Below are 57,671 nucleotides of genomic sequence, written 5' to 3'. Positions count from 1 at the left end.
ATTTTAAGACCTATCCACTACCCTCCTATTTTGGAAGAACCTAAAAATGCAGTTCGAGCAGCTGCACATGGAGACATCAATCTCATTACATTGTTAATGGGCGCTCAAGGACGTGGTTTGCAGGTGCAAAACCATAACGGCGAATGGCTGGATGCCATTGCAGAACCAGATGAATTAATGATAAATGTTGGCGACATGTTGTCCAGACATACCAATAACAAATTAAAATCTACCATCCATCGAGTTATCAATCCACCTAGAGAGCTTTGGGGAACTTCACGTTATTCCATACCATTTTTTATGCATCCTATTAGTGATATGAAATTGGATGTTTTGGAAAGCTGCATAGACGATAATAATCCAAAACAATTTGAAGATATTACTGCTGGCGAATTCCTAAATGAACGACTAATTGAATTAGGTCTTATTAAAAAATAAGTTTTTAAAAACAGTTTAACCAGAATTTAAATACTGGCTGAAACTGTTTACTGAGACTGTGAACTAAAAACCATGGATTTACAAGACCAATTAAAGAACCTCTTTCCAGACCACACTCCAGACCCTTCTACGGATAAAAATCCTGATGAAGCTACTGGTTTATGGATTCAAGACGAGCCGATACTTTGTAAATATGAAAAACGAAAAGGAAAACCCATTACCATTCTAGATGGGTATACGGGAGCTGTTGAAGACTTTAAAGCCCTGGCCAAAGAAATTAAAACAACTTTAAGTGTTGGGGGAAGTTTTAAAGATGATAAAATTATTATTCAAGGAGATTATAGGGATAAAATAATGGAAATCCTCAAGGAAAAAGGATTTCAAGTGAAACGTGTTGGTGGATAATGGATCGTAAAATTTTACATATTACAAACGGGGCGATTCTAACAAATTACTTACACGACCTCGATATAGCCGGAGATATACTAACCTGGCAGGAAATGTTATGTGAAGGACCTACAACCAGCGCCATTGATAACAAGGAGTTTTATAAAAAAAGAAAGGATTTTTTAAACAAATTTTATCAGATAGAAATCAACGAGTCCGAGGTTAAAGAAGAACTGCATATTTTAAACGATTTAGACGCCTATCAAGAAGTCGTTCTTTGGTTTGAATACGATTTGTTTTGCCACATCAATCTGCTGGCTGTTATTAATCTATTACATGAAAAACAAGTAAAGCTTCCACTCTATTTGGTTTGTAGCGGAAGAGTTAAAGGAGAAACCGATTTAAAGGGTCTGTATGAATTAGCAACAAACCAACTATTGGAACATTATAAAAATAAAGTAAAATTAACTAAGGACGATAAAGAGCTAGCAGTTTCCTTATGGCATATTTACTGCGGCCAAGATCACAATTTATTAAAGCCCTATATTGTTCAAAAATCATCGTTTAAATATTTAAGCAATTGCTTAAAAGCCCATTTAGAACGTTTTCCTAATTTAAAATCTGGATTAGGAGTTTTGGAAGAAAACATCTTGTCCCTAATTAAAGAAAAAAACATCAGATCCAAGAACCAGCTTATGGGTTACATCTTAAATTATCAGGGTTATTACGGGTACTCGGACATGCAAATCCAGAGACTTATCCGTTTACTAAAAATCTTCTATACAGAAGAGGCTAATAAAATTACATTAAATAGAAAAGGTTATGAAGCCTTGATAGGTAGCTACAATTTTTCGCGTGAAATCAATAACAACCTCATATATGGAGGTGTTAATCGTTTGGATTTTTCATATTGTAGCAAATCAAATAAATTAATTAAAACATCATTAAATGTCAATTAAAAATTCAGAATTAATATTAAATCCAGATGGTAGTATTTATCATTTAAATTTGAAACCAGAAAACATAGCACACGATATTATTCTTGTTGGAGATCAAGATCGGGTAGAGAAAATTAGCAAGCACTTTGATAGTATTGAGTTTACTACTCAAAAACGAGAATTTAAAACCCATACAGGAGTTTACAAAGGCAAACGATTAACCGTTATATCAACAGGAATAGGTCCCGACAACATAGATATTGTTTTAAACGAATTGGATGCTTTGGCAAATATCGATTTTAAAACTAGAAAGCCAAAGGACTCACATGCCATTCTAAATTTTATAAGGGTGGGCACTTCTGGCTCCTTGCAGAAAGAAGTACCAATAGATGCTTTTGTAATGAGCACCTATGGCTTGGATATTAATGGCATGCTTCATTTTTATAAGATTGATGAGATCGTACATCCAGATATAGAAAATGCATTTATTCAACATACCAATTGGAGCGCACATAAAGCCCGACCAATTGTTATTAAAAATAGTAAAAATCTTGAAGAAAAATTCGATAGTGACCTAATACACAAAGGCCTAACAGCAACAGCAGGTGGTTTTTACGGGCCTCAAGGCCGTGTTTTAAGATTGCCTCTGCAAGATCCTAGCCTCAATCAAAAAATGGATAGTTTTAATTATGAAGGTTTAAAAATTACCAACTTAGAAATGGAAACCTCGGTTATCTATGGCCTGTCTAAACTACTTGGTCATCAAGCACTTTCCCTGAATGCCATTATTGCAAATAGAGCTACAGGCGAATTTAGTAAAGACCCGAAGGCGGTAGTTGATAGATTAATAACTTACACCTTAAATAAATTAGTGTAAACCATTTTTAATTCCTGCATCAGGAATACAAATCAAAAACATTTAAATGAAAACGATTCATATTGGAGGAGTTCCAGAGCATTTTAATTTAGCTTGGTATTTAGCCTTAAAACAAGGACTTTTTAAAGAAGCCGGCATCAATTTAAGGTGGGACGATTATCCTAGCGGAACTGGAGCCATGGCTAAAGCGCTACGCAAAGGGAATATAGACTTGGCTGTTATTTTAACCGAAGGGATTATTAAAGATATTATTGATGGAAACCCAAGTAAAATCATTCAAACGTTTGTACAAACTCCTTTAATCTGGGGAATTCATGTAGCCGAAAATTCAAAATATAAAACCATTGAGGAATTAAAAGGCACCAAGGCTGCAATAAGTCGTTATGGTTCTGGATCGCACTTAATGGCTTATATACATGCAAAAAACAATAATTGGGACTTGGATAAAGATTTGAATTTTGAAGTTATTAAAGACCTCGATGGCGCTGTTGAAGGTTTAACCCAAGGCAAGGCAGATTATTTTATGTGGGAAAAATTTATGACCAAACCTTTGGTCGATCAGGGAGTTTTTAGGCGTATTGGGAACTGTCCAACCCCATGGCCATGTTTTGTAATTGCTGTTAGAAATGAGTCCCTGGAGCTATATCGAGATGAAATTAAGGTCATTCTAGACATCATTAACGAAATGACGCTCGGGTTTAAAGATATTCCTGACATTGATAAGACCATTGCCAAAAGATATGATCAAAAAATTGAAGATGTTCAGGAATGGTTATCCTTAACACAATGGTCTCAAAACTCCATAGATGAAGAAACGGTCTCTACGGTTCAAAAACAATTAATGAGCACCAATATTATTTCGGAATCAATGGATTATAAAGATTTAGTGACCGATATTTAATCCATGTTTTTAACATAAATGTATCTTAAAATTATGTAAAAAAGCCTAGAAATCACCCAATTAAAAAACTCCATCTAAATAATTTGTTAAGAAAAGTTTAATTATTAACAACTAAACACTTAAATTTGTCCAAGATTTAGAGTTTCAAAAAAAATTGCCTATGCTTTCTACTATTACTATAGTTTTATCTTCTTTGGTTGCAATAAACTTTGTATTGCTAATTTTTAGCTGCAATAAATCTTCAAAGCGCATTGTGAAAACAGAAGAAAAGCCTGCCATAGCTATTCATGCAGAAACTACCACACAATCGGTTTCAGCCCAGCTTGCTCCAACAGGGAGTTAGTTTTACTAAAATGTTTGTTTCCAAACCAATAACCTCGATTGGCGCTTAACGGAGATGGATGACCCGATTCCAACACCACATGCTTTTTCTTATCAATTAATTTCGCTTTCTTTCTAGCAAAACCACCCCAAAGTAAAAACACCACTTGCTCTTTTCTTTCACTAATTTGCTTAATTACAGCATCAGTAAACTGTTCCCACCCGTGATCTTGATGACTTCCTGCCTCGCTTTTTCTTACAGTTAATGTGGCATTCAATAAAAACACACCTTGCTCTGCCCATTTAGATAAATCGCCACTTTTAGGATACGGAACCCCTAAATCCTGTTCCAATTCTTTAAAAATATTTCTCAAGGAAGGTGGGTGTGCAACACCATCATGAACCGAAAAACACAAACCATTGGCCTGCCCTTCTCCATGATACGGATCTTGCCCTATAATAACAACTTTCAAATGCTTGAAATTGCAATAATTAAATGCATTGAATATTTCTTCTTGTGAAGGAAAACAGTTGTGATTGCTATATTCCTTAGCTAAAAAACCTTCTAATGTTTTAAAATAAGGTGCATGAAATTCATTTATTAAAAAAGCTTGCCAACTTTTATCGATATTTGCAGTCATTTTATATCTTCGCTTTTAAATAGGCACTAAAATAAGACTAACTTTATTCAATTTAAAATAATACGCATTTGAAAAATATTAAATTCCCAACAGCACAAACAATTTTATTACTAATTGCAGCAGCTGTGGCGCTTTTAACATGGATTATTCCAGCTGGTAAATACGATTCTCTATCCTATAACAAAGAAACAAACACCTTTACAAGAAGCAATCTGGAAAGCACTAAAACCCTCGAGGCTAGTCAGGAGACTTTAGAGAGCTTACAGATAAAAATTCCATTAGAAAAATTTACAAGTGGCGATATTTGGAAACCTATTTCCATTCCAAACACCTATCAAGAAGTAGAAGCTAGACCTCAAGGAATATTGGCCTTTTTTAAATCGCCAATTAAAGGAATTATTGCTGCGGCCGACATTATTTTTCTTGTATTGATTATTGGAGGTCTCATTGGAATCATGAATTTAACCGGAGCCTTTGATGCGGGGATTTCCTGGTTGGCAAAAGCTTTGAAAGGTCATGAATATGTGCTCATTATTTTAGTAACTACTTTGGTGGCCATTGGAGGAACAACTTTTGGTCTAGCCGAAGAAACCATAGCCTTCTACCCTATTTTAATCCCCATGTTTCTAGCTGCAAAATACGACGCTATCGTACCATTGGCCGCTATTTATATTGGGTCTTCTATTGGAACCATGTGCTCTACCGTAAACCCGTTTAGTGTGATTATTGCTTCAGATGCTGCCGGAATTAACTGGACCACTGGATTAACAGGAAGGCTGATTATGCTTGTTTTAGGAACACTTATTTGTATTATCTACATTCTAATTTATGCTAATAAAGTAAAAAAAGATCCTTCAAAATCCATTATTTATAGTCAAAAGGATCAAATTGAAGCTATTTTTGGTACTTCGGCAAATGCCACAGTGGTATTAACAACACGGCTACGTGTTATTTTATTTGTGTTTGCTCTATGTTTTATCGTCATGATTATTGGTGTATCTCAGTTAGAATGGTGGTTTCTTGAAATGACAACCGTGTTTTTTATTGGAGCCATACTTATCGGATTTATTGCAAAAATACAGGAAGCCAACTTCGTGGAAACTTTTGTAAAAGGTGCTGGAGATTTATTGGGAGTTGCCATTATTATTGGGATTGCCAGAGGTGTTTCGGTATTAATGGAAGACGGTTTTATAAGCGACACCTTATTGTTTCATTCCAGCAATATAACAGAAGGCATGAATAAAGGTCTTTTTGCCAACGTCATGCTGTTTATTTATGGCGGGCTGTCCTTCTTTATTCCAAGTTCTTCTGGAATGGCTGTATTAACCATGCCTATCATGTCTCCTTTAGCCGATACTGTAGGTTTTGGAAGAGAAATAATCGTTAATTGCTACCAATATGGCATGGGGTTATTCGCATTTATAAATCCAACAGGACTTATTCTGGCATCTTTAGCCATTGTAAAAGTGGGTTACGATAAATGGCTGAAATTTGTTATTCCCTTGGTTGTATTATTAACTATTTTAACGATGGTCGTATTAACCATTCAAGTGTATCTATAAATCAACATTTTAAGATAGTAGTTATTTTTTTGTGGAATCTAAAAATTCAAGGATTTTATTATTGACTACTTCTGCTTGATCTACAGACAAGAAATGCCCTGCATTGCTAATTGTTTCTGTCTGACTGTTTGCAATAAATTTTTTGGCATTTCTCAGGGTTTTGTCGTTATTAATCACATCATTATCACCAATTAGTACCAAAACAGGCATTTTTAAGGATTTAAAATCTCCTTTAGAAAAGGGCATCATATCTACAACAAATTTGTTGATACTGTCTTGATCCTTACCAAGGATGTATTGTTTAATATAATTTTTATTAATATTCCCCATATTACTGGACATAGATTCCAAGGTTTGCTGTACCTGCTTTTCATTAGAGGAAAAAGCGGAGATAATATTTTTAAGTAAATCAACACTCGGACGAATCCAAATAAAGGTTTGTGCCGGACTTAATAAAACCATACTCTTTATGTTTTCTTGGTTTTGTAAGGCCAAATTAACTGCCATCCACCCTCCTCTTGAGGCGCCAATTAAATGGTAAGACTTTAACTCGAGTTTAGAAATAATTTCTTGGTACCAAGCTGAAATTTGCTCGGTGCTCTCCATATCTTTTGTTTTATAGGATTTACCAGGCTCCAAAATAAAATCGATGGCAAACACCTGATAATTTTTACTAAGCGCTTTAATATTTGGATACCACATGGTGGAACTTGAATTCATTCCATGCAATAAAACCAATGGCTCTCCAGATTCTGGACCGCTAACTATTACATGTGCAGTTCCATAAGTAGTAGGAATATATAATTCCTTAAATGAAACATCCCAAACCGCTAAAGTAGTATCATAGGCATCAAAGTATGGTTTTTTGTCTGCTGGAGGATGTGTAATATAATCTGGTTTTTTAGTATATTTTTCATATTTATCTTTACAACTTACTAGAAATAGGGTTATAAAAAGAAGGCAACAGATTTTATTTAGGCTCATGATATTTATTTAGGTTTTTCAAATTTAATTAATAATTATTTCATCAATTGTATAAGGTAGTCTATTTGTTTAAAACATAATGTTTAAATTAGCAGGCTGTTAAAACTCCTAAAAAAATAGTGTTTTTTCGAAGTAAGATACCATGATACATATTCATAATAAAACCCTTCAAGACTTAGAATTTTCAACCGTACTACATCAAGTCAGTGAATTGTGTATTACAGCTTTAGGACATGAGCATGCCTTAAAAATAGAACCCCTTAAAACTAAAGAATCTGTTTTAATAGCCTTGACTCTAACGAATGAATTTTTAGCTTCATTTTATAACGACAATCGAATTCCGAATCATGGTTTCGAAACCATAGCCAAAGAATTAAAACTTATAAGAATAGAAAACACCTATTTAGAAGCGCATAGCTTGAAGAAAATTGTAGCTATTTCCCTGACTTCTAACGAGATTATTACGTTTTTGAAAAAGTTCGAGGAATATTATCCAAAACTACACGAATATGCTTCAGAAATTGAAGTTACCAAAGTGCTTATTAATGAAATAGACACCATTATAGATAGGTTTGGGGATGTTAAAGATTCAGCCTCTCCACTACTTTTTGAAATAAGACAGGAAATTAATAAGTTAAAAGGCAAAATCAACCAAAGTTTTGCAACAGCATTAAACAATTATCATCAGTTGGATTATTTAGATGATATTAGAGAATCTGTAGTCGATAACAAGCGTGTCTTGGCCGTAAAAGCCATGTATAGACGGAAGGTTAAAGGCTCCATTATGGGAGGTAGTAAAACCGGAAGTATTGTTTATATCGAGCCGGAAACCACTTTGCAACACACCAGAGAACTAAACAATCTGGAATACGAAGAACAGGAAGAAGTTATAAGAATTTTAAAAAGTTTAACCGATTTTATTCGTCCGTTTTCCGAACTATTAAAACAATATCAAGAGTTTTTAACGGAGATGGATGTGATTTCTGCCAAAGCAAAATATGCCAAATCCTTAAATGCCATTTTACCAGAAATTAGCGAGGAAAGGGAACTGTTTTTAAAAGATGCATATCATCCATTATTGTATTTAAGCAATCTCAAAAAGAAGACTAAAACCTATCCTCAAAGTATTGAGCTTAATCAAGAAAATCGAATCATTGTCATCTCAGGTCCTAATGCTGGAGGTAAAAGTATCACCTTAAAAACGGTTGGATTGCTTCAACTTATGCTACAAAGCGGCATGTTATTACCCGTTCATGAACGCAGTAAAGTGTTTCTATTCGATAGAATTATTACAGATATTGGAGACAACCAATCCATTGAAAACCAATTGAGCACTTATAGCTATCGATTAAAACAAATGAATTACTTCTTAAAGAAGTGCAATAAAAACACCTTATTTCTTATAGATGAATTTGGCACAGGAACCGATCCCGAATTAGGAGGCGCACTTGCTGAAACGTTTTTGGAAGAATTTTATCATCGGGAAGCATTTGGTATTATTACAACCCACTACTCCAATTTGAAGATTTTAGCCAACGAATTGCCATTCATGCAAAACGCCAACATGATGTTCGACGAAATAACCCTAGAACCCATTTATAAATTAGCTTTAGGGCAAGCAGGGAGTTCGTTTACGTTTGAAGTGGCACAAAAAAACGGCATTCCTTATGGCCTGATAAACAGAGCCAAAAAGAAAATAGAAAAAGGAAAAGTACGTTTTGATCAAACCATTGCAAAATTACAAAAGGAACGCTCTAAGCTAGAGAAAACAGAACAATCCTTAAAAGTCAATGAACGTAAAAAACAAACAGAAGCCGACAAATTAGAGGAGATTAACGTAAAAATCCAGAAAAAACTAGAAAGCTTTCAAGAATTATACGATAGTAATCAACGCCTTATTTATTTAGGACAAAAACTAAATGATCTTTCGGAAAAATACTTTGAGAATGGCAAGAAGCGCGAACTAATGGACGAACTCTTTAAGGTAGTCCAAGTAGAAAATTCCAAGCGTAAAAAAGTAAGTGCCAAACAGAAAAAAGTAGAAAAAACCAAGGAGAATCAAATCAAGCAAGAGGCCGAGAAGAAGGTTGAAGTTATAAGAGAAAAGAAAAAGGAAGCCAAGAAAAAAGAAGCTTTAAAACCCCCTACTCCAAGACCAACCCTAAAAGTTGGCGATCGTGTGCGCATGGAAGACGGTCGTGCTGTAGGGAGTATTGATAGCATTGAAAAAAATAAGGCCATAGTAAATTATGGTATCTTTACCACAAATGTAAGTTTAGAGCAGTTAGAACTTGTTGAAGCATCCAAATAATATGATTGACTTAGCAAAGAACAAACAATTAATTCTTTTTGATGGGGTTTGCAATCTCTGCAACACCAGCATACAATATGTTATAAAACACGATAAAAATAATGTGTTTATGTTCGCTCCTTTGCAGGGTGAGACTGCAAAAAAAATCTTAGAGCAACATCATATAGATACGTCCAAAACAGACTCCATAATTTTATTCACTAACAACCAGGCCTTGTATTTTAAATCGACAGCTGCATTAAAAATAGCTAGTAAACTAAAGTTTCCCATAAACTTATTAAGTGTTTTTTTAGTTGTTCCAGTATTTATAAGAAATGTGGTTTATAATTACATAGCTAAGAACCGATATAAATGGTATGGAAAACAAAACGAATGCATGATTCCTACTGAAAAATTAAAAGCAAAATTTTTAAATTAGTGAGAAATTTATTTGTAAATTTATAATACATTTGAATTCTCATGAAAAACAGGAATTTATTACTCGTATTAACCTTGGTATTAATATCATCCATGGTCTACAGTCAGAAAATTGAGTATGCCAATCAAGAAAATCCTGTAAAAAATGAAGTCTCTTTTGAAATTCTACAAGTTTTAAACGGAGTATATCAATTATCTTACGAACGACATCTTTGGGATAATTTTAGCGGAGCATTAGCTTTGGGATATAAAGGAAAAGAAGGGATCGTTAAGTTATCTGGAATTGATACGGACCAACTTAAAACCGACGAGGTTTTTTATACGGGTTACCAAATAGCGCCAGAAATTAGATATTATTTAAAAAGCACTTCTAAAAACAATTTAGATGGCTTTTATTTTGGGGCCTATTTAAAATATTCAAATTATAAATCCAATCTATCTGGATCGTATATTGATGATAATGGCATTAATTATGCCTTGGAGTTCGATATGAAACTAGATATCACCTCCGTGGGTTTAATGCTTGGATACAAACTAGCAGTAACAAAACACCTGAATATCGACTTTATGATTGCTGGACCTGGTTCTGGGAATTATAATTTTGAAATTGACAATAAGAAGGATCTACCTGACGAATTCTATAGAGATTTAAACAAAGCCTTAGAAAATTACAGTATTCTAGACTTTATAAATTCAGATTTTAGATTCTCGCAAGTCGATGACAAATCTAAATTTACCGCATTTTCATTTAGATACGGAATTGCTGTTGGCTATACTTTTTAACAATCATATTTAACTATCAACTATATTTTAACAAACACTTATTTTTAAAAATCACTATGAAAAAATCATTGAAATTAATTTTTGCACTTACCCTATTAGTTATTGTTTCCAGTTGTTCCAGCATAAAAGTTTTAGATTCTTGGGAATCTGATACAGCAAGTTCTATAAAAGATAATAACATATTAGTGGTTGCTAGAACTCAAGATAAACAAGCTAGAATTGCTTTTGAAACAGCTATAGCCAATGAGTTTAGATCTAATGGCATAAAAGCAACAGAAAGTTTTAGAAAATTCCCAAACATGTTACCAGATGAAAAACTTGATGATGACAAACAAAAAGCTTTTAAATCCTTTTTAGAAAATGAAGGCTATGATGGTATTGCTGTTACTGTTGTAAAAAACAAGAGAGAATCTACCGAGACCAGTCAGGATGGTGGTTATTATGCAGGAGCTAGTTATTTTCCTAATTACTACCCTGCTTATTATGGTGGTTTTTATGGGTATTATTCAAATCCAATGTCCTATTCTACTTTTGGAAGTTATGTACCAAGCACTTATACAACTACCACAATCACAACTTTTATAGTTGAAACGGTAGTTTACGATTTAGCGCAACCAGAAGACAAACAGTTAGTTGCAGTAGTAACATCTCAAATTGAAGACCCACAGGATGTTACCAAGAACGCTAATTTATATGCTGAAAAGGTTGCCAAAAGTCTTCAAAAGAAAAAATAGTAACGACTTCCATTTCATTCTATATAATATAAAAGATCTTGAATATATTCAAGATCTTTTTTTGTTTGGTTAATTAAGTTATTGCTTTGCTAAGTATATTCCAACACCTTAATTTTATTAAACGACTTAAATAATAACACAATTTAACAGCCTTAAAATTATTTAATAAGATACATTTGCAAATTATTTTAAAATCGTTTAAATGAATGCTACCAAATATTACATTGCAGTAATCACAGCCTTTACCATTTGGGGCTTTTTTAGCGTGGTCTTAAAGTCCTTAGACGATTTTACTGCATTTGACATCCTGAGTTATCGCTCGATTTTGTCGGCCTCAATCATGTTAGTTATTACGTTGTTCTTTAGTCCAAAAATGCTTAAGAGAAACAAAGAACTATTTTTATCTTTTTCTAAAAGTATTCGATATAGAATTTTAGGAATAAATATGTTAAGCGGTTTGTTTCTGGCTTTAAACTGGTATATTTTTATTTATGTTATGAACAACGTAAGTGTAAGCGCGACCTCTTTGGCTTATCTTATTTGTCCCATTTTAACCATGGTTTTGGCTTATATTATTTTAAAGGAAAAGCTCTTTAAATTACAATGGTTTTCAGTGGTATTAAGTTTAATTGGTTGTTTATTACTTTCTCTTGGAAATATTATGGATTTGATCTATAGTATGATAATTGCTTTTAGCTATGCTATTTATCTTGTCTTACAGAGAAAAAACCAAGAAATGGATCGGTTTATCGTATTAACAGCACAATTATTTTTTGCTGTTATCTTATTGTTTCCATTTTTCATGACTTACGAATTCAATACGGTAAAAACTCCTTTTTTCTATGGGATGATTGTTTTAATAGCAGTTGTATTTACCATCATTCCCATGTATTTAAATATTTATGCTCTTAAAGGCTTGCCCTCTTCGGTAGTTGGCGTGTTTATATATTTAAACCCAATTATTAATTTCTTTCTTGCGGTTTTTTATTTTAACGAAAAAGTTAGCTTGTTGGAAGCCCTAAGTTATATACTTATATTTATCTCCATTATTATTTTTAATATTCCGGCATTAAAACATCGCATTCACAGACGTCGAGCTGCACATATTCAATAAATATTGAAAATAAAAAAGGTCTTGAAATTTGTTCAAGACCTTTTTTTTAACTTAACAACTAACCAAAAATAAATAAAAAACTTAAAATAATCTTAACTATAATAAATAGCACATTTATTTTGTAAGTGTAAACATAATCAAGTTTTTAAAAAGATAATTAAAAACTCGATGAAACGATAGAATTAATTGTTTTAAATGAAAAATATGCAGAAATTATCTTCAAAACACATCACACTAATTGAAACCAATATGTCGATTGTAGCAATTATTTTAAACTATTGAAATCCAGTTTAAATATTTGATGTAGAAAGTGTTATATGAAATATTATTCAGAGGTTAGACTTCCCCATTCTGTCCAGGAACCATCATAAACAGACAGGTTTTTATATCCTGCAAGCTCTGCTCCTAATGCTAGAACGCATGCTGTAATTCCGGAGCCACAAGAAAAAGTGAGGGCTTGATCTTCATCTGCAAAAGGACTAAACAAGTGCTTTAATTCTATTTCAGATTTTAATAGGCCGTGGTCATTCATTAGTTTTTCAAAAGGAAGATTTACAGAATTCGGAATATGACCACATCGTAAGCCTTCTCTTGGCTCTGCCTCTAAAGATTTAAATCGGTTCTCAGAACGCGCATCCATAATCAAGTGGTTTTTATCTTGGGATTCCTTTTGTACATCCATGAAAAACTTCATTAATTGTGGTTGAAGTTTTGCTTCAAAATCGCCATTTTCACCTGTATAATCATGTTTTATTTCAGTTTGAAAACCTGCTTCTTCCCAAGCGGGAAAACCACCATCTAAAACTGCGACATGTTCAAAACCAAAAGCTTTAAACAACCACCAAGCTCTCGGGCTGGAATAAACACCTTTTTCATCGTAAACTACAAGGACACTATTTTGATTGATTCCTAAATTTTGTGCTTCTGCAGTAAATTGTTTTTCAGAAGGAAAAGTAGTTGGAAATGCTGCAGAAACCTCGCTAAACTTATTTTTTAAATCGAAAAACCTAGTTGAAGGAATCTGACTTTCATTTAAACCTGTATCAGTTCCTGTAACTTTAGGAATGGTTGCATTAAGCACCACCAGATTGGGATGACCTAAATGTTTTTGAAGCCAAGCAACAGAGACAATTGGCGAAAATATTTTTAATTGGGATGTCATTCTTCTTTTTTTTTGGCCAACAAGTTAAAATAATACGTTTAGGAGTCTAAATCGAATGTTTCGCTCGGATTTTCTGGAGCTTGATAGTCCAACATGTTTTCACCATCTGCAATAATAGCACAAACCGTAGCATCTCCTGTTACGTTTACAACCGTTCTAAACATATCTAAAATTCTGTCAACCGGAAAAATAATAGCAATCCAAGCGGGATTCAACCCTACAGAATCCAATACGATGATAAGCATGACCAAACCAGCACTCGGTACAGCTGCAGAGCCGATAGATGCTAGTGTTGCCGTTAAAACCACTGTTAATTGTTGACCAAGCGTTAAATCTATCATGTGCAATTGCGCTAGAAAAACCACAGCAATAGCCTGATACATACTGGTTCCATCCATATTTACCGTTGCTCCAATTGGTAAAACAAAACTACTTATTTTTTTATTTACCCCTAAATTTTGCTCGACACATTCCATAGTTACAGGAAGCGTTGCTGCACTACTAGAAGTGGAAAAAGCTAAAGTTTGTGCCGGCCCCAATGCTTTGAAAAACCCAGCATATGGAATTTTTTTCACGAAAACTTTTAAAATAATCGGATAAATCACAAAAATCATTAATAGTAAGCCTGTTAAAACGGTTAAGGAATACCAACTTAAGCCTTTAAAAATCTCTACTACTTTTCCAATATCATCTCCGGCCATTTTACTAACTACTCCAGCCAAAAGTGCAAAAACAAAAAATGGCGCAGCTTGCATAACGATGTCAACCATTTTTAGAAACACTTCATTTATACCTTCAACAAAAACCAATACAGGTTTTGCCTTCTCTGAAGGAACAAACAATAAACAAACTCCAAAAAACACAGCAAAAAAGATGATTTGAAGCATTAAACCGTTGTTTGATAAGGAATGGAAAAAGTTGCTAGGTACAATATCAACTAGAGGCTGTAAAGGCGTTGTTCCTTTTCGACTTTCTACCGTTTCCAGCTTATCTGAGACCGAAGCTTCCCTAAGTTCACTTTTTGATAAATCTGAAATCTGTTGTGCTCTTTCAAAAAATGCCGGATCTTGTAAGTAGTTTAATCCGTCCTTGATTTGATAACCTTCCGAACTCGCCCAAATTTCATAACTAATTCTATTGTCTATTCGACTTTGTTCATCAATTAATTTTCCAGGTTTAAAGGTATTTACCAATAACAATCCTAAGGAAATTGCCATGATGGTTGTGATAAGGTAAATTCCTAAGGTTTTCCCTCCCATTCTTCCTAAAGTCGAAGGATCGCCAATATTAGCAACACCACTTATTATGGAAAACAGAACTAACGGAACAGCAATTAACTTCAACAAATTAATGAATATGGTTCCAAACGGATCAATCCAATTAATAGTAAAAGCACTCCAACCCATTGAGCTTGATAATAAAGCCCAAATGATACCGAGTACCATTCCAATAATAATTTTCCAGTGTAATGCTAATTTTTTCATATTTTCTCCCATGAAAATGGGAATTATTTTTTAATTAATAGATATTATTCTCAGTCTCTTTCAAATAAGAACAAAAATTTCTCTTTTAGCATATTTTAAACTTTAATATCCTAAAAATAAACACTTAAACAAGAGACTCTTGCTTTTGCAGGACTTGAACTAATACATTTTATTTAAAAGCCAAAAATCTGCTAAAACCAATGCTGCCATAGCTTCTACTATAGGAATGGCTCTAGGAACTACACAGGGATCGTGACGTCCCTTACCTTGCATTTCAACAATATTCCCAGAACTATCCAAGGCATCTTGCTTTTGAATAATGGTTGCCACAGGCTTAAAGGCAACCCTAAAATAGATGTCCATACCGTTACTAATTCCACCTTGAATACCTCCCGAAAGGTTGGTTTTGGTGGTTCCATCTGCATTGAACATATCGTTGTGCTCGCTTCCTCTCATTTTTGCACCACAAAACCCACTGCCATATTCAAAACCTTTTACAGCATTTATAGAAAGCATGGCTTTGCCAAGTTCGGCATGGAGCTTATCGAACACAGGTTCTCCAAGTCCAATAGGAACACCTTGTAACACACAGGTAACCGTTCCGCCAATTGTATCTCCTTGTTTTTTAATTTCTTTGATTCTTGAAATCATTCTGTCGGCTGTCTCCGCATCTGGACAACGCACGGCATTAGATTCTGTTTTGGAAAAATCTAAATCCTGATAAGGTTTTTCAAGGAAAATATCACCTACAGACGAGGTGTAGGCATTAATTTTAATATCCTTTAAAAGTTGTTTTGCAATAGCACCCGCTACAACTCTACAAGCTGTTTCTCGCGCAGAACTTCGTCCTCCTCCTCTATAGTCACGAACTCCATACTTTTTTTCGTAGGTGTAATCGGCGTGACTCGGACGATAAACATCTTTTATATGTGAGTAATCCTTAGATTTTTGATCGGTATTTTTAATATTAAAACCAATAGGTGTTCCAGTGGTAATTCCTTCAAAAACACCAGATAAAAACTCGACCGCATCAGGCTCTTTACGCTGTGTAACGATTTCGGATTGTCCTGGTTTTCTTCTATTTAACTCACTTTGAATGGCTTCTAAGTTTAAGTGTAATCCTGGAGGACAACCATCTATAATTCCTCCAATGGCTACTCCATGAGATTCACCAAATGTGGTTAATTTAAATAATTTTCCGAAGGTATTTCCTGCCATTTAGTTGCGAATAGTTGTTAGTTTTTATATCAAGTATGCTAAAATATATTTTATATTACAGAAACAAAAATTATAAGAGAGCTTCTTTAAGGATTGTTACCGGATGTTTGGCTTCTTTTTGTGTGCCATCTTTAATTTGATGCCTACAACTGGTTCCATTCGACGAAATAATTATTTCTTGATCTGCTCTTCTAATGGCAGGAAATAAAGTCTGTTCCCCAATTTGCATGCTTACCTCGTAATGTTCTTTGTCATAGCCAAAACTTCCAGCCATACCGCAACAACCACTAGGAATAATAGTTACTTTATAATTTCCAGGTAAATTCAAGACATCAAAACTCGATTTTTGATTGCTTAATGCTTTTTGATGACAATGCCCATGAAACTTAATGGTTTTAGCTTCTTTTGTGAATTGTTCAGCCTTAATATTTCCTAAACTTATTTCCTGCTGAAGAAATTCTTCAATCAAAAAACAATGATTTGCTATTTGCTCTGCAGAAACTTTATCTTCCACCAATTTTAGATATTCATCTTTAAAAGTTAAAATAGCCGAAGGTTCAATTCCTATTAAAGGGGTTTCTGGAGTGATTTTATCTTTAAAAATCACCATGTTTTTATCAGCTACTTTTTTTGCTTGTTTTAGCAAACCTTTAGATAAAAAAGCACGACCAGATTCGGCATGATCTAAAATGATGACTTTGTAATTCAATGCCTTTAAAAGCGTCAAGGCATCTAATCCTATTTGTGTGTCCAAATGATTTGTGAATTCATCATTAAATAGATAAACTTCTTTAATATAATTTTCAGCATCATACTGATTTAGTGTGCTTTTATAAAGCTCACTTAAACTTTTATTTGAAACTAATGGCAAGCTTCTTTTTGAAGCGATTCCGAAGGATTTCTTCAATAAAGACGACGTAAAAGCATTCGAAAACATAAAGTTTGTCAACCACGAAACCTTACTCCCCAATGCATTCAATTGATTGTTATAAGCAAATAATTTCGTTCTTAAAGAAACGCCGTTAGCCTCTTGATATTGATACAAAAACTCTGCTTTTAAAGTGGCTACATCCACACTACTCGGGCATTCGCTAGCGCAGGCTTTACAACTTAGGCATAAATCGAAAACCTCTTTTAGCTCTTTGTGATTGAATTTGTTCGCTTTTTCGGAGTTTGTCAAAAACTCTCTTAGCGCATTAGCTCTAGCTCTAGTAGTATCTTTCTCGTTTCTGGTTGCTCGATAACTTGGACACATGGTTCCTCCAAATTCTGGAAGTTTTCTACAATCTCCCGAACCATTGCACTTCTCAGCTTCACGAAGAATTCCTAAAGAAGCTGAAAAATCCAAAAAGGTTTTAATTTCAGGTTCTTTTCTATCAGGCACATACCGCAAATTCTCATCCATTGGAAAAGCATCAACTATTTTTCCAGGATTAAAAATATTCTCAGGATCAAAGGCTGCTTTAATGCGTTTTAGAATTTGATAATTGGCCTCACCAATCATTAATGGGATAAATTCAGCCCTTACAATCCCATCTCCATGCTCGCCACTCATGGAGCCTTTATATTTCTTGACTAAATGCGCAACATCTGTGGTTATTTTTCGGAACAAAACTACGTCTTCTTTTTTCTTTAAATTTAAAATTGGACGTAAATGCAATTCACCAGCTCCGGCGTGGGCATAATAAACAGCTTCTTGGTTATAGCTCGTCATCAGCTTAGTAAATTCACCGATGTAATTAGCCAAATCTGGCAAAGCAACCGCCGTATCCTCTATACAGGCTGCCGTTTTTTTATCGCCGATGATATTTCCCAACAAGCCCAATCCCGCTTTGCGTAATTCGATGGCTCTATCAATATCTTCGGTTTTTAGAATGGGATTTGCATAGCTTAAATTTAAACTATCAATGTCTTTTATTAGCGCAACTATTTTTAAATCTACTTCTTCTGTAGTTTCACCTTTAATTTCACACATTAAAATAGCTTGAGGATCACCCTCAATAAACTGCCTGTTTTCTTGCTGTGTTTTATTATACTTGGTTAGATCCAGAATGGTTTTATCCATCATCTCGCACGTATGCAAATTGTGCCGCATCACAGCTTCTACGGTATTTAAACAATCTTGAATGGACTTAAAATGCGCAGCAACCATCATGCTTTCTTTTGGAGGAAGCACATCTAATTGCAAGGTAATTTCCGTTGTAAATGCAAGTGTACCCTCACTACCAGTAAGTAGTTTACAGAGATTGAATCCTTCTGAAACATCTGAAAACACCTCTGTTTTAATCAGCTCGTCAATGGCATAACCCGTATTTCTTCTATGGATTTCTGGTTTCGGGAATTGCTCCAAAATTTCATTTTGAACAGCTTCAGAAGCTAATTCTTCATATATCGTTTTGTAAATAAATCCTTCTAGTGAATTGAGCTTTGCTTTGTCCTGAAAGTCTTTATTGGATATTTCACCAAAAACGGCTTCAGAACCATCGCTTAAAATAGTTTTTAATTCCAAGACCTTATCTCTAGTCACTCCATATTGAATAGAAGTTGTTCCAGACGAATTATTCCCAACCATTCCTCCTATCATACAACGATTTGAAGTAGATGTATTTGGCCCGAAAAACAAGCCAAAAGGTTTTAAATAATTATTGAGTTCATCTCTAATTACTCCAGGTTGCACCTTAATTGTCTTTGCTTTTTCATCCAGATGTAATATCTTTGTAAAGTGCTTGGAAACATCAACCACGATGCCATTTCCAACACATTGACCAGCCAACGATGTTCCTGCAGTTCTTGGAATTAATGAAGTTTTATTGTTTACAGCAAATTCAACAAGCTGCTTAATATCCTCCAACGTTTTTGGATACGCAACAGCCTGTGGCAACTTTCTATACACCGAAGCATCAGTGGCATAGATAGCCTTTGTTAACTTATCGTAGTGTAAGTCGCCTTTTAGCCGATTTTTTAATTCTTTAAAAATCGAATCTGTTTGCAATAATTCCAAAGATTTATAGTTTATATGAATGCCATAAATTTAAGATTAGTTTATGACTTTTTGCAAAACAAAAATGATTATTTGAATTTAAAATAAAATGATATTATGAAAAAAGTATGGTTAATAGCAGTGGCCTTTTTAGGCTTTACAACTTTTCTAAACGCACAAGAAATCTCTAAAAATGCCATAGGCCTAAGACTTGGTGATAGCGACGGCTTTGGAGCTTCCATTTCATATCAACGTGCCATTATGGAAAACAACAGGTTAGAATTCAACTTTGGATGGACCGATGGAAAAAACTACGACGGCACAAAATTAATTGGCTTATACCAATGGATTTGGAACATTGATGGAGGTTTTAATTGGTACACAGGTCCTGGAGCCGGATTTGCAACCTACCGATATAATAATTATTATAACAATCATAGAGATGGTTTTCTTATTTTAACAGGAACGGTTGGTATTGAATACAGTTTCGACTTCCCTTTACTACTATCTCTTGATGTAAGACCAGAACTGGGCTTAGGAAGCAGCTCTTACGACAATAACGATTTAAATTTCGATTTAGGACTAGGCGTTAGATATCAATTCTAATCGCTTTTGGAAATATTATTTAAAACACCTTTTTTAGGTGTTTTTTTATATAGTTTTGTATCATGAAACAAAAATCAATAGCCATTATGGCGGCTGGTATGGGTTCCAGATTTGGAGGTTTAAAACAAACACATGCGGTTGTAAACAATTATGCTATTTTAGATTTTTCTATATATGATGCGATTCAAGCGGGCTTTAATCACATAGTTTTTATTATTAGAGAAGATATCTCAAATGTTTTTAAAGAGCGCTATGAAAATACATTGCCAGAAAACATAAAAGTAAATTTTGTATTTCAAGAGTCAAAAGGATTTCCAAAGCGAAAAAAACCTTGGGGAACTGGTCATGCCTTACTCTCTTTAAAAGACACTATAAAAAATGATTTTGCCCTAATTAATGCGGACGATTTCTATGGGCGCCATGCTTTTAAACTCATGCATGAGGCATTATATATAAACACAAAACATCAAAATTACTTTATTGGGTATCAGCTAAAAAACACGTTATCAGATTTTGGAACCGTTTCTAGAGGCGTATGTGTTTTAAATGAAAATCAAGAGCTTATAAGTATTGTTGAACGAACTAATATAAGCATAGACAATCCATTAATGCCTTTAGACACAATAGTTTCCATGAATTTCTGGGGATTTACCTCAAGTATTTTCAATATAACAGAACAACTGTTCCAAGCCTTTATAAAAGATCACAAAGATTCTGAAACAGCTGAGTTTTACATTCCTAAAGTGGTCGATTTCATGATTAAAGAACAACTAATCAATTTTAAAATGCTCGAGTCCCATAACCAATGGTTTGGGGTTACCTATAAAGAAGATGAGCCTATGGTGAAAAAACAACTTCTAGATCTTATTTATGAAGGTATTTATCCAACTAAATTATGGTAATCCATGGAAACTCTTAAAGATATTTGTCGTCAATTTCAAATAGAACAACCTGTTTTAAATGTTTATGTTTTGGCTTCTGGACACATAAATGACACCTATTTAGTAAGTTGTAGTAATGATGTAAATTACGTGTTGCAAAAAATTAACAATCAGGTATTTACAAATTTAAACAACATTATTATAAACAAGGTAATTGTTAGTGCTCACTTAAAAAACACTTACAAAAAAACAGATAGCAAATATCAGGTTGCCGGTTTTATTAAATCAAAAAATGATGCTTTTTTTATTGAAGCTTATAATGGCTGTTGGACCTTAATGGAATATATTCCAAACTCTAAAACCATTGACAGAGCAGAAAATGAAAAACAGGTTTTTGAAGCAGGAAAATTATTTGGGAATTTCATTGCTAGCACGTCTACTATTAAAACCAATCAAATTATTGAAACACTTCAAAAATTTCATTCTGTACCATTTCGTTTTTATCAATTTGAAGAAGCACTAAAACAAGCTCAAGCATCTAGAAAAACAGAAGCTCAAGCCCTGATAGATTTTGTTTTTGAATTGCAGCTAGATATGTTTAAACTTTCGGAATTAAAAGAAAAAAACACGTTTCCGTTACGAATTACTCATAACGACGCCAAATTATCCAACATTCTATTTGATAAGGATGATAACGGTCTTGCAGTGATTGATTTAGACACCGTAATGCCTGGGATTGTGCATTTTGATTTTGGAGATTCTATTCGTTCTATTTGTTCTAATACGGTTGAAGATTCTGAAGATTTGGAACAAACAACCATCAATTTAAAATTTTACCAAGCTTATTGCAAAGGTTTTGCTCTTGAGACTACAAATATTCTAACCTCAGAAGAGATAAATTACCTACCATTGGGAATTAAAACCTTAATGTACATTATGGGTTTGCGTTTTTTAACCGACTATTTAAACAACGATGTGTATTATAAAATAGCCCATGAAAAGCATAATCTGGTGCGCGCTAAAAACCAAATGGCACTTTTAAAAAGTGCCATTCAATATTATGATGAGATAAAGCGGATAACTTATTCTAGTTATAGATTAGAGAATATCTCTTAAAATTTCATTTTTCCTAGGTGTTTCCCATGTTCCACCTGTAAAATCAGGAACAACGGTTCTAGCACTGTTATTGGCCACCGATATTTCCGATAAAGGCGTCATGGCACTCCAAAGAACGCTATCATAAAGATTGATATCTAATGGCAAACCTTTGTTTAAACAGCGAATTAATCTATAAATCATAACAAAATCCATCCCTCCATGCCCAACAGCATTGGCATCTATTTGGGTTTTTAATTTATTCCATAATGGATGGTCGTAACGCTCTCTATATTCTTTGTATTCTTCGTCTTTCAACCAACTGTGCCCCCATTGCAATTCATCATGACCAACATATAGCCTAGAAGGATAGCCTTCATGAGCTGCTTTGGTTCCAAACACATTATTTAATCTAGAATAGGGTCGTCCTGTATGTGTATCGAATTGCAGCATGATGGTTCTCCCTAACTTCGTTTTAATTAAAGTGGTATTCATATCGCCACAAGCAAACTTTTTTACAGGGAAATTTTCCATTTCGGCACCTAACTTCAAACTATCGTCACGAGAACTCATGGAGGTTATAAAATCGTAGTTATCTCCACGCCCAATGTCCATATAAAAACTTGTTGGTCCTAAGCCATGACCTGTATAGAAGTTTCCATTTTGCTTTTCATGAAACTTGATGCGCCATTGATTTTCGTAATACGTGTCGTCCATCATGTGTTTACGTAAATCGTGAATATAAGCTCCTTCAGCATGATTGATGTCTCCAAAAACTCCTTGATCTATCATATTCAAAACCCAAAGCTCTTCGCCGTTAAAACAGCAGTTTTCCATGTACATACAATGTTTTTGGGTACGCTCGGCTACTTCAATCAATTTCCAGCAATCTTCCAAGGTCATAGCCATTGGTTGCTCGCAAGCTACATGTTTTCCCTGCTCCATGCCATAAACAGACATTTCGGTATGCGAGTCCCAAGGAGTTGCAATTAAAATCAAATCGATATCATCCCTTTCAACTAATTTTTTCCATTCAGTTTCATTTCCATAATATAAATCTGCGGATGAATTTTGAATGGTTTTAAGATATTCGTTGTTTTTCTCAACCTTCTCTTGTTTTAGATCGGAAAGAGCTACAATTTCTGCATGATTGTTTTTAATAAGATATTCGAACATCTGGATCAGGACACTTCCTCTGTTTCCCATACCAATTATTCCTACACGAACTTTTGAAATTGGATCTGCAGTAAGACCCACGGCGTTCCCAAGTGCTTTTTTTTGTTTTAGAAGTTCATTTACAAGCTCCTTTTCTACAATTTCATTACTTTTATTTGCAAGCATGCTTGGAGCTAAGCCTAAAAAAAGACCTGCTCTTGCTGTTAAATTTAAGAAGGATTTTCTGTTCATATTTGATAGAATTAATTGAAAACAAAAAGATATAAAATATATTCAGGAATCCTATATCAAAGCTTTACATTTTGCAAGTGTAGCCTCATAAATAGCTTCATATTGGGGTACGATTTGATAAATATCAAATTTGCAAGCCTCCTTTTTGGCTCCTTCTTTAAACTTGGCCAATATCTTTTCGTCTTTTAAAATACGAAGAGCATTATTGCTCATTTCGTCTATATTACCAACATCACTCAAGTACCCTGAAACACCTTCGACATTTACTTCAGGAATCCCACCAGAATTACTTGAAATTACTGGAACTCCAGACGCCATGGCTTCTAAAGCAGCTAATCCAAAGCTTTCAGTTTCAGAAGGAAGAACGAATAAATCAGAATAACATAAAATACGATCTATTTCATGACTGTTTCCGAAGAAAACCACCTTATTTGAAATACCTAATTCAGCGCATAATTTTTCGGCCGGCTCTTTTTCAGGGCCTTCACCTACCATCATCAATTTAGCCGGTATTTCCTTTTGAATGTTATAAAATATTTTAATGATATCTGGAATACGCTTTACTTTTCTGAAATTACTGATATGTGTGATAATTTTTTCATCTTCATTTGCCAATAAATCCCGTTGACAATCGGTGAAATGATGATTGTGTTTTGCAATGTCTATAAAGTTCGTCACCACATGAATATCATTTTTTATATCGAATAATCTTAAGGTATCTCGCTTCAAACTTTCGGAAACTGAAGTTACAGCATCCGATTTATTGATGCTAAAAGTGACTGCTGTTTTATAAAACGGATGAGATCCAACCAAGGTAATATCTGTACCATGAAGCGTGGTTACAATAGGCACATAAATACCTTCTTCCTGTAGCATTTTTTTAGCCATATAGGCTGCATAAGCATGAGGAATGGCGTAATGTACATGAAGAATTTCTATTTTGTGAAGTTTGACCATATCCACCAATTTGCTTGATAAAGCTAACTCGTATGGCTGATAATGGAATAAGGGATATTCTGGCACGGTTACTTCGTGAAAATGCACATTGCTTCCAATAAGATCTAGTCTTACCGGCTGTTTATAAGTAATAAAATGGATTTCATGACCTTTTTTTGAAAGCTCAATACCAAGTTCTGTTGCTACTACTCCACTTCCTCCAAAGGTTGGATAACATACAATTCCAATTCTCATTATTTCAATTTTAAGTGTCTAACGTTATAAGTGTCCAAAATTAAAAGCGCCTAAAGTAATTTCTACTTTAAGTACTTATAACTTGAAACTTCAAGTACTTTATTAATCTATAATCGCTTCATAAATCAAGCGCTGAATATCTGTTCTAATATTTGCTTTTAACAATAAGTTAGTACCGGCTTTTGGATAGGTTCTATTTGCCAAAAACACATATACAATTTCTTCTTCGGGATCTGCCCACGCATAGGTTCCTGTAAATCCAGAATGCCCAAAGCTAGTCATGGATACACATCCACAGGTTGGTCCTGCTTCTCCTAATTGAGGTTTATCGAAGCCAATACCACGTCTGTTATTTTCATCGCAAAAATAACAGGTGTTATACTCATCTACAGTGTCCGGTTTAAAATAGCGCTTTCCACCATAAAACCCTTTTTGTAAAAACAGTTGCATAATTTTAGCCACATCGTTGGCATTACTAAAAATTCCAGCATGGCCACCAACACCGTCTTGCATGGCTGCCCCCATATCATGCACATACCCATGAACTTCTTGATACCTAAAGTAATCATCAATTTCTGTCGGTACAATTTTTTTACCACTAAATTTAATATAAGGATTATAAGTGGTGTAATTTGCACCTAAGGACTCGTAGAAATGCTCTTGTACAAGCTCATCCAAACCTTTGTTGTAATACGTCTCAATATATTTCTTTAAAATATAATATGGTAGGTCGCTATATCTATAGCTCTCTTTACTCAAAAGGTCTGTATCCTTAATTATTTTTTGAATGGAGTCTTGGTAATCCGTTCTCATATAAAGGTTATTGGCTACTTTTACAGAAAACTTTTTACTGTATTCCGTTCTATAATACTTAGAATCGGGATGTTTTGATGAATCTAAAGTAGCATAATAAAATGGAATCCAAGGTTTTAATCTGGCATAATGGGACAACATCTTTTTTATGGTAATGCTTTTCTTATTAGAATTTGCATATTCAGGAAGTATGTCGGAGAGTTTAGTGTCTAAATTAATTTCTCCTTTTTCCTCAAGCTCCATTAATAACGGTAAGGTTGCTAAAATTTTTGTTAACGAAGCTACATCATAAATATCATCAAAAGCTACGGGTTCCGATTTTTTATCGTACGTATGTGTTCCAAAGTTCTTACTATATATAACTTTCCCTCTTCTAGCTACTAGCAATTGAATACCAGGAGTCATTTTTTTATCTACGGCATATTGAGCCACGGAATCAAGCTTTTTAAGTTTTTCTGAGCTCATACCAACGCGCTCTGGAAAACCATAGGTTAAACGCGATAAATTGGAGTAAGAAATCCCTTCTCCTGCATAAAACCCATTGCCCACTGAAACTGGCAACATCCCTTTAGCCGAAATAGCACCAAAAATAAGTTGCGCCGATTTTTGCTGAGCAATCTTGCTGTTTTGATAGCTAACTACAATACTTTCGAAGTTTTTAACTGTTGCAAGATCTAACAAGGCATAAGGTTTTACAAAAATATCGAGAATCACATTATTGTTTCGAGCAATTTCGTGCAACCAAACTAATTCTTTATCACTAAACTTATAGTCTTTCCACGGAGTGGCGTTAGATCGATGAAATCCAATAATAACTGTGTTGTATGCAGAAAGTTTTGTTATTAATTCATCTAAATTATCTGCAGAAACCTCATGTACTTTGGCATATTTCTGTAGTTCTTTAAAAAAGACAGAACCATCATCATCTCCCATTTTTACGTAAGCAATTTTCTTTTTTTCTAATTTTCTAATGGGAAGTAAATCTTCCTTGTTTTTAATGACTGTAATAGCATTTTCAAAAAGAACTTCAGAAAGTGTCTCGTCTTTAATTCTATTTAAATCTTCTAAAAGATGCTTTGTCTCAATAGGTTTATAGTTATTTAAACCAACCTTATATTTTGCTTGAAGGATTTTTTTAACCGAATGTGCCAATCTTTCCTCCGTAATCGTTCCAGATTGATACGCTTCCACAATTTTACCAATAGCTTTTGGTACATCTTCAGAAATTAACAACACATCGTTTCCAGCCATAAAAGCAGCTAAATCAATATCTCCAGGACTGCTGTAATTTGCGGCGCCTTTCATATTTAAGGCATCGGTATATATTAAACCTTTGAATTGAAGTTTTTCTTTTAGAATTCCTGATACAATAGGATAAGACAATGAAGACGGATAACCCTCTCTTGGTTCTAGAGCAGGTACATTTAAATGAGCCACCATAACACTGGACAGGCCCTCTTGGATTAATTTTCTATATGGATAAAATTCTACGGAGTCGATACGTTTCTTATCAAAATTAATGCTTGGCAAGGTTTTATGCGAATCGGTATCGGTATCTCCATGGCCAGGAAAATGCTTGGCATTTGCCAAAACTCCAACACTTTGCATTCCTTTCATAAATGCTAAGGCCTTTTCGGTAACATTATTCCTGTCTTCTCCAAAAGATCTGTTTCCTATAATTGGATTGATGGGATTGGTATTAATGTCAACCACTGGGGCAAAATTAAAGTGGACGCCTAAACGCTTGCAATGCTCCCCCATTTGTTTTCCTACTTGCTCGATTAAGTCATTGTCTTTTATGGCACCAAGTGTCATATTCCATGGAAACGCATACGTAGAATCCAACCTCATGCTTAAGCCCCACTCGGCATCCATGCCAATTAGTAAAGGAATTTTTGATGCTTTTTGAAAAATATTATTAATTCTAGCCTGGTTTACTGGATCGCCTTTAGAGAAAATAATCCCACCTATGTTATAATTAGTAATTACTTGGCTAATAATATTTTCATGAGCCAAACCTTGATTGGAAAATGCTTGAACCATAAAAAGCTGTCCTACTTTTTCTTCTAAAGTCATATTGTTATACAAATTATCTACCCATTTTTGTTGGGCAGCCAAATCGGTCGACAATAAAGGATTGGTGGTTTGGGAAAAAAGACTTGTATAAGCTAGAAATAAAGTTAACAGACAAATTAATTGACGCATAAATATAGGCTTTAAAAGCATTTTTTAATTAAGTATAAAAACGTTGCAAATTACCACTTTTAAAAAGAAGATTAAAAGACTTTAAGATAGATTTATAAAGTTTAATTAACACTACCGATACATAATTGTTGTTTTTATTTTGAAAGCTAAAAATTAACGACTCTATTAGTATTATGACCTCCTTTTCAGTATTTTTGAATAATTATTTAGTTTAATTTTCATTTCTTTTGAAACCGTTTATGAAATATTTTTTTGTTATTACATGTATGCTCTTATTTACAGGTTGTTACCAAGTTGAACGTAATTGCTTAGACTATCAAACTGGTGCTTTTTATAGCGAAATTACCATAGATGGCGAAGTATTTAAATCGGAGTTTGTTAGAACCAAAGACCTTCAAGTAGAAACTTATAATAATAAGATAGATTCTACGCACGTAAGATGGATTAATGATTGTGAGGTTGTTTTTAAAACTATCCATCCAAAAAACATGTCGGAAAAAAAGGATATTCACTTAAAAATATTGGTTACCACAGATTCCACCTACACGTTTGAGTACTCTTATGTTGGTGAAAAGACAAAACAAAAAGGGATTGCAACCAAACTAAAATAATATGTAAGACTTTTTATTATCTGGCAATGCCCTTATGGCATTGTTGACCTTAACCTTCTTGGAAATTATTTTGGGAATAGATAATATGGTCCTTATTTCTTGAGTTCTTGACCTTTAGAAATCTAAAGTTAAAAAAATAAACAAATCTTTATTTAAGTATAAAAAACATCTTCTATTCAACACTTTAGTGCATTCAGAAATTTGGATGAAACCTTTCTAAAGTCTTTAAAAGCTAAATCAAAAACCCTTACTATCCTTGGAATGATTAAATATTGCTAGAAAAAAAACACAAAAAAAGACCGTCCTTAGACAGTCTTAAAATTTATAGATTTGTTTTAATTTAAATTAAGGTAACCTTAACGGCGTTTAAACCTTTCATACCTTTCTCTAATTCAAAAGAAACTTTGTCGTTTTCTTGGATATCGTCGATTAAACCACTGACATGACAGAAATATTTTTCTTGATTTTCAGCATCAATAATAAATCCAAATCCTTTGGAGTTATCAAAAAACGATACTTTCCCTTTTCTAACTGGGTCAATTTCTTCTATATCGCTATCATCTCGTTTTGGAATACTTACTTCAATACTCTCGGCATCTACCTTGATTTTTAAAGATGGATCTGGAGGTGTGTCTGTTAAGTTTCCGTTGTAATCTACGTAGGCAAACTGAATACCTTCATTCCCACCAGTTTCTTTATCTAGTTTACGGGCTTCCATTTTTTTACGTTTATCTTCACGCTTCTTTAAACGTTTTTTTTCTTTTTCACTTTTATTAAATGTTTGCTGCGATTTTGCCATTCGTTAATTTAAATATTAATTTTATTTTAATTGTTTAGGAAGAAGTTGTAATACTAAACGATTGATCTCTTATTAAGAATCATGTAAACTCTTAAAACTACCTAAAGATATTATTTGCTTTTTATTTGCAAAGGTAGCCTTCTTTAACATGAGCAAAGATAGGCATTCATTTCGATTTATTTGAAGGTATAAGAGAAAACAACAAAATTTAATTGTTATTCGCGCAAAAAACACTAAAGACACATGTTAAACAAATTAAAACTTCTTAGTTTATTTTACTAGTAGCTTCTTAGTTTCCAATGCTTGCCCTGAAGACACGCGAGCTAGATATAAACCAGAGCTTAAGCTAGTTAAATCGATGTTGTTAGCGCCTAACTTTAAGGTTTTTAAATAAACCAATTGCCCATTAATGGTATACAATTCCAAATTAGCACTGTTCGTGTTGATTGTAAATGTAACCGTGTCGAATGCAGGATTAGGATACATTCCTATTCCCGATAAAGCATGGTCTTTCAAAGATAAAGCCTCACAATCATATTCGTTTTCTACAAAAGAACAGGTATCATCAATAATCCAGTTAGCTAAAAAAGAAGCTTCGGAATCATCAACAAAAATACAACTTAGACTAGAGTTTTGCTGCATTCTAAATTCTGAAATGTGACTGTTATTCCCATTTCTAAAATCTACCGAAGACAAATTGTTGTCATCACACTTAATCCATCTAAGTTGGGAACTATAAGAAATATCCAAAGTTGTAAGATTATTGTTTATAGCGTAAAACAGCTTCAAATTTGAAGCTGCAGATAAATCGATTTCATTTAAATTGTTGTTACTTATAAAAAGCCTTTCCAATTGTGAGTTATTGCTCATATCCAAATTACTGATGTTATTATCTCTACAATCCAAATAATTTAATTGAGAATTAGCAATTATAGAAAGCTCAGGCAGATTATTCTCTTGACATGTAAGCGTATGTAAATTAGGGTTTTGGGAAACATCTAAAGCATTTAAACCATTAACTCCAATATGAAGGGTGCTTAATTGGCAATTATTGCTAATATCTATAGTGCTTATGTTGTTGGAATAACAACTTAAATACTGTAAGCTTAAATTGTTGCCAACCACAAGTTCTGATAAGTTATTTAAGCTTACTCCCAACTCTTGGAGAAGTAAATTACTACCAACATCAAGCGTACTTAACAAATTGGAATTAAGAAAGACTGTTTTAAGTTTTGTGTTTAACGAGAGATTGATATTAGATAGTTGATTATCGTCTGCATTTAACGCATAAAGCTTTTTATTTTGAGAAACATCTAAGCTCGTTAAATTATTTAAGGAACAATCAAGTGTTTTTAAATTTCCAAATGCCTCAATTCCTGAAAGGTCATGAATGAAGTTTTGGGATACATTTAAATAATAAACAGCAGTAGCATCACTATTTAGAATGTTGCCATTTAAGCCGTTGGTATCAATGTTTAAATCGATTAAAGCTTGTTCAAAATTAGAATCTGGAATAGCTGTGGTTTGGGAATAGCCTATTGTTACATTCAAAAATATTGAAACAAGTAGATATGGAAAAAGAAATCGCGATATGCTTATAATAGTAGGTTGCATACGTTTATTTTAATTGATTAATAGCTTAGCTTACTGATATTTAATAACATAAAGGTATTACAATATTAAAATAGTGTAACATTTAATCGATGTGATTTAAATTTTTCCGACAACCTACTGTTTTTAGCCTAAATACGACACTTTTACGCAGTAAATTAGACGTTAAAAACATACTAAATATGCGGTTAATTGTAACTTGAATTGTATTTTTGCCAATTAAAACCAGATATATGTTTTCGTTATTAAATACATTTCGAATTATTGCATTATTAGAAGGAGTTTCTTACCTTTTGTTATTATTCCTTGCCGTACCAATTAAGTATTTTGGAAACGATCCGCAATATGTAAAACTACTTGGAATGCCTCATGGATTATTATTTGTTGCCTATGTAATTTTAGCGTTTATAATAGGTTCCAAACTTAAATGGAAAACCAAAACACTACTATTTGTATTGGCCGCTTCCGTTATTCCATTTGGAACTTTTTATGTGGATAAAGCTTATTTAAAACCTGTTGCATAATGGAAGATTGGCAATGCTTTTTTTATGATTATTTTATTTCAATTCAATTTACTGAAACCGTCTCCAAGTATTTAAATATGCTTAGTTTAATGGTGATTTTAGCTGTTGTTATTTATATAACAGATTTTATTGCTCGTAAGATTTTAGTAAATGCCTTTATTAGGTTTTCAAATAAATCGAAAACTAATTTCGACGATTTATTGGTTGATCATAAAGCCCCAAAATACATTGCACATATAATTCCATTAACTATAACCATTAAGCTTTTCCCTTTAGTTTTTAGCGATTTTCCACATTTTGAAGAATACATAGTGATGCTTTTAAGAGTTTATGGGGTTTTCTTAACCGTGTGGATTATTAGAAGTGTTTTACGGACTTTTGAGTCTTATTTTAAAACCTTACCCCGATTAAAAGACAAACCTATAGATAGTTACATCCAAGTGGTCATGCTATTTATTTGGGTGGTAGGTATAGCTACATGTTTGGCTATCGTTATAAAGTTACCGTTTACGCAGTTTTTCACGACTCTAGGAGCTGCATCGGCCGTTTTATTGTTGATTTTTAAAGACACTATTCTTGGTCTAGTTGCCAGTATCCAGATTGCTATAAACGATTCTGTAAGGATTGGAGATTGGATTACCATGGAAAAATATGGTGCCGATGGAGATGTTATCGAAATTAACCTTTCTACCATTCAAGTACAAAACTTTGACAAAACCATTACGCACATCCCAACATACGCCATTTTAACAGATTCCTTTAAGAATTGGCGAGGCATGCAATCTTCGGGTGGAAGACGTATTAAACGGGCTATTATTTTAAAGGCGAAAAGCGTTCATTATTTAACTCCAGAACAAATTGAAAAGCTAAAGGACATTCAGTTAATTAATGAGTATCTATCATCACGACAAAAAGATATCGAGACTTACAATACGCAAAACAACATAGATAAAAACACCTTAATTAATGGTAGAAACATGACCAACTTAGGCGTGTTTAGAAAATACGTGTTGTCTTATGTTCAAAACCATTCTGCCATTAATAAGGATATGTCCATTATGGTTAGGCAATTAGATCCAACACCAAATGGACTGCCTTTGGAAATTTATGCTTTTAGTAGTGATAAACGCTGGGAAAATTACGAATATATCATGGCAGATATTTTCGATCATGCCATTTCTGCTGTGGGTTATTTCGATTTGGAATTGTTTGAATATCCTACCGAATTTCCTAATCTAAAATAATTATTTTATCCGGTCCTTTACAAATTCTATTTTATCTTTACCATGTGGCGTTGGGTTGCCATCTTCGTCTAAGTTAACCATCACAATATTTTCTACCGTTAAAATGGTTTGCCTGGTCATTTTATTTCGTGCCTCACAATTTAAGGTAATCGAGGTTTTGCCAAATTTTACCACTTTCATTCCCAACTCAATAATATCTCCTTGTTTGGCGGAACTTGTGAAATTAATTTCAGAAATAAATTTAGTGACAATTCTAGGGTTTTCTAATTGAATGTTTGTGTATAATGCAGCTTCTTCGTCTATCCAAGCCAATAATCTGCCTCCAAATAAAGTACCGTTTGGATTTAAATCTTCAGGCTTTACCCATTTTCTAGTGTGAAATCTCATAACATCTGTCTTTTTAATTTACCAATATTCAAAGATAGTTTTTAATCCTATACATCAGTTTTAATGGTTGTTATTTCGCACTATTCCTACATGCTTTTTTCAATTTGTTAATAACCCTGTTAATATTGAAATTGGATTTACAGGAAAACAATTATCATTATTTCTAACTTTAAGAAAACTTATTAAAATGAACCGATCTACAGACTTAAAAGAATGTCGTCCCACAATTTCTTCAACGCTATTTTTTGATTCCATGAGTGACGACGAGCGTTTTCAAAACGCTACTTTACGACCTATTTTACAACTGCAAAATGATTTATTTGTGGAGGTTTTTAAAAACTACGCTTCCAAACACAAAAATGTTTTTTTCACCTTAACAACTGATAAACAAATAAGTTATATTGAAAATTCCATACAGAGAGATATAAAGTTTAGAAACTCTTTAAAAGGAATGATTATTGGCCAATTTACTTTGGAAGAATACAAGTTTTATATCACGAATTCTTCGGCATTAAATAAACGGATGATGCATTTGGTTAAAGAAAGATTAATTAACAATATTCAAGTTTTTCGTCCTATATTTGCGTGAAATATGAATATAAAAGAACAGTTGTTACAAGCTTGTTATAGCTATGTAAACAAACGTATTGCAAGTTATAAATACGAAATAGAAACCATTAAAGAATCTATTGAGAATAACGATAAAAGCAATGACGAAGGAGACGATTCCGGCAACGGAAAACTATTTAACGATTTGGAATTAAATTCACAATATTTAAGTGATGCCACTAAAATGTTGGATGTGTTGAATTTAATAAATTTCAAAACGGTAAATGACAATGTGGTTTTAGGAAGTTTGGTCAAAACTACTTCCAATAACTTTTTTATAGCTATAAGTGTTGGAAAAATAGAAATTGACGGGGTTTCTTATCTTGGCATATCCTTAAACTCCCCTATTGGGCAATTGCTTAAAAACAAAACTGTTGGAGAATCTCTTTCCTTTAACAACAATACATTTACTATAAGCGAAATTAAATAATTCTTTCACCATTTAAATTGGTTGTAAGTACATCGCTCATATAATTAAAATAAGGCCTAATAGCTTTAAATGCAGTATTTACTTCATCTAAAAAGTTAGGGTCAAGCACTTGTTTATCGCTATAATTTTTGGTGAAGATATATTGCTTTTTTCGAATTAAATCTATGGCAGGATGCTCTTTATCAAAGCCTCTAGGCGCTGTTTTTAACTCGTCTCCCTCAAAATCTCCCCAAACTTCATTGAATTTTTTATTGGAAATAATTTCCCTGATTTCAGTATCGTCCATTTCAAACTCTTTACGGATCCGAAGTAGATCTTCTTTATTTGGCTCCCAAAACCCAGTAGCCATAAACGATTTGTTGTTTGGTGCGAGATGCAAATAGTAACCCCCTCGAAATTCTGGTTTTTTTCTTTTGAAGGATCCACTAAAATGAATTTTATAAGGTAATTTGTTTTTTGAAAATCGCACATCACGATAAATCCTAAATACTTTTAACTTTTCAATATCGTCATGAACACTTAAATTCTCTAATGCCGCATTAAAAAACAATTTGGTCTTCTTTTCTATATTTTTAAATTCATCTTTATGGTCGTTAAACCAATCGCGATTATTATTTTTTTCGAGGTTTAGTAAAAATTCAAAGAGTTCTTCTGAAATAACAGGATTCATAGTATAAAGTTTGCTTAAAAATACAAAAAAATGAGCTTATTTGAATGCTATAATTTGCATTGGATTTACAATAATAAAAAACCACGCATTCAAAAATATTCTAAATAAAAAAGACTGTCTTTCATGACAGCCTTTTAAATTTTATATTTGAAATCTAATTACATATCGTTAAAAATAGAATGCATTAAACGTTTTTTATCGTTCAAGCTCTCTTCTAAAGATATCATGGTTTCCGTTCTGTAAACTCCTTCTATATCGTCTAACATGAAAATAATGTCCTTGGCATGTTCTGTATCCTTTGCTCTAATTTTGCAGAAGATGTTAAATTTTCCAGTAGTAATATGTGCAACAGTAATAAAAGGTATTTCGTTAATTCGCTCTAAAACAAATTTAGTTTGCGACGTTTTTTGAAGAAAAACACCTACATAAGCTATAAAAGAATAACCGAGCTTTCTATAATCCAAAGTTAACGAAGAGCCCTTAATAATTCCTGAATCTTCCATTTTTTTCACTCTAACATGAATGGTTCCTGCTGAAATGGATAGTTTTTTCGCTATATCAGTAAAAGGAATTCTTGTGTTTTCAATTAACATATCTAAAATTTGATGATCGATTTCATCTAACTTAATTTTCGCCATTTTTAGTTTTTTTTAAATAAAACACAAAAATAATACATTATTACTGATTTTTATACATCTTAATTTAAGATTATGTTAATTTTAATGGATATTTAATGTTATCTATAAAAACCTCCTCAATTTCATGTCCAACTATAAAATTTTTCTGGTTATTTATTAGAACTTCACATTTATTGGCCGAAATTTCTTTATGTCCGAAATAAGAATTCAAATCCCCTATTCTTTCAATTTTAGGCATAAAATCTATGGCATTATTTTTTAAAACCTCTTGATATTGAATAGCGATATCCACAATCTCTTCGCCATTTTCACTTACAATTTTAGCTTGTCTAATAATAACATCAAAATGATTCTTACAATTCTCTGGGATACTAAAATATGGCTCAAATCCAGTACCGGACACCTTGTTATTGGCTATATAATACAAACCATACAGAAGGGCCTGAAACATATAAAATCTAGTGATTTCACGATTATAATCGTCTTTAAAATGACCAGCTTCAAACAAAATAGTAGGCGTATTTAAAGACTGGAAAGTGTCCCCTACGCAATTATCATTAAATGCATCGTCGTAAATACCAATTTGATTGGGAATTTGATCTTGCAATAATGTATTCATAGCAACTATAACTTCCATAGACTTTTTACGCGTATGGGTTAAAGTACAAGCTTCGTCTTGAGCTGGAGATAGGAATGATAAGGTTGCAGACTTATTGGTCTGCCCTGCTCCAAACAAGGTTCTTTGTCCATGTAAGTTAAAACAAAAGTCTGGCTTAAAGTTATTAAATAAGTCCCGTAAAATGACACTTTCAGGTTGCGATAAGTTTTTTGCATCTCTATTTAAATCTATTTCGTTGGCATTAAGCCTGGTATATAGCTTGGCGCCATCCGGATTTAAAATAGGAACAATAAGTATGGTAGAACTGTTGAGTATGTGCTGAATGTTTTCAGAACCATCTAAAGCAAAAACGTTACAAATATCAAAAATAGCCTTGGTAGTTGTGCTTTCGTTACCGTGCATTTGAGACCATAATAATACCTTTTTAGGACCATGTCCAATTTTTATGGAATGGATGGGAGCATTTAAAACTGAGTTTCCAATCTGTTCAATTTTAAAATAGCTTTTCAAATTTTCAATTAAAGGCTGGATATGATCATTATGGATGTATCGATTTTTAAGTTGTATTTCTTTATAAGAATCGTAACCGGTTTTTAAATAGTCTTTAGTCATTGAAAATGGTTTGATACAAATGTAAACAAATAACAATTTACATTTGTAAACAAGAAAACGAATGAATTCTGTTTACATTTATAGTCATGTTAAATGGGATTAATAAGTCTTGTAAACAGCTATAATACTAAATATTAGTTAGGATATATTTAATTAGCTTAAATGCTCTAATTCAATAAGTTATATGTAACTATATAAAGTATTAATTTATATGAAATATGACTTATTTCTAAAACAATAGTACATATTACATTATAATTGTTACATTTGTAAATAGAACTATTTAACAAAGTGTTTACAATGATAAACAATGAGGATTTTATAATAAGGCTCCAAAAAGTGATTGATTTTTACAATGAAAACGCCTCTTCTTTCGCAGAAAAAATTGGAGTGCAACGTTCTAGTATTTCCCATATCCTATCTGGAAGAAACAAACCTAGTTTGGATTTTGTTATGAAAGTAATCTCCACTTTTCCAGAAGTAGAATTATATTGGCTATTAAACGGCAAAGGTCTATTTCCAGGAAAAGATAACGTTCAAGGTGAAATTGATTTTGAGAATCCTGTGAAGGAAACAAAACCAACAAATGTCGTTTCAGAAATAAAACGAATAGAAAGAAACAGCACTTCAGAAAAAACGATTGAGCGTATTGTTATATTTTATTCTGATGGAAGCTTTAAAAGTTTTGAAGATTTTTGACAAAAAAAAAGCTTGAATAAAAATTCAAGCTTTGTATAACTACGTTATTTAAAAAAAAATTATTTTAAAAATCGGCTGTGCCAACTATCGCTTGCAGGAACTTCCCAATTTTCGTTGAATTCTGCAATATTTACAACCAAATTATTAAATACGATGGTGTTTTTAGACACGGCTTTTTCCTTGGCCATTTTCTTGAAATCGATCAAAGTTTTATAGGCTATGAATTCTCCTTGTTTATAGGAGACATTCATTTTATCCAAAAGATCCACTTGGTATTCCTTTTCCAATCCTTGAATAAAATGTACGGAAGCGTCAATAGAACAACCTGTGGCTGCACCTACTTGCTGATCCAATCCAATAACAATAAAGCGTTTGTAAACTATTTTGTAGCCCGCTTGCAAGTCGCTGCCATGAGCCGTCCAATTTTCTATAAAGATATCCAATTTGGTTTCGAGCTCCATTATTTCGTTATCCGTAAAAGAACGGTTGCATTGATAAATCCAAACTTTGGACTCTTCGGGTAAGGTATTAAAATCTACTAACATGTTTATTCTAGTGAGTTTGCAATTAGTTCTGCAATATCCAACACTTGGATACTTTCTTCTTTTTCTTTGGCTTTTACACCATCCGTCAGCATGGTATTGCAATAAGGACAACCCGTTGCAATAATATTTGGTTTAATTTCCAGAGCATCTTCTGTTCTTAAAACATTGATATCTTTATCTCCTTTTTCTGGTTCCTTGAACATTTGTGCACCTCCAGCTCCACAGCAAAGCGCAGAATTTCGGTTGCGCTTCATTTCTACCAATTCCACGCCTAAGGTTTTTAGCAATTGTCGAGGAGCTTCATAAATATCGTTTCCACGACCTAAGTAACAAGGATCGTGAAATGTAATGCGATTACCACTTAAATGCGAAGTTTTTCCTAAGGTTAATTTTCCAGATTTTAAAAGTTCATTAATAAACTCTGTATGATGTTGTACTTGAAAATGACCTCCAAGTTCTGGATATTCATTTTTTAAAGTATTGAAAGAATGTGGATCTGTAGTTACGATTCGTTTTACTTGATAGGCATTTAAAATTTCAATATTTGAAATGGCCTGCATTTGAAACAAAAATTCGTTTCCTGCGCGTTTGGCCAAATCGCCTGTTGAACTTTCTTCTGTTCCTAAAACAGCAAAATCAACATTAGCTTTATTTAGAATCTTAACAAAAGCTCTTGTTATTTTTTTTGCTCTATCGTCGTAACTTCCAGCAGCACCAACCCAAAATAAAATTTCCGGTTCTCTGCCTTCAGCCATACATTGCGCCATGGTTGGCACTTTTAATTGTTCGCTCATTGTATTAAATGCTTTAATTATGAGATTAGCTACGCTGAATCTTTGATTTCCTGCATATACAGGAACTTGTTACTCATTATCACCATCATCAAAAACTTGGATGGTTGCCTTTTTATCTACTAAATCTGTAAATTTTCCTTTGTATCTGGTAGCTTTCACCAAATGGTTATCTATCCAATGATAATTGCCTCCACGAGGTTTTCCCATGAGTAAACTATGGTATTTAAAGCCATGTTTTTCTAACCAAGTTTCGGTATAAGCTCTATGTTCTTCCAATCTAGATGTGAAAAAACAAATTAGATGACCATCTTCATACCATTTATTGCATGTTTCTAAGGCATCTGGATAAACTGCTGCTGTTAACATACGTTCCGGTTCTTCGTTTGGAATGTCGTCACAGATGGTTCCGTCTATATCTATTAAATAATTTTTAATCCCTTTTGGCAAAATCGGACTTACCTTTTCACCTGCTTCTACTTTTTCGTGTAATAATTTGTCTGCGTCTTCTCTTTTCATATAAATGCCTGCAAAAGCAGTTGTCTTTTTAATTATTTCAATATATAAATATTACTAGATTGATATTCCTGACTACGAAGGAATTAGCTATTCGTCTTTCCAATTCAATCTATCCATTTGATTATAAGGCCATGGTGCTCCGTTGTTTTCAATATTTGTCATCATATTATTAAGTTCCATTGGAGCGGCACTTTGCTCCATAACCAAATAACGTCTCATATCGATAATAATAGATAAAGGATCGATGCTTACCGGACAGGCTTCAACGCAGGCATTGCAGGTAGTACATGCCCAAAGTTCTTCGGCAGTTATATAATCGCCTAAAAGTTGTTTGCCATCATCTTTAAATACACCATTATTAGCATCCATGTTTTTACCAACCTCTTCCAATCTGTCTCTGGTATCCATCATGATTTTTCTAGGAGACAATTTCTTTCCGGTTAAATTGGCAGGACATTCACTCGTACAACGTCCGCATTCGGTACAGGTATAAGCATTCAATAATTGCACCCAACTTAAATCTTGTACATCGCTTGCTCCAAATTTTGCAGGCATTTCGGCCTCTGCTCCTTCTGGCGGCGCAGCAAAGGGATCGACATTTGGATCCATCATCATTTTAACCTCTTTGGTAACAGCCGCAAGATTATTAAATTGTCCCTTAGGTTTTACCTTTCCATAATAGGTATTTGGAAATGCCAATAGAATATGTAAGTGTTTAGAAAAATATAAGTAGTTTAAGAAAACCAAAATTCCAATTATATGTAACCACCAAGCTGTACGTTCTATAATGTGGACGGTTGTATCCGGTAGACTGCTAAACCATGGCGCTATAAATTGAGAAACAACGTTTCCAGAATTCATTAATTGAAAATGAATATCTGTAGCATTCATAATCAAGAAAAGAGTCATTAACACCATTTCAAAATACAGAATGTTATTGGCATCGTTTTTTGGCCAGCTGGTCATTTCACTATTCCAAAAACGTCGTATTTTTATAATGTTTCTTCGAATCCAGAATATGGTTACAGATATGAAAACCAAAAGAGCTAACACTTCGAAGGTTCCTATTAAAACACCATAAAATTCCTGATAATAAGAAAAGACTCTCCAGGAACCGGTCAAGCCGTCTATAACTATTTCTAATAATTCTATATTAATTACCACAAATCCAACATACACTACAACGTGCAGAAAACCAGCAATTGGTCTTTTAACCATTTTGCTTTGTCCTAAGGCTATCATGGCCATGTTTTTCCAGCGTTGCGACTTATTATCGCTAACATCAACATCTTGCCCGAGCTTGATATTTCTGATAAGTTTTTTTACATTCCTGGCAAAATAGCCCAGACCTACAATAAGTAATAAAGCAAATAAAATGTTTGGGATATAGTTCATTGGTTAAGTTGGTTTAGTTATTGCCTTTCGTCTTCTGGTTTTTCGAAGTCGTCTTTATTTTTTCCACCAAAAACAGATACGTGGATGTAACGTTTTGGGTTTAATTTAAAATCTTGTAGCAATTCGCTTAGTTGTCCTGAAGCCACTTCAAGATTGTGGTATAGTTTTTCGTCTTTAAGTAATTTTCCCATGGAGCCTTCCCCATTGTCTAAACCTGTTAAAAGTGAGTTTACATTTTGTAATGTGTTGTCCAAATTTGCAACGGTTTTAGAGAATTCAACATCTTTTAAATCTTCAGAAAGAACAGCTAGATTTTTACTAACAGCGTTAAAATTACTGATAACTTGAGTTAAACTATCTTGATTTTTGGCTATTAAATTATTAAAAGATCCTGATAGGGTTTTAAACGACGTTAAGGTAAGATTTAATTCTTTTATGGCGTGCTTCAAACCATCGTTAGAATCGTCTTGTACTAAACTATTGATGTTTACCAATAACGAATCGGCCGATTTTAAGGTAGAATCCAAACCTTCACTTAAACCAGAAAAATTTTCTGAAAGATCTTTTATGAGTCCAGGTTCTACTTCAGATTGTAACATATCTCCGCTTTTGGCGAATTCTTCATCTTTGGCAGTAATAATGGCAAGTCCATTCCCATCCAAGAGTCCCATTGGATAAAGCCTCATTTTACTGTTTTTTGAAAACCGTAAATCCTTGTCCACTGTAAATGAAACCAGCGTTTTACCAGTTTCCACAACGTAGGTTATTTTATTTATTTTCCCAACATTATTACCTTTAATTGTAACTGGAGAGGCCGTTGTTAAACCATTATAATCGAATTCTGTATAAAATGTATCAGAAGAATCCAGTAGATTTTTGCCTTTTAAATAATTAAAGCCAAAAATTAGGAATAGAATTCCAGATATGACTAAGATAGCAGTTTTAACTTCTCTTGATAGTTTCAAATTATATGTATTTAGTTACCTAACAAAATTAGAAATAAATTTATAAAGAATGGCTCTAATTTGTAGTAGATTTTAACGCCTCGTCTAAAGGAATAATTTTACCTTCTCTATATGCAACAATAAAACTTGAGGGATACCCCTTAGATTTAGCATACTGCTGGAAATCTTTAATTTGGTTATAATCGGAAGTGTACCCATAATAATATTTATAAAGTCCATTAATTTTGTCTCTAGTTATATCTTCCAATCCTTTAAAATTAAATGGTTTTAGTTCAATTTCTCGAGAACTGGCAGCAATTTGCACTTTAAACACCACGTTTTTATAAATTTCGGCTGGTTTCGGATTTTCGAGCGCCACGACCTTTGATTCTTGATAAACGAAATTATCAATGTTTTGATAAATAGTATGTTTATAATCCAAAATAGCTTTTTCTATAGCTGTAGACATTTCTTTTTGTCCTTTGCTCGAATTTAAATAAGGACCTTCTTGCTTATTGGTAATAAACCCTGTTTCAATTAAAACACTTGGCATAATTGTTTGATGTAACACTATAAATCCAGCTTGCTTAACACCTCTGTTCTTGCGCTTTAACGAATTTGTAAAGTTGTCTTGAATTAAACTAGCAAGAAGAATGCTTTGATCTAAATACTCCTCTTGCATAAGCGTTAAACCAATAAAGGAACCAGGAGAATTTGGATCAAATCCCTCGTAGTTTTTCTCGTAATCATCTTCCAAGTAGATAACTTCGTTTTCGGCTTTTGCTACATTAAAATTGGTGTCGTTCCTGTTAATCCCTAATACATAGGTTTCCGATCCATAAGCTTGAGTATGGTGTGCATTACAGTGAATGGAAACAAACAAATCGGCTTTGGCTTCGTTTGCAATTTTACCTCTTCTAAATAAATCGACAAAAACATCTGTTTTTCTCGTATAAACCACTTTAATATCAGGGTTTTTTTCTAACTCTTTCCCTACCTCCAAAGCAATCTTTAATGCAATGTCCTTTTCCTTATACCCATCTTTAGATGGTTTTCCTGGATCTTTTCCACCATGCCCTGCATCTAAAACCACAACAAATTTATTGGAGTTATCTTGTGCATACAAGCCAGTAATACTTATATGGAATAAAACACATAAGATAAATAAGAAAAGTATATTTGATTTCGTTTTCATGTAATAATATATAATGTTTTTTATTTGTTACATGGAACAGCCATATATTCCTTTTCTTTGAGTTTAAAAGGTTAATCATGGATGTATCACATATATAATAACAACTATAGAGCAAGTTTATTACTCTAAATAATTAAGGTATAATTAAATTTTCGAATTTTTCCGTTTATTAAATTAATCACAAAAAATATATGTAATTTTGGCAATTCAAAAACCGAGCCATACTTTTACAAAAATACATTTAAAAGCGTTGCATACAAACAACTTTTACATACTTTTTGCCTTAAGTTTTACAGTGTTTATCAACACTTTTGGCTTCGCTCAAGACATTCCAAAACCTGGAGGAAACATTCCACCTGAAAAAACTAACGATACCATTACTGTTCAGGTTGATTCCTTAGAGAAAATAGAGGTTTCAAAAGTTGAACAAGACTCCACCCTAAAAGATTCCATAAAGCCCAAGCCAGCATTATTAGCGTCTACGGTTACATACAAGGCAAAAGACTACACCTCTTTTAATAGTAAAGAGCAAAAACTCTATTTATATAATGAAGCTGAAGTGTATTTTCAAGACATGGAACTAAAAGCGGGAATTATAGTTATAGATTACAATAAAAACGAAGTATATGCCGGTCGAATAAAGGATTCCGCTGGAGCCTATACACAACGTCCCTCCTTTAAACAAGGAGATAATTTAGTAGAACCGGATTCGATTAGGTTTAATTATAAAACTGAAAAAGCCTTGATTTTTAATTCGAAAACCGAGCAACAAGGCATGCAGATATATGCGCCAATTACTAAAAAGGAAAACGATTCGGTGATCTTTTTATACAAAGGTCGCTTTACAACTTCAAAAGACATAGAAAATCCAGAATATTACTTTCAAGCCAATAAAATAAAATTAGTTCCTGGAAAAAAGATTGTTGTAGGACTTACCAATATGGTAATTGCAGATGTACCTACTCCAATTGGTTTGCCATTTGGGTTTTTTCCTTTAACCAAGACACAAACCTCTGGAGTTTTAATTCCTAGTTTTGGAGAGCAAAGCAGTCGTGGGTATTTTTTACAAAATGGAGGTTATTATTTTGCCATTAGCGATTATATAGATCTTGCTGTTTTAGGAGATTACTACACCAATGGTAGTTATGGTTTGCGTTTTGAAAGTGATTATGCCATACGTTATAAATTTGCTGGAAATTTAGGATTTAGATACGAAAACCTGATTAATAGTGAACGTGGTTTCCCCGATTATTCGAAATCTACCATTTACAACATTCGATGGTCTCATACTCAAGACACCAAATCGAGTCCAAGCTCCAGATTCTCGGCCTCTGTTAACTTAGGAAGTAGTAAATATTATCAAGAATCCATCAACCAAGTAAATGCACCAAGTTTTTTAAATAACACCATGGCCTCATCGGTTTCTTATTCTAAAACCTTTCAAGGGGAACCACAAGTAAATATGAGTGTGGCAGCTACCCATTCTCAAAACACCAATACCGAGTCTATTAGCATGACTCTGCCTACCCTTCAAGCAAGTGTAAGTAGAATTTATCCGTTTGAACCAAAAACAGGTTCTAAAAAAGGTGCTCTTCAAAATATCAACTTTCAGTACAACGTAAGAGCAGAAAATAGAATTCAGACCACCGATTCCTTATTCTTTAAAAAAGAAATGTGGGAACAGGCCCAAAACGGAATCAGTCATAATATACCACTTACTACAAATTTTAAAGTCTTAAAATATTTAAGCTTAAGTGCAACAACCAATTACAAGGAAACCTGGACCTTTAAAACAGTGGATAAATATTATGATGAAACGACAGAACAAGTCATAACCAACGATAACAATGGGTTTGCTTCATATAGAACTTACGATTTTAATACAAGTTTAGGAACCACTTTATACGGAATGTTCAATTTTGAAAAAGAAGGAGAAGATAAAAAAATAAAAGCGCTTAGGCACGTAATGAGACCTTCCATAAGCTATACCATCAATCCGTCTTTCGATCAGTATTATGACACCTATGAAGTAGTTAGTGCCGACGGTTTAACTAGAGAAGAAGTGGAATACTCCAGGTTTGAAAAATCTGTTTATGGCTCTCCAAACAATCGATATTCCAGTACAATTGGATTTGCTTTGGGAAACAATATAGAAATGAAGGTTCGCGAAAAAGATTCCGCTAAAACCGAACCAAGAAAAATAAAATTGCTGGACAACCTAAATTTTAATACTGGTTACGACATTGCTGCCGATTCCTTAAACTGGAGCAATCTCAACATTTCTGGAAGCACCCAATTATTAAAGGATAAAATGGCAGTTAACTTTGGAGCTTCTTTAAACCCGTATGCCTTAGATAACAACGACAACCTAATAGATAAGTGGAATGTTGACAATGGTGGAAGTCTGTTTAGACTAACAAGTGCCAATGTCACCATGAGTTATACGCTTTCCAATACAACTTTTACCGGTGGAGAAACCAAAGAAAGTTATAATGAAAATCTAAGAAGTGGTGGCCGAGCTGATGATTTATTTGGACGTTCGCAAGATTTTGCAGATAATAGTTTTTATGAAGACGACGACGATGAAGAAAAAACACCAAGCGATTTGTACACAAGTCTCATTCCTTGGAGCATACGTTTTGCCTATGCTGTTAACTATTCGAATGTGAGGCGTGAAGATGAGATTTCCTCGCATTCCCTAATGTTCTCTGGAGATGTGGAATTATCCCCACGTTGGAAAGTTGGAGCATCTTCTGGTTACGATTTTAAAAATAAAGGTTTTACCTATACTTCTTTAAGATTTGAAAGAGATTTATTAAGTTGGAGAATGAGTTTAAATTGGATTCCTTTTAGCGATAGAAGCTCTTGGAATTTCTTTATTGGAATTAAATCCAATCTACTTAAAGATATTAAATACGATAAACGAAGACAATCAGATAAACAACTATAGTAGCAGTTGTTTTTCCTATTAGTTTACAGAACGAAAAAAATTTATTTATGAAAAAAATCATCAATTCTCCCCACGCTCCTGCTCCAATTGGCCCATATAACCAAGCTGTTTTAGTTAATAACATTTTATACACTTCCGGACAAATAGCTTTCAATCCTGAAACTATGGAATTGGTTTTAGAGGATATTAAAACAGAAACCAAGCAGGTTATGGAAAATTTAAAAGCTGTTTTAAAAGCTGCAGATATGACTTTTGAAAACGTTTTTAAAGCGACTATTTTTATAAGCGACATGCACAACTTTTCGAAAATAAACGAGGTATATGCTACCTATTTTAATGAGGAAACTGCCCCGGCAAGAGAAACCGTGGAAGTTGCCAACTTGCCGAAATTTGTAAACGTTGAAATTAGCATGATGGCTTGTAAATAAGCCGAAAGCCTTTTGAAAATAATGAAACTTTATTTTCAAAAGGCTTTCATTTATATTCTATTATCAAGTTATTTATCGAGTAAGCTTTCTTGAAATAGCTTATAAATTCTCAGGTATTCATCTGTCCAACTACTTGGTTCTACAAATCCATGTCGCTCTACAGGATAAATTGCCATTTCCCAATTTTCCTTTCCTAATTCGATTAAGCGTTGCGACAGGCGAACCATGTCTTGAAAATGGACGTTATCGTCTATCATTCCATGTAAAATCAATAAATCTCCTTGTAATCCATCTGCAAAGTAAATAGGAGAACTTCTTCTGTACGCCAAACTATCAGTTACCGGCGTATTTAAAATTCTTGCTGTATAACCATGATTATAAGCAGCCCAATCCCCAACTGAACGAATAGCAGCTCCGGCCGTAAATGTTTCAGCTTCATTAAACATAGCCATAAGCGTTATAAAACCCCCATAAGAACCTCCGTAAATGCCTATTTTGTCCTTATCGATTCCGTATTTACTCATTAAATATTTAGCGCCATCTACTTGATCGGATAAATCCTTTCCGCCCATATGTCTATAGATTCCAGTTCGCCAATCTCTTCCATAACCAGCACTACCACGATAATCAATATCTAAAACGGTGTAACCATTATCAACTAATAAATTATGAAACATGTATTCTCTGTAATAAGAACTCCACCATTGATGGGCATTTTGTAAATAACCAGCGCCATGAACAAAAATTACAGCTGCTCTATTTTTTACATCCGTTTTTGGCTGATATAATCTAGCATACACTTCTGCACCATCTTCGGCTTTAAATGTGATGATTTCCGGATCTTTCCAAGAGTAATTCTTAAAAGTTTTAGTAGTAGAATGTGTGATTTGTTTTGGTACGGTCTTTTTTGATGTGAACAACGGGTTTTCCTGAACATACAATTCTGTAGGTTTATTAGAATAAGAATAAAGAATGGCCATTTGTTTTTCATCCGGTGAAAGCGTGACATCATTTTTTCCTACTCTATCTGTTAAGGCTGTAAACTTTCCTCCTGTTATAGACATGCTATAAAACTGACGATCTCCTGGATGATTTTTATTTGCAGTAAAATACCAACGTTTTTCATCTTTAGAAATCTGTGGATTATATATTTCAAAAGCACCTTCAGTCAATGGTTTAACTCTTTTTGAAACCACATTCATGGTATATAAATGTGAATAGCCTGTTTTTTCCGACATATACCAAATACTTTTATTATCTGGCAACCAACCTAAGTCTCCTCCACCATAACCTCCAATTCCAGGGCCGGCAATCCACGCATCGTCATGTTGATGGTCTAAATTTTCAATAGTTCCAGTTTCTACATTCAACAATACAATCCAACGATCTTTATAATCGTTTGTATTAATATCCAAAACACCAAATTTTCCATCTGGACTCCAAGTTGGTCCAGAAATATATCCGATTCTATTCTCGTTTTTATAAGGTTTATCTGGATAATCTTTCGTGTATTCTGGAATATAATCTAGACCTTTTAAATTATCCAAAACAACAGGATATGTTTTTCTTTTTTCAAGATCGTAAACAAACAAGGTGTATTCGGTTTGCTCGTCTCCCACCTTAGAACGTGTGTTTTCATCTTCTGTATAGCCAGATTCCGTAACGTAATGAGGCATGATGGTCTTTTTGTTTTCAGTACGTTTTGCTAATACGTAAGTGACGTACTTTCCATCGGGACTTATTTTTTGGTTTAAAACGGATTTCCCTTCTAAATATATTTTTAATGGTTTTTTAGCATCAAATCGTTTCATTAAACTATCATGTTGATCCGATTTCTCTTTTCGTTCCTTTAATACATCAAAAAGTTCTAACTGATCCTTATTTATCCATTCATCTTTTTTGCTCTTGGCCGCTTCTTTCTTTTCTTTCTTTAAAAAATTCGTGACTTGTGTGGTTGTTCCTGTTTTTATATCCCATTTATAGAGATTCTGATCTTTTACATAAGCAACTTGCGTATCGAAATCTGTAAAATGAACTTGACCTTCAAAATCCGAAGTTGCAGTAATTTGCGTAATTTTATTTGTAGCAATATCTACTACAAATACATCTCCAAATTTGTTATATATTTTTTTGGATTTTTCTTTATTTAAAATCGCATTTGAAGCGGGCAAAGCAAACTCCGTTTCAAAATCTATTTTAGAAATCTTATCGGTTTTTAATTGATAGCCATAAAGGGAATCGCTTAAGGCTGCATCAGGATTCCAATCGAAATAAATAACATCTTTTTCCTCGGACCAACTCACGTTTGAAGGTAAATGACCAATAAAATCATCACCTTGCATGATCTCTTTAATGGTTAATTCTGAAAGATTGTTTTTTTGAGCAAGGGCAAAATAGCTCATCAAATATAGACTTGAAAATAATAGAATGTTTTTCAATTTCATAATAAATAGATTCAATAAAATAATAAGTTTACGAAGTTAGTCTTTCTAGTGTGGAATGTCAAAATCGAAGTTGAATAATCCGGCCCTTTATCTTTAAGCACTTATTTATAATATAAAATCTTGAGAAATAAAATTACATTCTGTACCCATCAATTTAAGTAGTGAAGACTTAAATTTTATTGACTTACAAAAGATTCAAAATCTGTAAAATCTGTAAACATTGACGCAAATATGTAACACAATTCCCATGATTATATGCAACCTTTACGATACTTTTTATACGATGAAACTAGTGTTTTCTTCACCAATCATCCAAGATAAAATTGGAAGAATTTTATTTAAGAAAGGTTTTAAAATTAAAAAGTTGAAAATAGTATTTTAATATAGTTTAAGATGAAAAATAAAATCTATCCTCTAAAATTTGAACCCATTTATCAATATCGTATATGGGGAGGCAGAAAACTGGAACATTTACTTTCAAAACCACTCCCTAAAGACGACCCCATAGGGGAAGCATGGATATTGAGCGATAGGAAGGATCATGCAAGCGAAGTCTCTGAAGGCGAACTAAAAGGAACAACAATTACAAAGTTGATGGAAGACTACCGTTATGAAATTATGGGAAAGATGGGAGACCACTTTGAGAGATTTCCTCTTTTATTGAAATTTTTGGATTGCAACGAGGTTTTGTCGGTACAAGTACATCCATCGGACGATCAAAAAGAGTATATCCCAAAAGGTGATACCGGAAAAACTGAAGCTTGGATAGTTATGGAAACTAGTGATAACAGCCGTATTTACGCTGGATTAAAAAAAGGAACTACTAAAGAGAATTTGCTCGATTCAATTCATAATAAATCGGTGTCCGATCATCTCCACAGTTTTGTACCTAAAAAAGGAGATGCTGTATTTATCCATTCGGGAACAGTACATACCTTGAGCGGAGCTGTTGTTTTTGAGGTTCAGGAAAATAGTGACACCACTTTTCGTCTATATGATTGGGATCGCACAGATATTAAAACTGGAAAACCGCGCGAACTTCAAGTGGATAAAGCAATGGCTTGTATTGATTTTGATCAGGTGGATATCGGTCCAATAACACCAGTAAAAAGTGAAATTATAAAAAATGCCGAAAAACTTTTCGACAATGAACATTTTAAGCTTTGGCGCATTAAAAGCGAATCTGAATTTCAAGCAGGTTTAAAAGATGAGCCCACCATTCTTATTTGCATAGAAGGAAAAGGCAGTATGAACTATATGGATACTGAATACACTATTGACAAGGGGGAAGTGATGCTATTGCCAGCGATTATTGGGCAGCTGGAACTTAAACCTCAAGAGAAAATCACATTACTTCAAATAGCTATTCCCGAAAAAAAATAACAAACATGAAAAAGTTAATTATATTCGATTTGGATGGCACGCTGGCAAAAAGCAAATCTCCTATCGATGAGGAAATGGCAGATCTTTTAAAAAAATTATTGGAAGTGAATCATGTATCTATAATTTCTGGTGGAGATTGGCCTCAATTTCAAAAACAGGTATTGAGCAATTTACCGAAAAAAACAATTCTAAAAAAACTAACAATCCTTCCTACATGTGGGACTAAATTCTACCAATACAAAAAGGATTGGGAGGAATTATACGAAGAAAATTTTACGGAGGAGGAAAAAAGGAAAATTCTGGATAGTCTTCATAAAGCGATCAAAGCATCTGATTTGGACATCAAAAAAACTTGGGGTGAACAAATTGAGGATCGAGGGAGTCAGATAACCTATTCAGCATTAGGACAAGAGGCCCCGCTAGAAGAAAAAAAAGGTTGGGATCCTGATTTTGAAAAACGTAGAAAAATTGTAGAACCTCTCAAAAAGACACTAAAAAATTTTTCTATTGGAATGGGAGGAACAACTTCCATTGATATTGTAAAACCAGGAATCGACAAGGCATATGGCATAAAAAAACTTGAAGAGATGTTGAAGTTCAATATCCCTGAAATGCTATTTGTTGGAGACGCTCTTTTTGAAGGTGGTAACGACCATCCTGCTAGAAAAACTGGCGTGGACTGCATTCAAGTTAGAGATGCCGAAGAAACCAAAAGAATTATAGAAACAATAATTGCCTGCAACACTGAAAATAAATAATTATGACACCTTTTAAACTACATCGAATTTGTACCATCATGAAACCTGAAAAAGGGAACGAATTTGAAGTTGAAGGGGTGCTGAATCCTGCAGTTACTCGTGGACCTGAGGGGAATCTCTACCTATTTCCCCGACTGGTTGCCAAGGATAATTATTCGCGTATCGGAATTGCAAGAGTTGTTTTTAATGAAACCGGGGATCCCGTGGATGTTGAACGCTTGGGAGTGGTACTAGAACCCAATGCCGATTATGAAAAACGTCCCAATGGCGGCGGTGGTTGCGAAGATCCGAGAATAAGTTTTGTTAAAGCTGTTGGACATTATATAATGACCTACACGGCTTATGGACCAAATGGACCGCGTATTGCCATGGCACGGTCAAAAGATCTATTTAACTGGGAGCGAATGGGTTTGATATGTTTTACACTGTATAAACCTGTAGATTTTAATAATGTAGATGATAAGGATGCTAGTTTTTTTCCAACAGAACTTCCAAGCCCCCATAATCATAATTCTATAGCGATGTTACATCGCCCACTTTTTCCCGACACCATTCCTAAAGAAACGATAAAAAAAGATAACGATCGGGAAATAGACAAACACAAGGAAAGTATCTGGATATCTTATTTTAATTTAAAGGAAGGAAAAAACACTTCCTTGGTAAATGCTAAATTTACTTCACATCACTGTCTTGCACATCCTGTATATCCTTGGGAAAATTTAAAGATTGGTGGTGGGGCACCTCCAATTCTAACAAAACATGGTTGGTTGTTGATATATCACGGAGTACGAAAACATAAGGACTCTACCAAAAACAACCCGAAATACACCTACTCTGCGGGGGCTATGATTCTTTCGGAAAAAGAACCACAAAAAATACTGTATCGCTCACACGATCCCATTTTAACTCCGGAATTGGATGATGAAATTATTGGAACTGTTGGGGATGTAGTCTTCCCTACTGGTACAGATCGTCGAGATGATATTGGACAACCCAATAGAATTGATGTATATTATGGAATGGCGGATAATTGCATTGGTGTTGCAAAAATGGAAATACCCGAACACATACCGCTAACGCATTAGTTTAAAGATTGTTATCATCTTCAAATTTTAACTTCTCTACTACTTACGCCACTTTTTATAGGCATTAATTAGTCCCTTGGTAGATGTATCATGAGATTCAATTTTGTCATCATTATCTAGTTGAAGCAACACCTTTTTAGCCAATTGCTTTCCAAGTTCTACCCCCCACTGGTCAAAACTAAAGATATTCCAAATAACACCTTGAACAAATATTTTATGTTCGTATAGTGCTGTAAGAGCACCCAAAGTAAATGGTGTAATCTCTTTCAGCAAAAATGAATTGGTGGGTTTATTTCCAGTAAACACCTTAAACGGAATTAATTTCTCCATTTCAAGTTTGTCCATTCTCTGCTCTCTTAATTCATCAGCAACCTGATTAGCAGTTTTTCCATTCATCAAAGCTTCCGTTTGCGCGAAAAAGTTAGAAATCAAGATATGATGATGTTCCCCAATTGGATTATGGCTGATAGCAGGAGCGATAAAATCGCATGGAATTAAATGTGTTCCTTGGTGAATAAGTTGATAGAACGCGTGTTGTCCATTGGTTCCAGCTGCACCCCAAACTACCGGACCGGTGCTGTAAGTGACATTATTTCCATTTCTGTCGGTATGCTTGCCGTTGCTTTCCATATTGCCCTGTTGAAAATAAGCCGGGAAGCGATGCATATATTGATCGTAAGGCAAAATAGCTTCGGTTTCAGAACCAAAAAAATTGGTGTACCATATTCCTATCAAAGCCATAATTACAGGTATATTTTCCTTAAATTCCGTAGTTTTGAAATGGTTATCAGTTGACTCGGCACCTTTTAGTAATTGTTCAAAATTATTGTAACCAACCGTAAGTGCAATGGAAAGCCCAATGCTGCTCCAAAGACTATAACGTCCCCCTACCCAATCCCAAAAAACAAACATATTTTCGGAGGCAATTCCAAACTCGTTCACTCCCTTTTTATTAGTTGAAAGTGCCACAAAGTGTTTGGCAACGTGTTTTTCATCCTTAGCCGATTTTAAAAACCACTCGCGTGCGGTATGAGCGTTTGTCATAGTCTCTTGCGTAGTAAACGTTTTTGAGGCAATGGTAAAAAGTGTCTCTTCTGGATTTAAATTTTTGAGCGTTTCTGCGATTTGGGTACCATCCACGTTGGAAACAAAATGGGCATTAATGCCTTTTACCCAATATGGCCGAAGGGCTTCTGTAACCATTACTGGACCTAGGTCACTCCCACCGATACCTATATTTACGATGTCGGTTATCCTTTTACCAGAATAGCCTTTCCACTCCCCATTGTGGATTTTTTCGCAAAAAGATTGCATTTTTTCTCGCGTTTCACGGACTTCCGGCATAATATCCTGCCCATTTACGAGCATGGGTTTATCTGAAAAATTTCGCAGAGCGATGTGCATAACCGCACGATCTTCCGTTTGGTTAATTTTCTCACCCGCAAACATTGCTTCCTGAGCTGCTTTTACTTTACAATCATCTGTGAGTTGCAGTAACTTTTCAAGAGTTTCCTCTGTGATCAGATTCTTGGAATAATCAAAAAGAATATCCCCAAATTGAAGGGACATTTTTTCAAATCTTTTGGGATCTTCTGCAAAAAGATTTTTCATCTGCACTTTTTGCAGGTCTTTTTGATGTTCGCTTAAGGCTTTCCAAGCTGGTGTTTTAGTGGGATTTATTTTTGGAAACATGATGTTTTCAATTAAATTTATATTAATAATAAACTCTCCAGATCTAACAGGTTTTTGAAACCTGCTAGGTCTCTTCTATAGCTTTGAGGCGGCGGCGGTATCTAAATACCAAACAACCTTCTTTTTATTCGATTTTATTAATCGCGCAGGATACATCGCTGTCTCTCCTTCTGTATCTTCCAAAACCCTATATACTGCCTCCGCTTTATTTTTCCCAAATACCAAAAAAGCAATATTTTGTGCTTGATTGATAAGTGGCGCTGTCATTGTTATTCGGTCCATACCCACTTGTTCGACAAACACTGATTTAATGGTAGCTTCGGATTCCTTTAACACCTCAGTATCTGGAAAAAGTGAGGCCGTGTGGGCATCATCACCAAGACCCAAAAGTATAAAATCGAATTCTATGGGTTTATTATAAAAATGTGCTGTTATGGAATTCGCGTATCTTTGAGCTGCTTCTGCTGAAGAGCCCGTTGTATCGACTTTAAAAATATGGGAATCTGCAATTTTCAAAGAATCAAACAACACTTCTTTCGCCATGAGTGAATTTCGTTGTGAATCATTTTCTGGTACAAAACGTTCATCGCCAAAAAAGAAATAGGTTTTGTTCCAATCTATTTTATTTCTATAAGTTTCGGACGCCAACAATTTGTACAGTTTTAGCGGGGAACTTCCACCAGAGAGCACAAAATTAAATTGACCACGTGCTTCAATCGCCTCTTCTGCAACCTTTCGAATAGCTTCGGTCAATACGATTATCAATTCATCTATTTCTTTATAAATCTTCAATATCATCTCTATTATTTTTTGTTGTTTTCGGAAAGACTAAACCAATGAAATCCATCCTTTGCAATGAGAGCTTCCGCGTTTTCGGGACCCCAAGAATCTGCAGGATAATTAGGAAAATTTGCCATCTTATTGCTTTCCCAGAAATTGAGCACGGGCATTATTAATTCCCAGGCAGCTTCCACTTGATCTGCACGCATAAAGAGGGTTTGATCTCCCGAAATAATATCCAATAAAAGCGTCTCATAAGCTTCCGGGGATTCAGATTTCGACTTTCCGGCATAATCGAAGACCATATCCACAGTATTCAAACTCATTTCAAGGCCAGGGGTTTTGCCTTCCATTTGAAACCGGATACCCATATCGGGTTGAATACTGATTACAAGTCTGTTTTGTTTGGGAACGTGGCCTGCTTCACTTTGAAACATATTATGAGGCACTTCCCTAAACTGAATTGTAATTAGAGACGATGTTTTGAAGAGACGTTTCCCTGTGCGCAAATAAAAGGGTACACCTTGCCAGCGCCAGTTATCCACATAAAATTTTAAAGCTGCATAAGTTTCTGTGTTTGAATTAGGAGCAACCTCTTCTTCCTCCCTATATCCAGGAACTTCTTTTCCTTCCACCCAGCCAGGACCATATTGTCCTCTAGCGGCAATAGTATCCACCTTACCAGGAAGAATTTTTCTCATTGCCTGTAAGACCTCAACTTTGCGATTACGAACTACATCAGCATCAAAATTAATGGGTGGTTCCATAGCAATAGTACAAAGTAATTGCAATAAGTGGTTTTGTACCATATCGCGTAAAATGCCTGCATTGTCGAAATAACCGCCACGGGAACCAATTCCAATTTGCTCAGTAACAGAAATTTGAACGTGTTCAATATGGTTTCGATTCCAAAGTGGTTCCATAATAGAATTTGCAAAACGGAAGGCCATAATATTTTGTACTACTTCTTTTCCTAAATAATGGTCTATTCTATAAATCTGTTTTTCATCGAAAATAGTAAGTAGTCTTTTATTAAGTGCCTTTGCCGATTTAAGGTCGCTACCAAATGGTTTCTCAATTATGATACGGGTGGTATCTTGGTTATTTTCCAATTTACTCTTGGATATATTTTCTGCGATGGTGCATAAATATTCAGGTGACACCGCGCAATAATAAATTATGGATGGATTTTCTTTCCACTCTTCCTTAAGCGCATCAATTCTAGAACCAAATTCCTTATACTCCGCAGCATCTTTTATATTGGCAATCTGATAGGTAATATTTGATGCAAACTTGGACCAATCTTCATTTCTGGCCTTCCCGCTTCGTGAAAATTCATCAACGGCTTCCAATAAGGAATTTCGGTATTTCGCATCGGTAAATTTGCTTCGTCCTGTGCCGATAACAGCAAAGTTTTCGGGGAGGCGATTTTCAAGAAACAAATTGTAAAGCGCAGGTATAATTTTCCTTTTGGTAAGATCTCCCGTACCTCCGAAAATAATAAATATGGCTGGATTTGATTCTTGATCTGATGTCTTTGGCATAACTTTTAAATTTTAAAAAGTTTTAGATTATTAAAATGTACTATTTAATTTTTAGGTTCTTCCCATTCGGTATGAAAAACACCTTCTTTTCCTTTAAGCTCATAGGTATGTGAGCCGAAATAATCCCGTTGCGCTTGAATAAGGTTTGCGGGCATTTCTTCACTTCTGAAATTATCAAAATAATTCAAAGCCACAGAAAATGCCGGAGCTGCAATACCATATCGGGCAGCGTCAGAGACTACGGTTCGGATGCCGGGAATGCTTTTGAAAAGAATATCGTGAATGTTCTTGTCTAAAAACAGATGCTTCAATTCCGAATTTATTTTATACGCGGCATAAATATCGTCTAAAAATGCGGAACGGATGATGCAGCCGCCACGCCATATTTTCGCGATTAAATGAAGGTTTAATTTATAATCATATTCCTCATTTGCGTGATAAAGTAAGTGCATTCCCTGGGCATAAGCAGAAACCATTGCAAAATAAAATGCCTCTTCCATCGAATGGATGTATTTTTCACTGGTATCATTATACTTTGCTTCTTTCGGATTAGAATAGATTTCCGAAGCCTTCGTGCGTAAAGTTTTGTATTTTGAAAGATCTCGCATAGAAACAGCAATATCAATAATTGGAACGGGAAGATTTAAATCCATTGCTGCTTGCGATGTCCATTTTCCAGTACCTTTTGCCTTCGCTTCATCTTTTATGTCATTCAATAAAATGTGGTTTGACCCTTCCTTTTTATAGGCGAAAATATCACGGGTAATTTCCAATAAATAAGATTTTAATCGTCCATTGCTCCATTTTTCAAAGACGTCGTGAATTTGTGAATCATTATAATTTAGACCGTTCTTTAAAATCTCATAGGTTTCTGAAATCAATTGCATCAAGGCATATTCAATACCATTGTGTACCATTTTTACAAAATGCCCCGCTGAGCGTTCCCCCATATATGCCACTGTTGGTTCGCCGTTTACGTGAGCTGCTATTTTTGTGAGAATGGGTTTTACAACTTCATAAGCTTTTTTATCTCCACCCGGCATCATGCTTGGTCCCCGACGGGCGCCTTCCTCTCCACCCGATACGCCCATACCGATAAAGTGAAATCCTCTTTTCTCCAAGTCTAAAAAACGCCGATCAGTATCTGTAAAATGGGAATTTCCACCATCGATTATGATATCTCCCTTGTCGAGAACCTCAACCAACTCTTCGATTACCCCATCTACAATTTTGCCGGCTGGGACCAACATCATAACTATTTTTGGGCTGTTCAGACTTTTCACAAAATTATTCAATTCTGAAAATCCCTTAATACCATCCCGATTTAGTTTGTTGAGAGCATCTACCTTCTTAGAGTCTATGTCGTAGCCAGCACAGCTATAGCCGTTATCGGCAATATTTTGTAAAAGATTGGAACCCATGGTGCCGAGACCAATCATTCCAAATGCATTTTTATTTATAATCTCCTTATTCATGATGCGGTTATTTTTGTATTAAGCTTTCGAGAATTTTTTGTGATGTTTCAAATTTTTGATGATGAATAGCGTTCATTCCTAATTTCTTTGCGGTATTTACCAGTAATTCCCTATCATCAAAGTAAACACATTCTGATGGCTTTATTTGTACAATTTGCATAGCTTTTTTAAAGATACGCGGATCAGGTTTACGGATACCTAGATAACAAGATGAAAAAAAGCCGTCGAATACTTCGTGTAGATTAAACTTTTCGATGCGATAATCATTGAGTTCCCTACTTTCGTTGCTAAGCGCAAATACGGGGAGGTCAGTATTCTTTTTCCAATTCCTTATCCATGGAAGCATCTTCGGCAATTCCACCGATTGTGCGTACATAAAATCCTTAAATTCATCTTTCGTAAAATCACGGGAGCAATGAAACACGGCAGTGTCGAGATATTCGTCCATCGAAATACTGCCAATCTCAAAAACGTTGTAAATAAAATTATGGAGGACGTTCATCTCTTCATAGTCGAAGCCAAAATGTTCAGCCGCCTTTTGTCGAGATTCATGACCCCAGCCATTGGTGAGAAATACACCGCCAATGTCGAAGAAAACGACTTTTATTTTTGAAACATCCATTTATTATTTATTGATATTGTTGTAAGTATTTTAGAGTCTAGGCATAAACATAATTCTTAGCACTCGAAATCAGGTTCACTTTAACTCGGTATTAATCTTTCTTTTTTTTCTGATCCGCGATGCTTTTAAGCAATTTGTCATAGGCTTTATTGAATTTATCTATTCCTTCATTTTCCAGTTTTTGAGTGATTTCGTCAATGTCGATTCCTTTTTGCTTT

Annotated in this window: 52 protein-coding genes (1 of these 52 running past the window's edge); 25 read left to right on the top strand and 27 right to left on the bottom strand. The window is 34.1% G+C overall.

Annotated features, from left to right (window positions below):
- From VKY47_RS12105 to VKY47_RS12085, 5 genes are all read left to right on the top strand, one after another.
- Positions 1–438, top strand: partial view of an isopenicillin N synthase family dioxygenase gene (locus VKY47_RS12105; protein WP_324313072.1) — the end only. It extends 513 nt beyond the left edge of the window; the window shows 438 of its 951 coding nt (coding positions 514–951); its start codon lies off the left edge, out of view; the stop codon is at positions 436–438.
- Positions 439–510: 72 nt separating this feature from the next.
- Positions 511–843 (top strand): translation initiation factor, encoded by a 333-nt coding sequence (locus tag VKY47_RS12100; RefSeq protein WP_324313071.1) that lies wholly within the window; start codon positions 511–513, stop codon positions 841–843.
- Positions 843–1,784, top strand: a complete 942-nt coding sequence (locus VKY47_RS12095) for a DUF1835 domain-containing protein (protein ID WP_324313070.1) — start codon at positions 843–845, stop codon at positions 1,782–1,784. Before VKY47_RS12100 ends, VKY47_RS12095 begins: the two co-directional genes overlap by 1 nt.
- Positions 1,774–2,640: a nucleoside phosphorylase gene (locus VKY47_RS12090; RefSeq protein ID WP_324313069.1), complete on the top strand. Its 867-nt coding sequence runs from the start codon at positions 1,774–1,776 to the stop codon at positions 2,638–2,640. The genes VKY47_RS12095 and VKY47_RS12090 overlap by 11 nt, the downstream gene beginning before the upstream one ends.
- Positions 2,641–2,686: 46 nt before the next feature.
- Positions 2,687–3,541, top strand: coding sequence for a substrate-binding domain-containing protein (locus VKY47_RS12085; RefSeq protein WP_324313068.1), 855 nt, complete (start codon positions 2,687–2,689; stop codon positions 3,539–3,541).
- A 296-nt stretch (positions 3,542–3,837) separates the two neighbouring features.
- On the opposite strand, the gene VKY47_RS12080 is transcribed toward VKY47_RS12085, so the two are convergent.
- Positions 3,838–4,503: a uracil-DNA glycosylase gene (locus VKY47_RS12080; protein ID WP_324313067.1), complete on the bottom strand. Its 666-nt coding sequence runs from the start codon at positions 4,501–4,503 to the stop codon at positions 3,838–3,840.
- Between the two features lie 68 nt (positions 4,504–4,571).
- Here VKY47_RS12080 and VKY47_RS12075 point away from each other — a divergent pair, with 68 nt between their 5' ends.
- The gene (locus VKY47_RS12075) at positions 4,572–6,065 is read left to right on the top strand and encodes a YfcC family protein (protein WP_324313066.1); all 1,494 of its coding nucleotides are present in this window, start codon (positions 4,572–4,574) and stop codon (positions 6,063–6,065) included.
- A gap of 21 nt (positions 6,066–6,086) precedes the next feature.
- Here VKY47_RS12075 and VKY47_RS12070 read toward each other — a convergent pair whose 3' ends face one another.
- Entirely contained in the window at positions 6,087–7,049 is a 963-nt protein-coding gene (locus VKY47_RS12070; protein WP_324313065.1) for an alpha/beta fold hydrolase, read from the bottom strand.
- A gap of 142 nt (positions 7,050–7,191) precedes the next feature.
- On the opposite strand from VKY47_RS12070, the gene VKY47_RS12065 reads away from it, so the two are divergent.
- The 5 genes from VKY47_RS12065 (at position 7,192) to VKY47_RS12045 (ending at position 12,408) form a co-directional block, all read left to right on the top strand.
- Positions 7,192–9,360, top strand: a complete 2,169-nt coding sequence (locus VKY47_RS12065; protein ID WP_324313064.1) for an endonuclease MutS2 — start codon at positions 7,192–7,194, stop codon at positions 9,358–9,360.
- 1 nt (position 9,361) lies between these two features.
- On the top strand, positions 9,362–9,778 hold the full coding sequence (locus VKY47_RS12060) for a thiol-disulfide oxidoreductase DCC family protein (RefSeq protein WP_324313063.1): 417 nt from the start codon (positions 9,362–9,364) through the stop codon (positions 9,776–9,778).
- A gap of 41 nt (positions 9,779–9,819) precedes the next feature.
- Positions 9,820–10,560 carry a DUF3575 domain-containing protein gene (locus VKY47_RS12055; RefSeq protein WP_324313062.1) on the top strand — a complete coding sequence of 247 codons (741 nt, stop codon included), beginning with the start codon at positions 9,820–9,822 and terminating at the stop codon, positions 10,558–10,560.
- A gap of 56 nt (positions 10,561–10,616) precedes the next feature.
- Positions 10,617–11,294 carry a hypothetical protein gene (locus VKY47_RS12050; protein ID WP_324313061.1) on the top strand — a complete coding sequence of 226 codons (678 nt, stop codon included), beginning with the start codon at positions 10,617–10,619 and terminating at the stop codon, positions 11,292–11,294.
- 202 nt (positions 11,295–11,496) lie between these two features.
- Entirely contained in the window at positions 11,497–12,408 is a 912-nt protein-coding gene (locus tag VKY47_RS12045) for an EamA family transporter (RefSeq protein ID WP_324313060.1), read from the top strand.
- Positions 12,409–12,733: 325 nt separating this feature from the next.
- Here VKY47_RS12045 and VKY47_RS12040 read toward each other — a convergent pair whose 3' ends face one another.
- From VKY47_RS12040 to VKY47_RS12025, 4 genes are all read right to left on the bottom strand, one after another.
- Positions 12,734–13,570: a sulfurtransferase gene (locus VKY47_RS12040; RefSeq protein WP_324313059.1), complete on the bottom strand. Its 837-nt coding sequence runs from the start codon at positions 13,568–13,570 to the stop codon at positions 12,734–12,736.
- A 38-nt stretch (positions 13,571–13,608) separates the two neighbouring features.
- Positions 13,609–15,054: a dicarboxylate/amino acid:cation symporter gene (locus VKY47_RS12035; RefSeq protein WP_324313058.1), complete on the bottom strand. Its 1,446-nt coding sequence runs from the start codon at positions 15,052–15,054 to the stop codon at positions 13,609–13,611.
- Between the two features lie 159 nt (positions 15,055–15,213).
- On the bottom strand, positions 15,214–16,272 hold the full coding sequence (gene aroC / locus VKY47_RS12030; protein WP_324313057.1) for a chorismate synthase: 1,059 nt from the start codon (positions 16,270–16,272) through the stop codon (positions 15,214–15,216).
- 70 nt (positions 16,273–16,342) lie between these two features.
- Positions 16,343–19,273 (bottom strand): FAD-binding and (Fe-S)-binding domain-containing protein, encoded by a 2,931-nt coding sequence (locus VKY47_RS12025; protein WP_324313056.1) that lies wholly within the window; start codon positions 19,271–19,273, stop codon positions 16,343–16,345.
- Positions 19,274–19,369: 96 nt separating this feature from the next.
- Between VKY47_RS12025 and VKY47_RS12020 the strand changes: the two genes are divergently transcribed.
- The 3 genes from VKY47_RS12020 (at position 19,370) to VKY47_RS12010 (ending at position 21,855) form a co-directional block, all read left to right on the top strand.
- Positions 19,370–19,858: a hypothetical protein gene (locus VKY47_RS12020; RefSeq protein WP_324313055.1), complete on the top strand. Its 489-nt coding sequence runs from the start codon at positions 19,370–19,372 to the stop codon at positions 19,856–19,858.
- Between the two features lie 62 nt (positions 19,859–19,920).
- Positions 19,921–20,760 carry a nucleotidyltransferase family protein gene (locus tag VKY47_RS12015; protein WP_324313054.1) on the top strand — a complete coding sequence of 280 codons (840 nt, stop codon included), beginning with the start codon at positions 19,921–19,923 and terminating at the stop codon, positions 20,758–20,760.
- A 3-nt stretch (positions 20,761–20,763) separates the two neighbouring features.
- Positions 20,764–21,855, top strand: a complete 1,092-nt coding sequence (locus VKY47_RS12010) for a phosphotransferase enzyme family protein (RefSeq protein ID WP_324313053.1) — start codon at positions 20,764–20,766, stop codon at positions 21,853–21,855.
- Here the strand turns inward: VKY47_RS12010 and VKY47_RS12005 are convergent.
- The 3 genes from VKY47_RS12005 to VKY47_RS11995 form a co-directional block, all read right to left on the bottom strand.
- Positions 21,838–23,241 carry a Gfo/Idh/MocA family protein gene (locus tag VKY47_RS12005; protein WP_324313052.1) on the bottom strand — a complete coding sequence of 468 codons (1,404 nt, stop codon included), beginning with the start codon at positions 23,239–23,241 and terminating at the stop codon, positions 21,838–21,840. The two genes, VKY47_RS12010 and VKY47_RS12005, sit on opposite strands and share 18 nt — an antisense overlap.
- Before the next feature lie 51 nt (positions 23,242–23,292).
- Complete coding sequence (bshA, locus tag VKY47_RS12000; protein ID WP_324313051.1) at positions 23,293–24,432, bottom strand: N-acetyl-alpha-D-glucosaminyl L-malate synthase BshA; 1,140 nt, start codon at positions 24,430–24,432, stop codon at positions 23,293–23,295.
- A 102-nt stretch (positions 24,433–24,534) separates the two neighbouring features.
- A complete protein-coding gene (locus VKY47_RS11995) occupies positions 24,535–27,450 on the bottom strand; it encodes a serine hydrolase domain-containing protein (RefSeq protein WP_324313050.1) in 2,916 nt (971 codons plus the stop codon).
- Positions 27,451–27,689: 239 nt separating this feature from the next.
- Here VKY47_RS11995 and VKY47_RS11990 point away from each other — a divergent pair, with 239 nt between their 5' ends.
- Positions 27,690–28,061: a DNA topoisomerase IV gene (locus tag VKY47_RS11990; RefSeq protein WP_324313049.1), complete on the top strand. Its 372-nt coding sequence runs from the start codon at positions 27,690–27,692 to the stop codon at positions 28,059–28,061.
- A 340-nt stretch (positions 28,062–28,401) separates the two neighbouring features.
- On the opposite strand, the gene VKY47_RS11985 is transcribed toward VKY47_RS11990, so the two are convergent.
- Both VKY47_RS11985 and VKY47_RS11980 read right to left on the bottom strand, forming a co-directional pair.
- On the bottom strand, positions 28,402–28,860 hold the full coding sequence (locus VKY47_RS11985) for a cold-shock protein (RefSeq protein WP_324313048.1): 459 nt from the start codon (positions 28,858–28,860) through the stop codon (positions 28,402–28,404).
- A gap of 270 nt (positions 28,861–29,130) precedes the next feature.
- Positions 29,131–30,474, bottom strand: coding sequence for a T9SS type A sorting domain-containing protein (locus VKY47_RS11980; protein WP_324313047.1), 1,344 nt, complete (start codon positions 30,472–30,474; stop codon positions 29,131–29,133).
- A 230-nt stretch (positions 30,475–30,704) separates the two neighbouring features.
- Between VKY47_RS11980 and VKY47_RS11975 the strand changes: the two genes are divergently transcribed.
- Positions 30,705–30,995 carry a DUF3817 domain-containing protein gene (locus VKY47_RS11975; protein ID WP_324313046.1) on the top strand — a complete coding sequence of 97 codons (291 nt, stop codon included), beginning with the start codon at positions 30,705–30,707 and terminating at the stop codon, positions 30,993–30,995.
- Positions 30,995–32,239 carry a mechanosensitive ion channel family protein gene (locus VKY47_RS11970; protein WP_324313045.1) on the top strand — a complete coding sequence of 415 codons (1,245 nt, stop codon included), beginning with the start codon at positions 30,995–30,997 and terminating at the stop codon, positions 32,237–32,239. Before VKY47_RS11975 ends, VKY47_RS11970 begins: the two co-directional genes overlap by 1 nt.
- Here the strand turns inward: VKY47_RS11970 and VKY47_RS11965 are convergent, their stop codons facing one another.
- Positions 32,240–32,626 (bottom strand): acyl-CoA thioesterase, encoded by a 387-nt coding sequence (locus tag VKY47_RS11965; RefSeq protein WP_324313044.1) that lies wholly within the window; start codon positions 32,624–32,626, stop codon positions 32,240–32,242.
- A 187-nt stretch (positions 32,627–32,813) separates the two neighbouring features.
- Between VKY47_RS11965 and VKY47_RS11960 the strand changes: the two genes are divergently transcribed.
- Both VKY47_RS11960 and VKY47_RS11955 read left to right on the top strand, forming a co-directional pair.
- Complete coding sequence (locus tag VKY47_RS11960; protein ID WP_324313043.1) at positions 32,814–33,215, top strand: glyoxalase; 402 nt, start codon at positions 32,814–32,816, stop codon at positions 33,213–33,215.
- Between the two features lie 3 nt (positions 33,216–33,218).
- The gene (locus VKY47_RS11955) at positions 33,219–33,665 is read left to right on the top strand and encodes a transcription elongation factor (protein ID WP_324313042.1); all 447 of its coding nucleotides are present in this window, start codon (positions 33,219–33,221) and stop codon (positions 33,663–33,665) included.
- On the opposite strand, the gene VKY47_RS11950 is transcribed toward VKY47_RS11955, so the two are convergent.
- The 3 genes from VKY47_RS11950 to VKY47_RS11940 form a co-directional block, all read right to left on the bottom strand.
- Positions 33,658–34,335, bottom strand: coding sequence for a DUF2461 domain-containing protein (locus VKY47_RS11950; RefSeq protein ID WP_324313041.1), 678 nt, complete (start codon positions 34,333–34,335; stop codon positions 33,658–33,660). The two genes, VKY47_RS11955 and VKY47_RS11950, sit on opposite strands and share 8 nt — an antisense overlap.
- A gap of 158 nt (positions 34,336–34,493) precedes the next feature.
- Positions 34,494–34,973: an Lrp/AsnC family transcriptional regulator gene (locus VKY47_RS11945; protein WP_324313040.1), complete on the bottom strand. Its 480-nt coding sequence runs from the start codon at positions 34,971–34,973 to the stop codon at positions 34,494–34,496.
- A gap of 70 nt (positions 34,974–35,043) precedes the next feature.
- Complete coding sequence (locus tag VKY47_RS11940) at positions 35,044–36,204, bottom strand: M14 family zinc carboxypeptidase (protein ID WP_324313039.1); 1,161 nt, start codon at positions 36,202–36,204, stop codon at positions 35,044–35,046.
- 300 nt (positions 36,205–36,504) lie between these two features.
- Between VKY47_RS11940 and VKY47_RS11935 the strand changes: the two genes are divergently transcribed.
- Positions 36,505–36,903 (top strand): helix-turn-helix domain-containing protein, encoded by a 399-nt coding sequence (locus tag VKY47_RS11935; RefSeq protein ID WP_324313038.1) that lies wholly within the window; start codon positions 36,505–36,507, stop codon positions 36,901–36,903.
- Between the two features lie 59 nt (positions 36,904–36,962).
- Here VKY47_RS11935 and VKY47_RS11930 read toward each other — a convergent pair whose 3' ends face one another.
- The 6 genes from VKY47_RS11930 to VKY47_RS11905 form a co-directional block, all read right to left on the bottom strand.
- Complete coding sequence (locus tag VKY47_RS11930; protein WP_324313037.1) at positions 36,963–37,448, bottom strand: ABC transporter ATPase; 486 nt, start codon at positions 37,446–37,448, stop codon at positions 36,963–36,965.
- 2 nt (positions 37,449–37,450) lie between these two features.
- The gene (locus VKY47_RS11925; protein WP_324313036.1) at positions 37,451–38,242 is read right to left on the bottom strand and encodes a (Fe-S)-binding protein; all 792 of its coding nucleotides are present in this window, start codon (positions 38,240–38,242) and stop codon (positions 37,451–37,453) included.
- 69 nt (positions 38,243–38,311) lie between these two features.
- Complete coding sequence (locus VKY47_RS11920; protein WP_324313035.1) at positions 38,312–38,758, bottom strand: LNS2 domain-containing protein; 447 nt, start codon at positions 38,756–38,758, stop codon at positions 38,312–38,314.
- 87 nt (positions 38,759–38,845) lie between these two features.
- A complete protein-coding gene (locus tag VKY47_RS11915) occupies positions 38,846–40,153 on the bottom strand; it encodes a (Fe-S)-binding protein (protein WP_324313034.1) in 1,308 nt (435 codons plus the stop codon).
- A 17-nt stretch (positions 40,154–40,170) separates the two neighbouring features.
- Positions 40,171–41,118, bottom strand: a complete 948-nt coding sequence (locus tag VKY47_RS11910) for an MlaD family protein (RefSeq protein ID WP_324313033.1) — start codon at positions 41,116–41,118, stop codon at positions 40,171–40,173.
- A 55-nt stretch (positions 41,119–41,173) separates the two neighbouring features.
- On the bottom strand, positions 41,174–42,292 hold the full coding sequence (locus VKY47_RS11905; RefSeq protein ID WP_324313032.1) for an N-acetylmuramoyl-L-alanine amidase family protein: 1,119 nt from the start codon (positions 42,290–42,292) through the stop codon (positions 41,174–41,176).
- Between the two features lie 199 nt (positions 42,293–42,491).
- On the opposite strand from VKY47_RS11905, the gene VKY47_RS11900 reads away from it, so the two are divergent.
- Together VKY47_RS11900 and VKY47_RS11895 are read left to right on the top strand one after the other, a co-directional pair.
- Complete coding sequence (locus VKY47_RS11900) at positions 42,492–45,242, top strand: putative LPS assembly protein LptD (protein WP_324313031.1); 2,751 nt, start codon at positions 42,492–42,494, stop codon at positions 45,240–45,242.
- A 47-nt stretch (positions 45,243–45,289) separates the two neighbouring features.
- Entirely contained in the window at positions 45,290–45,670 is a 381-nt protein-coding gene (locus tag VKY47_RS11895; RefSeq protein ID WP_324313030.1) for a Rid family detoxifying hydrolase, read from the top strand.
- 68 nt (positions 45,671–45,738) lie between these two features.
- Here the strand turns inward: VKY47_RS11895 and VKY47_RS11890 are convergent, their stop codons facing one another.
- Positions 45,739–48,072, bottom strand: a complete 2,334-nt coding sequence (locus tag VKY47_RS11890) for a S9 family peptidase (protein WP_324313029.1) — start codon at positions 48,070–48,072, stop codon at positions 45,739–45,741.
- A 435-nt stretch (positions 48,073–48,507) separates the two neighbouring features.
- Between VKY47_RS11890 and VKY47_RS11885 the strand changes: the two genes are divergently transcribed.
- Genes VKY47_RS11885 through VKY47_RS11875 form a run of 3 tightly spaced genes read left to right on the top strand, consistent with a single transcriptional unit; the run spans position 48,508 to position 51,340 of the window.
- Positions 48,508–49,497 carry a type I phosphomannose isomerase catalytic subunit gene (locus VKY47_RS11885; protein WP_324313028.1) on the top strand — a complete coding sequence of 330 codons (990 nt, stop codon included), beginning with the start codon at positions 48,508–48,510 and terminating at the stop codon, positions 49,495–49,497.
- Positions 49,498–49,502: 5 nt separating this feature from the next.
- Entirely contained in the window at positions 49,503–50,255 is a 753-nt protein-coding gene (locus tag VKY47_RS11880) for an HAD-IIB family hydrolase (protein ID WP_324313027.1), read from the top strand.
- 2 nt (positions 50,256–50,257) lie between these two features.
- Positions 50,258–51,340: a glycoside hydrolase family 130 protein gene (locus tag VKY47_RS11875; RefSeq protein WP_324313026.1), complete on the top strand. Its 1,083-nt coding sequence runs from the start codon at positions 50,258–50,260 to the stop codon at positions 51,338–51,340.
- 39 nt (positions 51,341–51,379) lie between these two features.
- On the opposite strand, the gene pgi is transcribed toward VKY47_RS11875, so the two are convergent.
- The 5 genes from pgi to VKY47_RS11850 form a co-directional block, all read right to left on the bottom strand.
- Positions 51,380–53,032, bottom strand: coding sequence for a glucose-6-phosphate isomerase (pgi, locus tag VKY47_RS11870; protein ID WP_324313025.1), 1,653 nt, complete (start codon positions 53,030–53,032; stop codon positions 51,380–51,382).
- A 75-nt stretch (positions 53,033–53,107) separates the two neighbouring features.
- Positions 53,108–53,830 (bottom strand): 6-phosphogluconolactonase, encoded by a 723-nt coding sequence (pgl, locus tag VKY47_RS11865; RefSeq protein WP_324313024.1) that lies wholly within the window; start codon positions 53,828–53,830, stop codon positions 53,108–53,110.
- Between the two features lie 5 nt (positions 53,831–53,835).
- A complete protein-coding gene (zwf, locus tag VKY47_RS11860; RefSeq protein WP_324313023.1) occupies positions 53,836–55,356 on the bottom strand; it encodes a glucose-6-phosphate dehydrogenase in 1,521 nt (506 codons plus the stop codon).
- Between the two features lie 44 nt (positions 55,357–55,400).
- Entirely contained in the window at positions 55,401–56,831 is a 1,431-nt protein-coding gene (gene gndA, locus VKY47_RS11855; RefSeq protein WP_324313022.1) for an NADP-dependent phosphogluconate dehydrogenase, read from the bottom strand.
- 7 nt (positions 56,832–56,838) lie between these two features.
- On the bottom strand, positions 56,839–57,453 hold the full coding sequence (locus tag VKY47_RS11850) for an HAD family hydrolase (protein ID WP_324313021.1): 615 nt from the start codon (positions 57,451–57,453) through the stop codon (positions 56,839–56,841).
- Positions 57,454–57,671 lie beyond the last annotated feature (218 nt).

Source organism: Xanthomarina sp. (genome assembly GCF_035306705.1).
Lineage (GTDB): Bacteria > Bacteroidota > Bacteroidia > Flavobacteriales > Flavobacteriaceae > Xanthomarina.
This window is presented reverse-complemented; position numbering and strand designations above follow the sequence as displayed.

Coding starts and splice junctions, on each gene's coding strand:
- VKY47_RS12100 (WP_324313071.1), top strand. CDS start 511: ATGGATTTACAAGACCAATTAAAGAACCTCTTTCCAGACCACACTCCA.
- VKY47_RS12095 (WP_324313070.1), top strand. CDS start 843: ATGGATCGTAAAATTTTACATATTACAAACGGGGCGATTCTAACAAAT.
- VKY47_RS12090 (WP_324313069.1), top strand. CDS start 1,774: ATGTCAATTAAAAATTCAGAATTAATATTAAATCCAGATGGTAGTATT.
- VKY47_RS12085 (WP_324313068.1), top strand. CDS start 2,687: ATGAAAACGATTCATATTGGAGGAGTTCCAGAGCATTTTAATTTAGCT.
- VKY47_RS12080 (WP_324313067.1), bottom strand. CDS start 4,503: ATGACTGCAAATATCGATAAAAGTTGGCAAGCTTTTTTAATAAATGAA.
- VKY47_RS12070 (WP_324313065.1), bottom strand. CDS start 7,049: ATGAGCCTAAATAAAATCTGTTGCCTTCTTTTTATAACCCTATTTCTA.
- VKY47_RS12065 (WP_324313064.1), top strand. CDS start 7,192: ATGATACATATTCATAATAAAACCCTTCAAGACTTAGAATTTTCAACC.
- VKY47_RS12060 (WP_324313063.1), top strand. CDS start 9,362: ATGATTGACTTAGCAAAGAACAAACAATTAATTCTTTTTGATGGGGTT.
- VKY47_RS12055 (WP_324313062.1), top strand. CDS start 9,820: ATGAAAAACAGGAATTTATTACTCGTATTAACCTTGGTATTAATATCA.
- VKY47_RS12050 (WP_324313061.1), top strand. CDS start 10,617: ATGAAAAAATCATTGAAATTAATTTTTGCACTTACCCTATTAGTTATT.
- VKY47_RS12045 (WP_324313060.1), top strand. CDS start 11,497: ATGAATGCTACCAAATATTACATTGCAGTAATCACAGCCTTTACCATT.
- VKY47_RS12040 (WP_324313059.1), bottom strand. CDS start 13,570: ATGACATCCCAATTAAAAATATTTTCGCCAATTGTCTCTGTTGCTTGG.
- VKY47_RS12035 (WP_324313058.1), bottom strand. CDS start 15,054: ATGAAAAAATTAGCATTACACTGGAAAATTATTATTGGAATGGTACTC.
- aroC (WP_324313057.1), bottom strand. CDS start 16,272: ATGGCAGGAAATACCTTCGGAAAATTATTTAAATTAACCACATTTGGT.
- VKY47_RS12020 (WP_324313055.1), top strand. CDS start 19,370: ATGAAAAAAGTATGGTTAATAGCAGTGGCCTTTTTAGGCTTTACAACT.
- VKY47_RS12015 (WP_324313054.1), top strand. CDS start 19,921: ATGAAACAAAAATCAATAGCCATTATGGCGGCTGGTATGGGTTCCAGA.
- VKY47_RS12010 (WP_324313053.1), top strand. CDS start 20,764: ATGGAAACTCTTAAAGATATTTGTCGTCAATTTCAAATAGAACAACCT.
- VKY47_RS12005 (WP_324313052.1), bottom strand. CDS start 23,241: ATGAACAGAAAATCCTTCTTAAATTTAACAGCAAGAGCAGGTCTTTTT.
- bshA (WP_324313051.1), bottom strand. CDS start 24,432: ATGAGAATTGGAATTGTATGTTATCCAACCTTTGGAGGAAGTGGAGTA.
- VKY47_RS11995 (WP_324313050.1), bottom strand. CDS start 27,450: ATGCGTCAATTAATTTGTCTGTTAACTTTATTTCTAGCTTATACAAGT.
- VKY47_RS11990 (WP_324313049.1), top strand. CDS start 27,690: ATGAAATATTTTTTTGTTATTACATGTATGCTCTTATTTACAGGTTGT.
- VKY47_RS11985 (WP_324313048.1), bottom strand. CDS start 28,860: ATGGCAAAATCGCAGCAAACATTTAATAAAAGTGAAAAAGAAAAAAAA.
- VKY47_RS11980 (WP_324313047.1), bottom strand. CDS start 30,474: ATGCAACCTACTATTATAAGCATATCGCGATTTCTTTTTCCATATCTA.
- VKY47_RS11975 (WP_324313046.1), top strand. CDS start 30,705: ATGTTTTCGTTATTAAATACATTTCGAATTATTGCATTATTAGAAGGA.
- VKY47_RS11970 (WP_324313045.1), top strand. CDS start 30,995: ATGGAAGATTGGCAATGCTTTTTTTATGATTATTTTATTTCAATTCAA.
- VKY47_RS11965 (WP_324313044.1), bottom strand. CDS start 32,626: ATGAGATTTCACACTAGAAAATGGGTAAAGCCTGAAGATTTAAATCCA.
- VKY47_RS11960 (WP_324313043.1), top strand. CDS start 32,814: ATGAACCGATCTACAGACTTAAAAGAATGTCGTCCCACAATTTCTTCA.
- VKY47_RS11955 (WP_324313042.1), top strand. CDS start 33,219: ATGAATATAAAAGAACAGTTGTTACAAGCTTGTTATAGCTATGTAAAC.
- VKY47_RS11950 (WP_324313041.1), bottom strand. CDS start 34,335: ATGAATCCTGTTATTTCAGAAGAACTCTTTGAATTTTTACTAAACCTC.
- VKY47_RS11945 (WP_324313040.1), bottom strand. CDS start 34,973: ATGGCGAAAATTAAGTTAGATGAAATCGATCATCAAATTTTAGATATG.
- VKY47_RS11940 (WP_324313039.1), bottom strand. CDS start 36,204: ATGACTAAAGACTATTTAAAAACCGGTTACGATTCTTATAAAGAAATA.
- VKY47_RS11935 (WP_324313038.1), top strand. CDS start 36,505: ATGATAAACAATGAGGATTTTATAATAAGGCTCCAAAAAGTGATTGAT.
- VKY47_RS11930 (WP_324313037.1), bottom strand. CDS start 37,448: ATGTTAGTAGATTTTAATACCTTACCCGAAGAGTCCAAAGTTTGGATT.
- VKY47_RS11925 (WP_324313036.1), bottom strand. CDS start 38,242: ATGAGCGAACAATTAAAAGTGCCAACCATGGCGCAATGTATGGCTGAA.
- VKY47_RS11920 (WP_324313035.1), bottom strand. CDS start 38,758: ATGAAAAGAGAAGACGCAGACAAATTATTACACGAAAAAGTAGAAGCA.
- VKY47_RS11915 (WP_324313034.1), bottom strand. CDS start 40,153: ATGAACTATATCCCAAACATTTTATTTGCTTTATTACTTATTGTAGGT.
- VKY47_RS11905 (WP_324313032.1), bottom strand. CDS start 42,292: ATGAAAACGAAATCAAATATACTTTTCTTATTTATCTTATGTGTTTTA.
- VKY47_RS11895 (WP_324313030.1), top strand. CDS start 45,290: ATGAAAAAAATCATCAATTCTCCCCACGCTCCTGCTCCAATTGGCCCA.
- VKY47_RS11890 (WP_324313029.1), bottom strand. CDS start 48,072: ATGAGCTATTTTGCCCTTGCTCAAAAAAACAATCTTTCAGAATTAACC.
- VKY47_RS11885 (WP_324313028.1), top strand. CDS start 48,508: ATGAAAAATAAAATCTATCCTCTAAAATTTGAACCCATTTATCAATAT.
- VKY47_RS11880 (WP_324313027.1), top strand. CDS start 49,503: ATGAAAAAGTTAATTATATTCGATTTGGATGGCACGCTGGCAAAAAGC.
- VKY47_RS11875 (WP_324313026.1), top strand. CDS start 50,258: ATGACACCTTTTAAACTACATCGAATTTGTACCATCATGAAACCTGAA.
- pgi (WP_324313025.1), bottom strand. CDS start 53,032: ATGTTTCCAAAAATAAATCCCACTAAAACACCAGCTTGGAAAGCCTTA.
- pgl (WP_324313024.1), bottom strand. CDS start 53,830: ATGATATTGAAGATTTATAAAGAAATAGATGAATTGATAATCGTATTG.
- zwf (WP_324313023.1), bottom strand. CDS start 55,356: ATGCCAAAGACATCAGATCAAGAATCAAATCCAGCCATATTTATTATT.
- gndA (WP_324313022.1), bottom strand. CDS start 56,831: ATGAATAAGGAGATTATAAATAAAAATGCATTTGGAATGATTGGTCTC.
- VKY47_RS11850 (WP_324313021.1), bottom strand. CDS start 57,453: ATGGATGTTTCAAAAATAAAAGTCGTTTTCTTCGACATTGGCGGTGTA.